Below are 57,671 nucleotides of genomic sequence, written 5' to 3'. Positions count from 1 at the left end.
GTGATCGACGGCGCCGAGGCCGCGGACCTGCTGGCCGACGTCCGCGACGAGCTGGAGTCGGTGCGTCCCGCGCCCTGAGCCGTACCGGACGCGGGACGGCGGCGGTGGGGGTGCGGCGGTCTCCACCGCACCCCCGCCGCCGCGCGTCGTCGCCGTCCTCAGTCCTCGGTCGTGATGACCCGCTCGGGGCACGCGAGCGCGCCGCGCCGGGCGCTCTCCTGCCGCTCCGGGTCGCTCTCCTCGAAGTCGGGCAGGTCGTTGAAGCCGTCCTCGTTGAGGACGTACACCTCGGGTGCGCGCATCGCGCACAGCCCGTGGCCCATGCAGTTCCCTGCGTCGATGCGCACCTTCATCAGCGGCCTCCCCGCTCGTTCACCAGGTCGAGCGCGAGCAGGCCGCGCCCGGGAGAGTAGTGCCGGATCGGCGGGTGGTCGGGGTGGACGTGGTAGTCGGGGATGCGCCTGTGCCACTCCTCGAAGGCGATCGAGAGGATCCGCCGGGCCAGGTGCATCCCGAGGCAGCGGTGCGGTCCGACGCCGAAGCCGAGGTGGCGGGTGGAGGGGCGGTCGAAGTCGACCTCGTCGGGACGGTCGAAGACGTCGGGGTCACGCCCCGCCATGCCCCAGGACATCAGCACCCGGTCGCCCTTGCGCAGCAGCACCCCGTGCCGCTCCACGTCCTCGGTGACGAGCCGTCCGGTGGTGGACACCGGTTCGTGCCGCATCAGCTCCTCGACCATCAGCGGCACCTTCGCCGGCTGCTCGACGATGAGGCGGCGCGCCTCGGGATGCTCGGCCAGGTAGAGGAACTGCAGGCCGAGCGAGGCGGTGGTGGTGTCCAGACTCGCCATCATGTTGACGAACGCGGTGTTGATCATCTCGTCCCGGGTCAGCTCACGGCCCTCGAAGCGCGAGCGCAGCAGCTGGCTGAAGACGTCGCGCCGGCCCTCGATGCCGGCGGCGCGGCGCCGGTCGAGCGCCTCGCCGAAGAAGTCCCGGATGGGCTGGTTGGCGATCCGGATGTCCTCGTCGGTCCTGGCGTTCGGGATGCCCTCGCGGCGCAGCCACGTCTTGTGGTTGAGCAGCATGTCGAGGTACTCGCGCCCGATGCCGAAGGTGATCAGGAAGGTCTCGGCGGGCAGCGCGGTGGCGAAGTCCGTGACGAACTCCACCTCGCCGCGGCCGGCGAGCCGGTCCACCGCCTCGGCCGCGGCCCGGCGGATCTCGGGGGTGAAGTGGTTGACCATCTTGGGGTTGAAGAGCTCCGCGAGGGTCTGGCGCCAGCTGCGATGCTCCTCGCCGTCGAGCATGATCGGGATCTGCTTCTCCGGGAAGATGTCCCGGTGCGGGATGCCCAGCTGGGAGCTGGAGAAGATCTGCGGGTTGCGGGCGGCCCACTCGATGTCCTCGTAGCGGGTCAGGATCCAGTATCCGCCGGCGGCCTCGGACCGCAGGACCGGACCCTCCTCGCGGATCTCCCGCCAGTACTGGACCGCGGTCTCCTGCAGCCAGGGCTGGTAGATCGACCACTGCCGGATGCGTTCCTGCACCGTTGCGGGCGCACCGGCGGCGTCCTGCCGTTCACTCGTACTGGTCATGTTGCGAGCCCCTGCCAGTCTGCGAAGGGGAGGCGATGCGCCGCCGGCGGCGCCGGGCGCATCGGCCACGGTTGTGCCGCCAGCCTCGCCGCCGCGACTAGGGCGGGCCTTGGCGGGTCCTAAAGCTCGCCGCGCCACGGCCCTGACGACCTATCACGGTGGTTGCCAGCGGTAAAGCCCGTGCCGTACCCTCGCCAACGAAGCGGATAATTAATCCGTTTGGCCGCGAGGCGGTCCGACCACGCCGTCCGGACCATTCCCCCCTGCATGCCGCCGCACCCCTTCCTGGTGCCACCTCCCAAGGACGCAGATGAGTGAGCAAGGTTCCAAGTCCACCGCCCTGGCGGATGCCGGCGTCCCGGCGCCGGCATCCGGCCGCGGCCCCAACAAGGCGTTAGTCCTCGGCATCATCCTCACCTGCCAGCTGATGGTGGTGCTGGACGTCACGATCGTGAACATCGCGCTGCCCAAGATGCAGGACGCGCTGTCCTTCTCCCCCACCGGCGCGGCCTGGGTGCTCAACGGCTACACCCTGGCCTTCGGCGGCCTGCTGCTGCTCGGCGGGCGGGCCGGCGACACCTTCGGGCGGCGCCGGATGCTGCTGATCGGCCTGTCCGTCTTCACCCTGGCCTCGCTGGCCGGCGGCCTCGCACCCAACGCCGGGGTGCTCATGGCCGCCCGGGCGGTCCAGGGCGCCGGCGGCGCGATGACCGCGCCGAGCGTACTGGCGCTGCTGGCCTCCAACTTCGAGGAGGGCCCGGAGCGCAACAAGGCGCTGGGCCGCTTCTCCATGGTGCTCGGCCTCGGGCTGACCCTGGGCTTCGTGCTGGGCGGCCTGCTGACCTCCGCCTCCTGGCGGCTGGTGTTCTTCATCAACGTGCCGATCGGCGCGGTGGCGATCGTCCTGGCACTGCGCTTCCTGGCCGAGACCGAACTGCACCGGGCGAAGTTCGACGTGGTGGGCGCCGTACTGTCCACCCTCGGCGTGGTGTCGGTCGTCTTCGCGCTGATCCACGCCGCCTCGGACGGCTGGGGCAACGGCCTGACGATCGCCGGCTTCGCCGTCGGCGCGGCCCTGCTGGTCGCCTTCGTCCTGGGCGAGCGCGGCGCCGCGCAGCCGATCATGCCGCTGCGGCTGGTGACCGAACGCAACCGCGGCGGCGCCTACCTGAACAACCTGATGCTGCCCGCGGCCACCACCGGCATGCTCTTCCTGCTCTCGCAGTACGTGCAGGAGGTGCACGGCTTCAAGCCGCTGGAGGCGGGCCTCGCCTTCCTTCCGCAGGCCGCCGCGCAGTTCGCCGCCGCCCGCACCGCGCCCAAGGTGATCGGCAAGGTGGGTGCCAAACGCCTGACCGTCATCGGCACCACCCTGGTGCTGGCCGCCGCCGCCTGGCTCACCCAGGTCGGCGCGGACAGCGGCTACGCCGCGCACGTCGTCGGCCCGATGATCCTGCTCGGGGCCGGACTCGGCCTGAGCTTCATGCCGCTGAGCGCCACCGTGCTGGGCGGGCTGCCGCGCAGCGACACCGGCGCCGCCTCCGGCCTGATGCAGGCGCTGCAGCAGATGGGCGTCTCGCTGGGCGTGGCGATCCTGGCGACGGTGTACGGCACCTCGGTGCACGGCAGCTCCCACCCCGCGCGCAGCGCCCAGGCGCACGGCTTCGCGATGGCCTTCGTGGCCGCGACGGTCGTCACCGTCGCCGCGGTCCTGGTGGCCGCACTGGTGATCAAGAGCCCGAAGAAGGCGGCCGCCGCGAGCTGACCGCCGCCCGCACCCGGCACGAGAAGGCCCGCTCCCGCGTCCGACGCGGGAGCGGGCCTTCTCGCGTCCCCTGCGGCCGCAGGCCGCCGCGGCGCCCCGGCCTAAGCTCCGCTTCAGCCGGCCGGGCCACCATCGGAGGTACACCGCACGCCCGGCGCGCAAGGCCCCGGCCGGAGCACACGCACGGCGGGTGGACGCCCGCCGCGCTCCCCGGCGGCGACGCGGGCGCGGCCGGGCCGCCGGGCCCGGCGGGAGTCCGGGGAGTCCGGGGAGGACGAGGAGCGCCGGCAGGAGGGCAGGGGATGACAACGCACAGGACATCAGCCGATCTGGTCGCGGCACCGGACCAGGAGCACTTCCGGGAGGTGCTGGGGCACTTCGCCAGCGGGGTGATCGCGGTCACCGGGACGGCGCCGGACGGCGGGCCGGCCGGGCTGACGGTCAGCTCGTTCACCTCGGTCTCGCTGGAGCCGCCCCTGCTCTCCTTCTGCGTCGCGCACACCAGCCGCAGCTGGCCGCGGCTGCGCGCCTCGAAGGGCGTCTGCGTCAACATCCTGAGCGACGGCCAGCAGGACGTCGCCACCCGGCTGGCCCGCAGCGACGAGCGGAAGTTCGAGGGCCTGCGCCTGTCGTCCTCGCCGGGGGGCCTGCCGGTGCTCGACGGCGCACTCGCATGGCTGGAGGGCGCCGTGGTCGCCGAACACCCCGCCGGGGACCACGACATCGTGGTCGTCCAGGTGCACCGGCTCGCCGCCGCCGGCCGCCTGGGCCCGCTGCTGCGCTTCCGCGGGGCCTTCGAGCGGCTCGCCGAGCGCCGGGAGGGCGCGTGAGCCCCGCACGCCGGGCCCGCCGGGAGGCGGGGCCCTGAACCGCCGTCGCGCGGCGGCACGCCGGTGGCCCCCTCGCCGTACCGCCGAGGGGGCCACCGGCGTGCTGCCGCCGTCCGGCGGGCCGTCAGAGCGTCAGGGCGTGGATCCGCTCCAGCGTCGGGGCCTCCAGGACGTCCGGGAGCGAGAGGGCCCGCCCGGTGCGCTGCTCCAGCACGGTGAGCAGTGCCAGCAGGTGCACCGAGTCCCAGGCGGCGACCTCGTCCAGCGGGCGGGTCGCCTCCTCCGGGGTGACGGCGAGTCCGAGCTCGTCGTGGATCAGCGTGAGGAAGTCGTCCAGGGTGTTCATCGTCGTGCTCCCACCGTCTGGGCGAAGCCCGCGTCCAGGGTCAGATGCCCGGGCACCGCCGCGATCGAGACCAGGTCGTGCCGGTAGAGGGTGGCGCCGGCCTGCTCGCCGGTCACCGTGAAGCCGTTCGCGGGCAGGAAGTCCCGCAGCTTGGCGTTCTTCCTGGTCGGCGCGTACCGGCCGACCACCGCCGTGGCGCCGTGCCCGGCGGCGTGGCGCAGCAGTGTGCTCAGGGTGGCCTGCTCGATGCCGCGCCCGAAGACCCGGCAGCTGAGCAGCATGTTGTCCAGGTGCAGCACGGTGCCCTCCCAGTGGGCGAAGACCGCGCCGACGGTGCCGTTGGAACCGAACCGGTCGGCCGCGCCGATCGCCAGCACCAGCGCGTCGCGGTCCTCGGCCAGCGCCGCGACCTCGGCGGGCTGCAGGCGCTGCGTGGTGAGGTTGAACTGGTTGGTGCGCAGGGTGATCTGCGCGACGCGCGGCACGTCCGCCGCGGCCGCCTCGGTCAGCCGGACCACGACGCCGAGCGCGCGCAGGTACTCCTCGACGGAGTCGAAGCCCTGCTGGAAGTCGGTGCGCGCCAGCTCGGTGCGGTACATCCCGCCGCGGGCCCGGTCCTCGGCGGTCAGCTCGCGGGTGTCGAACCAGCCGCCGCGCAGCAGCGCACCGGTGTGCCCGGCGGGGTCGGCGCCCACCGGCACCGTCGCCACCTGCGGCAGGGTCGCGCGCACCATGCCGATCTCGGCGGCGCTGTCGTCGACGAAGACGAGGCTGTCCACGCCGATGTTCAGCTCGGCTGCCAGCGCCCGCAGGTTGTGCGGCTTGGGCTGCCAGTTCGCCACGATCCGCACGAAGTCGTCCTCGCGCAGCACCATGCCGGGGTGGCCGGCCAGCGCGGCCCGTACCGCGTCGAGGTCGTTCTTGCTGGCCACGGCGAGCAGCACGCCCTGGGACCCGAGCTGCTTGACCACCCGCTGAAAGGACGCGAACGCCTCGCCCCGGTAGCCCTCGCCGATCTCGATGCCCTCCACGCCGTCCTCGGCGAGGATGCCGCCCCACAGCGTGCCGTCCAGGTCGAGCACCAGGCACTTGCGCCCGCGCCCGGCGGCCTGCACGGCCAGCTGCCCGACCTCGGCGGCGAAGGCGGCCAGCAGCGCGTCGGGCAGGTGCGCCTTCGCGTAGCTGCTCAGCCGGGCGTCGTGGGCCGCGACGCCCTCGGCGACCAGCGGGTCCAGGTCGATCACCACCACCCTGGGACTGCCCTCGGCGATCCGCAGCAGCCGGGCGTTGGCCTCCCGCCACAGCGCGCCGAGCCGGGCCCGGGAGCGGTGGTCGATCAGCTGGGCGGTGTAACGGCGCGGCAGCGGAAGGGTGGCGAGCACCAGGGTGCCGCGCGCGTGCTCGGCGAACCGTGTGCTCAGCGCCTCCAGGAGGGCGATCTTCTCCTCCAGCACCCGCTGCACGTCCGCGGGCTGCCAGGGCACCGGCACCTCGTCGAAGACGAGCGTGGCGTCCAGCAGGCACAGCGCCAGATCGGGGTCGGCGGCGTGGAGTTCGCCGCCCGGATCCGACAGCGCGAACACCCAGCTGTCGTGGTCGGTGACGGTGGCCCGCAACAGCAGCCCGTGGCGGGCGAGTTGCGCGGTGAGCGCGGGCACCAGCGCGGCCAGGGTGCCGTGCCCGGTGATCGCGACCGACACGACGGGGGTGCCGGGTGCCGCGGCCGTGACGGCCTCGACCGGCACCTGGGCCAGCAGGCGTCCGGCGCGGATCAGGTCCTCGTCCGGCAGGTCCGCCAGCAGCCCGGCGATCTGCGGGTAATCGGCGGGGATTCGGCCGGACCGGTGCAACTCGCGCAGCCGGTCCAGGGACGCCCCGTCCGGATGCGGTAGCGCTGAGCCGTTCATTTCCCATCCTCTCCCGACGACGCGGTTCGATCGGATCGTGGCCAGCGCGCCTAAAGCTCCCCTAATCCGGCCGCGGGCGCGTACCGCACGGGCGGGGCGGCCCGCACGGGTGCCGGCGGCGGGGAGGGTCACGCGGTTTTCGGGTAATCCACCTCCTGGTAGCCGGCGTAGCCGGAGAATTCGGTGTAGTCGGCGCGCAGGATCGTCTGGTGGAGTTCGCGCAGCATCCGGCACGGTTCCAGGCCGAGTTCGCGGTTGAGGGTCTCCCGGGCGAGCTGGTACGTGCGCAGGGCGTCGGCCCGCCGGTTGCTGCGGTAGAGCGCCAGCATCAGCTGCTGGTAGAACTCCTCGTGCAGCGGGTGGTCGGCGATGAGCCGGGAGAGCACGCTGACCATCGCCCGGTGGTGGCCGAGCCGCAGATTGGCCTCCACGCACATCTGCGCGCACTCCAGCCGCAGTTCGTCGACCCAGGTGACGAACTCGGCGACGATCGGCCCGTCCCGCAGTTCGCTCAGCGCCGGACCGCGCCACAGGTCGAGCGCCGACTCGAACGAGGCGGCGGCCTCCTCGTAGCGTCCGGCCCGCAGCTGCGAGCGCCCCTGGAAGGCGGCGGCGCGGAAGACGTGCAGGTCGAGCTCGTCGTCGGCGACCTGGAGCAGGTAGCCGGGAGAGCAGGTGACCAGCGGTCCGGCCGCGGAACCGCCCTCGGGTGCGAGCAGCTTGCGCAGCTGGGAGATGTAGACGTACAGGCCGGCGGTCGCCTGCCGGGGCGGGTGGTTGCCCCACAGCTCCTCGATGATCCGGTCCTGGGAGACCACCTGGTTCGCCTTGACCAGCAGGGTGGCAAGGAGCTGTTCGATCTTTCGGGCGCTGAGCGACGCGTAGGTGTCCCCGTCGGCGATCTGGAGTGTGCCGAGCACACGGTACTTCATTTCCCGCTCCTCCTCCGGGCAGCCGTCGCCGGCCGGGCCCGCCAGTGTTCGGCGGGACGTCGCCGGCGACACGGTGATCGGGAGGCACGCTACCCAGATCACCTCACCCGCCACATCAGCGAAACTACGTACCCCTGCTACCGCGGAGGTGCCGCCCGGAGCGGGCAAACGGCGCCGTCCCCCCGCCACGGGCAAAGGGATGGCATCGCGCGGTTCACAGGCGGGTCACGAAACGGGGCAGGAAAGCGGGCAAAGATGGCGGATTGCCCGGTGGGCCGTGCGGCGGGCGCCATTTGCACGTAACGCCGCGGCAAGAAACACCACCGCAACGGAATGCGCCCGGTCCGGGCGCGTACGGCGCCGTTCCGCAAAGGGAACCCGCCCCGCTTTAGCCCGCAGCTAGAACTCGCTTAGCCATTCCGCCCATCGTCGGTGCCGGCACTCTTCCCGCTCACGATGAGGGGCATGCGCGTGCGCGATCGTAGTAATCCCCCGGACCGGATCGCCGTCATCGGCCTCGCCTGCAGACTCCCCGGTGCGCCCGACCCCGCCGCCTACTGGCGGCTGCTGGCCGGCGGCGTGGACGCCGTGGGGCCCACGCCGCCGGACCGCTGGACCGGCGACGGGCGCCCGGTGGACGGCGACGGCACCCGGTTCGGCGGCTTCCTGGGGCAGGTGGACGGCTTCGACCCGGAGTTCTTCGGCATCTCGCCGCGCGAGGCGGCCGCGATGGACCCGCAGCAGCGCCTCATGCTGGAGCTGGGCTGGGAGGTCATCGAGGACGCCGGCATCGCGGCCGGCGAGCTGGCGGGCACCGGCACCGGGGTCTTCGTCGGCGCGATCTGGGACGACTACGCCACGCTCAGCTGGCGCGACGGCCCGGACGCCGTCACCCCGCACACCGTGACCGGCTCGCACCGCAGCATCATCGCCAACCGCGTCTCCTACGCCCTGGGGCTGCACGGCCCCAGCCTGGCGGTCGACGCCGCGCAGTCCTCGTCGCTGGTCGCGGTGCACCTGGCGGTGCAGAGCCTGCGCCGGGGCGAGTCCCGGCTCGCGGTGGCGGCCGGGGTGAACCTCAACCTGATCCCGGAGAGCACCGTCGGCGCCGCCCGCTTCGGCGGACTCTCCCCGGACGGGCGCTGCTTCACCTTCGACGAGCGGGCCAACGGCTACGTGCGCGGCGAGGGCGGCGCGGCCGTGCTGCTCAAGCCGCTGGCGGACGCCCTCGCCGACGGGGACCGGGTCTACTGCGTGATCCGCGGCAGCGCGGTGAACAACGACGGAGCCACCGACGGCCTGACCGTGCCGAGCGTCCGGGCCCAGCACGAGGTCATCCGGCTGGCCCACGCGGACGCCGGGATCGACGCCGGGCAGGTGCAGTACGTCGAGCTGCACGGCACCGGCACCGCGGTCGGCGACCCGGTCGAGGCGGCGGCGCTCGGCGCCGCGATCGGCGCGGCACGGGCAGCGGACGAGCCGCTGCTCGTCGGCTCGGCGAAGACCAACATCGGCCACCTGGAGGGCGCGGCCGGTATCGCCGGCTTCGTCAAGGCGGCGCTGAGCATCGCCCACCGCGAGCTGCCGCCCAGCCTCAACTTCCGCCGCGCCAACCCGGCGATCCCGCTGGACGAGCTGGGCCTGCGGGTCCAGCAGGAGCACTCGCCCTGGCCGCGCCCCGAGCGGCCGCTGATCGCCGGGGTGAGCTCCTTCGGCATGGGCGGCACCAACTGCCACGTGGTGCTGGAGCAGGGCGCCCCGGCAGCGGCCGCCCCCGCCGCGCCGCCCGCCGGGGACCGGGCGCTGCCCTGGCTGCTGTCCGCGCGCGACGGCGCGGCCCTGCGCGAGCAGGCCCGGCGGCTGCGCGCGCACCTGACCGCCGAGCCGTCCGCGCCCGGCGGCCGGCTCGATCCGCCCGCCACCGACCTGGACATCGCCTTCTCGCTGGCCACCACCCGCTCCGCACTCCCCCACCGGGCCGCCGTGATCGGCGCCGGCCGGGACGAACTGCTCGCCGGGCTGCGGGCGCTGGAGCACGGCGAGCCGCTCGCGACGGTGCTGCGCGGACGCCCGCACGCCGCACCCGGCAAGCTGGCCTTCCTGTTCGCCGGCCAGGGCAGCCAGCGCGCCGCGACGGGCCGCGAACTGCACCGCGCCCACCCGGTGTTCGCCGCCGCCTTCGACGAGGTGTGCGCCGGGCTCGACGTCCACCTGGACCGGCCGCTGCGCGACGTGGTCTTCGCCGCCCCCGGCAGCCCGCAGGCGGCGCTGCTGGACGAGACCGGCTGGACCCAGCCCGCGCTGTTCGCCGTCGAGGTGGCCCTCCACCGGCTCGTCACGCACTGGGGTGTACGGCCGGACCTGCTGCTCGGGCACTCGATCGGCGAGCTGGCGGCCGCGCACGTGGCCGGGGTGCTGTCGCTGCCGGACGCCTGCGCGCTGGTGGCCGCCCGGGCACGCCTGATGCAGGAGCTTCCGCCGGGCGGTGCGATGGCCGCGCTGCAGGCGGGCGAGCAGGAGGCGCTGGAGCTGATCGCCGCTCACGGGCCGGAGCTGGACGTCGCCGCCGTCAACGGCCCGCGCGCCACCGTGGTCTCCGGGCCCGCGGAGGCGGTGGAGCGTGTCGTGCGCGCGGTGCGCGCGGGAGGCGGCAAGGCCACCCGGCTGCGGGTCAGCCACGCCTTCCACTCCGCGCTGATGGAACCGATGCTGGCCCGCTTCCGGGCGGTCGCCGAGCAGCTGCACTACTCCGAGCCGACACTGCCCGTCATCGCCAACCTGACCGGCGAGCCCGCCGCGCCCGGGCAGTTGAGCACCCCCGGCTACTGGGTCGAGCACGTCCGGCGGGCGGTGCGCTACGCCGACGGCGTCGGCGCGCTGCGCGCGCTGGGCGCCACCGCCTACCTGGAGCTGGGCCCCGGCCGGACGCTCACCGCCCTGGCCGAGCAGACGGCGCCGGACGGGACGGCGCTGGCCGCGCTGGGCCGCGACCTGCCCGAACCGCAGGCGCTGCTCGCCGCCGTCGCCGCCCTGCACACGCACGGCGTCCCCGTCGACTGGCGTACCGTGCTGGACGGCGGACGCCGTACCGCGCTGCCGTCCTACCCCTTCCAGCGCCGCCGCTACTGGCTCGGCGAGGAGCCCGTGCAGCCCGTGACCGGGGGGACGGACCCGGCGGACCCGGCGGACCCGGCGGACCTGGTCGCCGTCACCGTCGCCGCCGTGCTCGGCCACGACCCGTCGCAGGTGACCGGCGACCGCACCTTCCGGGACCTGGGCTTCGACTCACTGACCGCGGTGGAGTTCCGCGACCTGCTGTCGGCCGCCACCGGCCTGCGGCTGGGCACCGGACTGCTCTACGACCACCCGACGCCGGACGCGCTCGCCGCGCACCTGCGGACCCTCGGCGCCGACCCCTCGGCGGCCGGGCCCCCGCTCCCGGCCCGGAGGCCGGGCCGTCCGTCCGCCCCGGCGGATTCCGCGGCCGACCCGGTGGTGGTCGTCGGCATGGCCTGCCGCTACCCGGGCGGGGTGGACACCCCGGAGGACCTGTGGCGGCTCGTCATGGACGGCCGCGACGCGATCGGCCCCTTCCCCGAGGACCGCGGCTGGGACCTGGAGCGCCTGGTGCACCCGGACCGGCCGGGCAGCACCTACGTGGCGCTCGGCGGCTTCCTGGACGGCGCGGACCGCTTCGACCCGGAGTTCTTCGGCATCTCGCCGCGCGAGGCGGCCGCGATGGACCCGCAGCAGCGGCTGCTGCTGGAAACCTCCTGGGAGGCCCTGGAGCGGGCCGGGATCGACCCGCTCAGCACCCGCGGCAGCGGCGTCGGCGTCTTCGTCGGCACCACCGCGCAGGACTACGGTCCGCGGCTGGACGAACCCGCAGGCGGCTACGACGGCTACCTGCTCACCGGCAGCACCACCAGCGTGGCCTCCGGCCGGATCGCGTACGTGCTGGGCACCGAGGGCCCGGCGGTCACCGTGGACACCGCCTGCTCGTCCTCACTGGTCGCCCTGCACCTGGCGGTGGCCTCGCTGCGGCGCGGCGAGTGCGAGCTGGCGCTCGCCGGCGGGGCGACGGTCATGGCCACGCCCGGCATGTTCGTGGAGTTCAGCCGGCAGCGCGGGCTTGCCCCGGACGGCCGCTGCAAGGCGTTCGCCTCCACCGCGGACGGCACGGCGTGGGCGGAGGGCGTCGGCGTGGTCGCGGTCGAGCGGCTCTCCCGGGCCCGCGCGCTCGGGCACCCGGTGCTCGCCGTGCTGCGCGGCTCGGCGGTCAACTCCGACGGCGCCTCCAACGGCCTCACCGCGCCCAACGGCCCCTCCCAGCAGCGGGTGATCCGCGCCGCGCTGGCGGACGCCGGACTGGAGCCCGCCGAGGTGGACGCGGTCGAGGCGCACGGCACCGGCACCGCGCTCGGCGACCCGATCGAGGCGGAGGCGATCCTCGCCACCTACGGCCGCCGCGACCCGGCCGGCCCGCTGCTGCTCGGCTCGCTCAAGTCGAACATCGGGCACAGCCAGGCGGCGGCCGGCATCGGCGGCGTGATCAAGATGGTGCAGGCCATGCAGCACGGGGTGCTGCCGCGCACGCTGCACGTGGACCGCCCGACCCCGCACGTCGACTGGTCCGCCGGAACGGTCGCCCTGGTCACCGAGCAGCGCCCCTGGCCGGAGACCGGCCGCCCGCGCCGCTCGGCGGTCTCCTCCTTCGGGATCAGCGGCACCAACGCCCACGTCGTGCTCGAAGCGGCCCCCGCCGGGACCGGACCCGTACCGCCCGCCGGGCCGGACGGGGAACCGCGCATCGTCGCCTGGCCGCTGGCCGCCCGCACCGGGTCGGCGCTGCACGAGCACGCCGCCCGCCTGCTGGCCGCCACCACCGGCGCCGCGGAACCCGACCCCGCCGCGGTGGGCCGCGCGCTCGCGACCGCGCGGCCCGCTTTCGCCCACCGCGCCGTGGTGCTGGGCCGCGACCGCGCCGAACTCGCCGCCGGGCTCGGCGCCCTGAGCGGTGACACGCAGGCCGCGGGGCTGGTGCGCGGGACCGCGGGGCCGGGCCGGACCGCCTTCCTGTTCAGCGGCCAGGGCAGCCAGCGGGCCGGGATGGGCGGTGAACTGGAGCGCGCCTTCCCCGTCTTCCGCGCCGCGCTGGACGAGATCGCGGCGCACCTGGACGGCCCGCTGGGCAGGCCGCTGCGCGAGGTGCTGGCCGGCGGGCAGGAGCTGCTCGACCGCACCCGCTACACCCAGGCCGCGCTGTTCGCGTTCGAGGTGGCCGCCTTCCGGCTGGTCGAGCACTTCGGGCTGCGGCCGGACTTCCTCATCGGCCACTCCGTCGGAGAGCTCGCCGCCGCCCATGTGGCCGGGGTGCTGTCGCTGCCCGACGCGTGCACCCTGGTGGCCGCGCGCGGCCGGCTGATGCAGGCGGCGCAGGCCGGCGGCGCGATGTTCGCGATCGAGGCGACCGAGGAGGAGGTGCTCGGCGACCTCGGCGGAAAGCTGAGCCTGGCGGCCGTCAACGGGCCGCGCTCGGTGGTGGTCTCCGGGGACGCGGCGGCGGCCGGGGCCGCGGCCGAGCGGTGGCGGCAGGCCGGCCGGCGGGTGCGCCGGCTGCGGGTCAGCCACGCCTTCCACTCCCCGCACATGGACCCGGTGCTCGCGGAGTTCCGCGAGAGCGCCGCCGCCCTCACCTTCCACGCCCCGCGCATCCCGCTGGTCGGCAACGTCACCGGTGCCCCGGTGGGTGCCGAGGAGCTGGCCTCGCCCGACTACTGGGTGCACCAGCTGCGCGGCACCGTGCGGTTCGCCGACGGCATCGCCCACCTGGGCGCCCAGGGCGTGCGCACCTTCGTCGAACTCGGGCCGGACGGGACGCTGTCCGGCCTGGTCGGCCAGTGCCTGCCCGACCACGACGCGGCCGCCGTACCGGTGGTCCGCCGGGACCGCCCCGAGGCCGACGCGCTGCACACCGCGCTGGCCGTGGCGTACACCCGCGGCGCGCGCCTGGACTGGGCGGCGCTGCTGCCCGGTTCCGGCACCGCACCGGTGCCCACGTCGGTCTTCGAGCGCCGCCGCTTCTGGCTGGACGCGCCCCGCGGAACGCGCGGCGACGGGCACCCGCTGGTGGCCGCCCCGATCAGCCTGGCCTCCGGTGAGGGCACGGTGTTCAGCGGGCGGCTGTCCCGCCGCACCCACCCCTGGCTGGCCGACCACACCGTCGCGGACACCGTGCTGGTGCCCGCCACCGCGCTGCTGGAGCTGGCCGTGTACGCGGCCGGCCGGCTCGGCGCGGCCCGGGTCGCCGAACTGACGCTCCAGGCACCGCTGGTGCTGCCCGAGCAGGGCGAGGTGGAGATCCAGGTCCGGGCCGGCAACCCGGACGGCACCGGCCTGCGGCAGCTCACCGTGGACGCCCGCGGCGAGGACGCCGCGTGGACCCGGCACGCGGCCGCCCTGCTGGCGGACGACGCCCCCGAACCGCCCGCCGGCTTCACCGTCCCGGCCGACGCCGAACCGCTGGACCCGGACGAGCTCTACGACCGGCTCGCCGGTCTCGGCTACGCCTACGGCCCGGCCTTCCGCGGCGTGCGGGCCGCCTGGCGCCGCGCCGGCGAGCTGTACGCCGAGGTGGAGCTGGACGGCGCGCTGCGCTCCGGCGCCGACGCCTTCGTGCTGCACCCGGCGCTGCTGGACGCGGCGCTGCACCCGCTGGTCGGCGAGGGCGGCGAGCTGCGGGTCCCCTTCCAGCTCGCCGACGTCTCCTGGCGGGCCGGTGCGGAGGGCACGACCGGCGCCACCGCGCTCACGGTGCGCTGGAGCGGCGATTCCATGACCGCGGTCGACGCCGGGGGCACCCCGGTCGTCGCGATCGGCTCGCTCGGGCTGCGCCCGCTGCCCGGCGGCCGGTTCACGGCCGCGGCGGCGGGCGGCGAGGGCCGGGTGCTCGACTGGGTGGCCGCGCCCCCCGCCGGTCCGCCGGTCGAACCGGTCATGCTGGGCGACGCGGCCTCCCCGGACCCCGCGGCGCCCGCCGCCGCCGACTTCCGGGCGCCCGGCGCCGACGACCCGGTCGCCGCCGCCCACGCCGCCGCGGCCCGCGCCCTGGCTCTGATCCAGGAGTGGCTGGCGGCGGAGGGCGACGCCGTGCTGACCCTGGTCACCGGCACCGACCTGGCGAGCGCGCCGGTCCGCGGCCTGGTGCGTACCGCCCAGTCCGAACACCCGGGCCGTTTCCGGCTGGTCACCCTCGACCCGCGGGAGGAGGGTCCCGCCGATCCGGGCCAGGGTTCGGCGCTGGCCCGCGCGCTGGCGACCGGGGCACCGGAGACCGCGGTGTCCGGCGGCCGGATCCTGGTGCCCCGGCTGGTACGGGACGAGCGCGGCGGCCCCGGCGGCGACCGCCCCGCCGCACGGCCCCTGGACCCGTCCGGCACCGTGCTGGTCACCGGCGGCACCGGCGGGCTCGGCTCCCTGGTCGCCCGGCGCCTGGTGGCCGAGCACGGCGTGCGGCACCTGCTGCTGGCCGGACGGCGCGGCCCGGACGCCCCGGGTGCCGCCGAACTGGCCGCCGAGCTGGCCGGGTCGGGCGCCGAGGTGCGGCTCGCGGCGGCCGACACCGCCGATCCGGCGGCCGTCGCCGCGCTGCTGGCGTCGGTCGACCCCGCGCACCCGCTGACGGCCGTGGTGCACGCCGCCGGCGTCCTGGACGACGCCACCGTCACCCGCCTGACGCCGGGGCAGCTCGCCGCCGTCCTGCGCGCGAAGCTCGACGGCGCCTGGCACCTGCACCGGGCCACCCGCGACCTGGACCTGGCCGCCTTCGTCCTGTTCTCCTCGATCAGCGGCCTGGTCGGCACCCCGGGCCAGGCCAACTACGCCGCCGCCAACACCTTCCTGGACGCGCTCGCCGCCCACCGGCAGGACCTCGGCCTGCCCGCGACCTCGCTGGCCTGGGGGCTGTGGGAGACCGAGCACGGCATGGGCGGGCGGCTGGACGGCGCCGCGCGGGCACGCTGGCAGCGCTCCGGCATCCGCGCCCTGACCACCGGGCAGGGCCTCGCGCTGTTCGACGCCGCCCTCGGCGACGCCCGTCCGCTGCTGGTTCCGGCCGCGCTCGACCTGCCCGCGCTGCGCGCCGCCGCCCGCGAGGGCACCCTGCCGCCGCTTCTCGACCGGCTGGTCACCGTGCCCCCCGCGCCGGCGCGCAGGGCCGCCGCACCCGGTTCCTGGGCCGCCCGGGTCCGGGCGCTGCCCGAGCAGGAGCGCCCCGCCGCCGTGCTCGCCCAGGTGACGGCCGCGGCCGGCGCCGTGCTCGGGCACGACGGCGGCACCGCGATCGACGCGACACGGGCCTTCCGCGACCTCGGCTTCGACTCGCTGACCGCCGTCGAGCTGCGCAACAGGATCGCCACGAGCACCGGCCTGCGGCTGCCGGGCTCCGTCGTCTTCGACCACCCGACGCCCGAGGCACTGGCCGCCCACCTGCTGGCCACCGCCGTCGGCGCCGGGCGCGCCCCCGAGGAGCGGCCGGCCGCCGATCCGGACGAGCCGATCGCCGTCATCGGCCTGGCCTGCCGCTACCCGGGCGGCGTGGACACCCCGGAGGCCCTGTGGCGGCTGGTCGCCGACGGCGTGGACGCCGTCAGCGGCTTCCCGGTCAACCGCGGCTGGGACCTCGACGGCCTCTACGACCCCGACCCCGAGCGGACCGGCCGCTCCTACGCGCGGGAGGGCGGCTTCCTGCACGACGCCGACCTCTTCGACGCCGACTTCTTCGGGGTGAGCCCGCGCGAGGCCCATGCCATGGACCCGCAGCAGCGGCTGCTGCTGGAGACGGCCTGGGAGACCTTCGAGCGGGCCGGGATCGACCCGACGGCCCTGCGCGGCTCGCGCACCGGCGTCTTCGCCGGGGTGATGTACAACGACTACGGGGCCCGTCTGCAGACGGCTCCCGAGGGCTACGAGGGCTACCTGCTCACGGGCAACACCGCGAGCGTTCTGTCCGGCCGGATCGCGTACACCTACGGCCTGGAAGGGCCCGCGGTCACCGTCGACACGGCCTGCTCCTCCTCGCTGGTGGCGCTGCACCTGGCCGGCCAGTCGCTGCGCTCCGGAGAGTGCTCGCTGGCGCTCGCCGGCGGCGTGACCGTCATGGCCACGCCGAACACCTTCATCGAGTTCAGCCGGCAGCGCGGGCTCGCTCCGGACGGCCGCTGCAAGTCGTTCTCCGCCGACGCGGACGGCACCGGCTGGAGCGAGGGGGCCGGGCTGCTGCTGCTGGAACGGCTCTCCGACGCGCGCCGCAACGGCCACCCGGTGCTCGCCGTGGTCCGCGGCACCGCCGTCAACTCCGACGGCGCCTCCAACGGGCTCACCGCGCCCAACGGCCCCTCCCAGGAGCGGGTGATACGGTCCGCGCTCGCCGCCGCGGGCCTGGCCCCGGCCGACGTCGACGCGGTCGAGGCGCACGGCACCGGCACCCGGCTCGGCGACCCGATCGAGGCGCAGGCGCTGCTCAACACCTACGGCGCCGACCGCCCGGAGGGGCGGCAGCCGCTGTACCTCGGTTCCCTCAAGTCCAACATCGGGCACGCGCAGGCCGCGGCGGGCGTCGGCGGTGTGATCAAGATGGTGCAGGCGATGCGGCACGGCGTGCTGCCCCGCACGCTGCACCTGAACGAGCCGACCGGCGAGGTCGACTGGAGCTCCGGCGCGGTCAGCCTGCTCGCCGAGCAGCGCCCCTGGCCGGAGACCGGCCGGCCGCGGCGGGCCGCCGTCTCCTCCTTCGGCATCAGCGGCACCAACGCCCACGTCGTGCTGGAGCAGGGCGACGTGCGGCCGCCGGCCGCCGAGGAGCCGTCCGCCGTACTGCCCTGGACGCTCAGTGCCCGCACCGGCACCGCGCTGCGCGCCGCCGCCCGGCGGCTGCTCGGCGCCGACGCCGGCGCGGCCGACATCGGCCGCACCCTCGCCACCGGCCGCGCGCTGGACCAGGAGCGGGCCGTGATCGTCGGCGCCGACACCGTGGGCCTGCGGGCCGGTCTGGCCGCGCTCGCCGAGAGCGGCCGGGTGAGCGACCCGACGGTCGAGGTGGTACGCGGCAGCGCCGCCGCCCCGGGCCCGCTGGCCCTGCTGTTCACCGGCCAGGGCAGCCAGCGGGTGGGCGCGGGCAGCGAGCTGTACCGCGAGAACGCGGTGTTCCGGGAGGCCCTCGACGAGGTGTGCGCCGCGTTCGCACCGCACCTGGAGCGGCCGCTGCGCGAGGTGATGTTCACCGACCCGGCGGCGCTGGACCGTACCGACCTCACCCAGCCCGCGCTGTTCGCGCTGCAGGTGTCGCTCCACCGGCTGGCCGAACACCTCGGCCAGCGGCCGGACTTCGTGATCGGCCACTCCATCGGCGAACTGGCCGCCGCCCACGTGGCCGGGGTGTTCGACCTGCCGGACGCGGCCCGCCTGGTGGCCGCGCGCGGCCGGCTGATGCAGGCGGCACGCTCCGACGGCGCGATGCTCGCCGTCGCCGCGGACGCCGAGGCCGTCGCCGAGACCCTCGCGCCCTACCGGGACGCGGCCACCGTCGCCGCGGTGAACGGGCCGCTGGCGACCGTGGTGGCCGGTGACGAGGACGCGGTCGCCGCCGTCGAGGCCCACTGGCGCGAGCGCGGGCACAAGACCCGGCGGCTGCGCGTCAGCCACGCCTTCCACTCCCCGCACATGGACGGGGTGCTGGAGGAGTTCCGGGCGGTCGCGGCCGGGATCGGCTACGCGGCGCCGCGGATCCCCGTGGTCTCCAACGTGACGGGCGCGCCGGTCGGAGCCGACGAGCTCTGCTCACCCGGCTACTGGGCCGAGCACATCCGCCGCCCGGTGCGCTTCCTCGACGGCGTGCGCGCGCTCGCCGGCCTGGGCGTGCGCTCCTTCCTGGAACTCGGCCCGGACGGGGTGCTCAGCGCGCTGACCGCCGACTGCCTGCCCGAGCACGACATCCTCGCGGTGCCGCTGCTGCGCGGCGACCGCCCCGAGACGCACTCCGTGCTGACGGCCCTCGCGCACGCGCACGTACGCGGGCACACCGTGGCCTGGGAGCGCGCGGTGCCCGGCGGCCGCACCGTCGAACTGCCCGGCTACCCCTTCGAGCGGCGGCGCTTCTGGCTGCACCCGAACCGCTCGGCGGCCGGCACCGGCGGCCTCGGACTCGGCGAGGCCGGGCACCCGCTGCTGGGCGCCCGCGTCGACCTGGCCGACCGGGACGGCCTGCTGCTCACCGCCCGGCTGTCCGCCACCGCCCAGCCCTGGCTGGCCGACCACGCCGTGGGCGCCTCCGTGCTGCTGCCCGGTACCGCGCTGCTGGAGCTGGCGGCCCACGCCGGGGCACGCGCGGGCACCCCGGCGGTCGCCGAGCTGACCTTCCACGCGCCGCTCGTCCTTCCCGCCGGCGCCCCCCGCCAGGTGCAGGTCAGCGTGGGCGAGGAGAGCGGCGGCAGCCGCCCGGTGGCGATCCACTCCCGGGCGCTGGACGGCACCGGATGGACCCGGCACGCGGCCGGCACCCTGGCCGCCGAGACCGTCGGGCCGGAGCCGCTCGCGCTGCCCCCGCAGGCCGTCCCGCTCGACCTGACCGGTGTCTACGAGGAGCTGGCCGGACGCGGCTACCGCTACGGCCCGGCCTTCCGCGGGCTGCGCGAGGCGTGGCAGCACGGCGAGGACCGCTGGGTGCGCGTCGGGCTGGCGCCCGAACTGCACGAGGACGCGGCCCGCTTCGCGCTGCACCCCGCGCTGCTGGACGCCGCGCTCCACGTGGCGGCCTGGCAGTCCCCGCAGGACGGCACCGTACGGCTGCCGTTCTCCGTCTCCGGCGCGCACGTCCACGCGCCCGGCGCCACCGAGCTGCTGGTACGGCTGCGGCCGGCCGGTAGCGGCACCTGGACGCTGCACGCCGCCGACGGCGCCGGGCGGCCGGTCGCGACCGTGGAGTCGCTCGTCCTGCGCCCGGTACCGGCCGGCGGCCTCGCGGTCGCCACCGACCCGCTCTACGAGCTGAGCTGGGTGGACGTCGGCGGCACGGAGGCGGCGGACGCCGGCGGCTTCACCGTGCACCAGGTGCCCCCGGCGGCCGGTCCGGCCCCGGCGGCGGCCCGCGCCGCGGTGCTCGGCACACTGGCCGCGCTGCGCGCGCACCTGGCGGACGAGACCGGCGGCACCCGCCTCGTGGTCCGCACCGCCCAGGCCTTCGCGGACACGGAGGCCGGGCTCGCCGACGCCGCCGTCTGGGGCCTGGTGCGCACCGCGCAGCAGGAGCACCCCGGCCGCTTCGTGCTGCTCGACGGCGCGGGCGAAGGCCAGGTGGCCGCCGCGGCCGCCACCGGCGAGCCGGAGATCGCGGTGACCGGCGGGGTGCTGCGCGCGCCGCGGCTCACCCGGAGGGACGCCCCGGACGGACCCGCCTGGGCACCGGACCCGGACGCCGCCGTGCTGATCACCGGCGGCACCGGACTGCTCGGCCGCCTGGTCGCCCGGCACCTGGTGACCGCGCACGGCGTACGCCGCCTGGTGCTGACCGGCCGCCGGGGCCCGCAGGCGCCTGGGGCAGAGGAGCTGGCCGGTGAACTGACCGCGCTGGGAGCCGAGGTGACGGTGGCCGCGTGCGACGTGGCCGACCGCCGGTCGCTCGCCGCGCTGCTGGGGACGGTGCCGCGGCTCGGCCTGGTCGTCCACGCCGCGGGCGTGCTCGCCGACGCCTCGCTGGCCTCGCTGACGCCGGAGCAGCTGGACACCGTGCTGCGGCCCAAGGCCGAGGCCGCCTGGCTGCTGCACGAGCTGGCCGGGCCGGTCCCGCTGGTGCTGTTCTCCTCGGTCACCGGAACGGTGGGCACCCCGGGACAGGCCAACTACGCCGCCGCGAACGCCTTCCTGGACGCGCTGGCCGGCTTCCGCCAGGCACGGGGGCTGCCCGCCGTGTCGCTGGCCTGGGGCCTGTGGGCGGACGAGGCGGGGATGGCCGGCAGCCTCGGCGCGGCGGACCTGGCGCGGCTGGGCCGGGCCGGAATCGCCCCGATGACCGCCGGGAGCGGCCTGGCACTGCTGGACGCCGCGCTGGCGGCCGGACTCGGGCACAAGCCCGGGGAGGGGCGGCCCGTGCTCGTCCCCGCCCGGCTCGACCTGGCCGCGCTGCGCGCCCTGGGGCAGGAGCTGCCCCCGCGCTTCACCGCCCTGCTGCCCGCCGCCCCCCGGGCGGCGCGCGGCGCCCCGGGGACGGCCGGGCCCGCGGCGCTCGCCGAGGAACTGGCCGGGCTCGGCGACCGGGCACGGGAGCAGCGGGTGCTCGACCTGGTGCGCACCCACGTGGCCGAGGTGCTCGGACACGCCAGGCCGCAGACCGTCGACCCCGAACGCGGCCTGCTGGACATGGGGTTCGACTCCCTCACCGCGGTCGACCTCCGCAACCGGCTGACCGCGGCGACCGGGCTGCGGCTGCCCACCACGCTGGTCTTCGACCACCCCACCGTCGCCGCACTGGCCGGGCACCTGCTGGCCGCCCTCGTACCCGACGACACCGAACGGGCGCTGGCACAGGTGGAGTCGCTGCGCGAGCTGCTGGCGGGCCTGGACGCCGAGGCCTACCGGACGGTGGCCGGGCGGCTGCGCGAGGCACTGCCCGGCTGGTCCGGGCCCGGGCGGGGCGACGGCGGGCCCGACCCCGCCGACGACCTCGGCCAGGCCACCGACGAGGAGCTCTTCGAGGCCCTCGACAGCGAACTCGGTGACACCCAAGCGGCGCCTTAGACCGGCCTCAGCCGGGCCCAGCACGATCGGAGCAGACCTCCCGGTGCACCCCGGGCGCACCCCGGACAACCCATCCACGAACCCCCTTTCGGACATGGCGGAGGCGTCGACCAGGTGAACGATGTCGAGGAACTCAGGGAGTTCGCGCTCGTCCACGCGCGTACCCAGCAGATACCCCCCGTGCGGTACACCGAGGTGCTGCACCGCATCACCCACGACGGCGACGGCGACGGCTCCTGGGTCGGCGAGTGGAGCGCGGCGGCCGCGGCCACCGCGGCCGGGGGCGACCTGCTCACCGCCTCCCGGCTCTACACCATGGCCCGCTTCCCCTACGTGGACGGCGAGCCGCGGCAGCGGGCGCAGGACGAGGCCCGGGCCGTCTTCGAGCGCTGGCGCACCGAGAACGCCCCCGAGCTGCGGCCGCTGACCGTGCAGTCGCCGGACGGGCCGGTGCACGCGTTCAGCACCGGCGGCCCCGCCGACCGCGGCCGTCCTTTCGTGATCCTCATGGGCGGCATCATCAGCACCAAGGAGCAGTGGGCACCCACCCTGCTGCGGCTGGGCCGGCTCGGCATCCGGGGCGTGGTGACCGAGCTGCCGGGCATCTCCACCGGCCGCTACCGGCCGGACAGCTGGCAGCTGCTGCCGCAGCTGCTGGACGCCGTCGCCGACCGGGCCGACACCCGCCGCACGTACGCGATGACCATGAGTTTCAGCGGCCAGCTGGGGCTGCGCGCGGCCCTGGCGGACCGCCGGATCAAGGGCGTCGCGACCGTCGGGGCGCCCCTGCACCACGCCTTCACCGACACCGCCTGGCAGCAGCGCAGCTGGCCGCGCATCACGGTGGACACCCTCGCCCACCTGACCGGGACCGACGCCGCGAAGGTCGGCGCCCACCTCGCCGACTGGGCGCTCACGCCGGAGCAGCTGGCCGCCGTGGACGTGCCGGTGGCGTACGTGGCCAGCCGGCGCGACGAGGTGATCCCGGCCGAGGACATCAACCTCCTGCGCCGCCAGGTACGGGCGCTGGAGCTGCTGGAGTTCGACGACGTGCACGCCTCGCCCCGGCACGTCGGGGTGACGGCGCCCTGGCTGGCCGGCGCCGTGCTGCGCATGCACGGCGCGCCACCGCCCCAGCGGCTCGTGCTGCGCGCGGTGGTCGCGGCGCAGCGGGCGAAGGCCGCACTGGAACGGAGGACGCGATGACCGCCACCGAGGACAAGCTGCGCGACTACCTCAGGCGCGCCACCACCGACCTGCGCACCGCCAACCGGCGGGTGGCCGAACTGGACGCCCGCGGGCGGGAGCCCATCGCGATCGTCGCGATGGCCTGCCGCTACCCCGGCGGGGTGCGCGGCCCGGAAGACCTGTGGCAGCTGGTGGCCGAGGGACGCGACGCGATCGGCGGCTTCCCGCAGGACCGCGGCTGGGACTTCGAGCGGCTGCACGGCGCGGACCCGGAGCAGCCGGGCACCAGCCACACCCGGTACGGCGGCTTCCTGGACGGCGCCGACCGCTTCGACGCCGAGTTCTTCGGGATCTCACCGCGCGAGGCGCTGGCCGTCGACCCGCAGCACCGGCTGCTGCTGACGCTCGCGTGGGAGGCCGTCGAGCGGGCCCGGATCGACCCGCTGTCGCTGCGCGGGTCGAGCACCGGGGTGTTCACCGGCGTCATGTACGACGACTACGCCTCCCGGCTGCTGCCGCAGGCGCCCGACGGTTTCGAGGGCTACCTGGTGACCGGCAGCGCGCCGAGCGTGGCCTCGGGGCGGGTCGCCTACACCCTGGGGCTGGAGGGGCCCGCGGTCACCGTCGACACGGCGTGCTCGTCCTCGCTGGTCGCCGTCCACCTGGCGGCGCAGGCGCTGCGGGCGGGCGAGTGCTCGCTGGCGCTGGCCGGCGGGGTGACGGTGATGGCCACCCCCAACACCTTCGTGGAGTTCAGCCGCCAGCGCGGCCTGGCGGCGGACGGCCGGTGCAAGTCCTTCGCCGCCGCCGCCGACGGCACCGGCTGGGGCGAGGGCGCGGGACTGCTGGTGCTGGAGCGCGTGTCCGACGCGCGCCGCAACGGCCACCCGGTGCTCGCCGTGCTGACCGGCTCCGCGGTCAACTCCGACGGGGCCAGCAGCCAGCTGACGGCGCCCAACGGCCCCTCCCAGGAGCGGGTGATCCGCGCGGCGCTCGCCGCGGCGCGGCTGGGCCCTGCGGACGTCGACGCGGTCGAGGCGCACGGCACCGGCACGTCGCTCGGCGACCCCATCGAGGCGCAGGCCCTGCTCAACACCTACGGCGCCGACCGCCCGCACGGGCGGCCGCTGCACCTGGGCTCCCTCAAGTCGAACATCGGCCACACCCAGGCGGCGGCCGGGGTCGCGGGCATCATCAAGATGGTCCAGGCGATCCGGCACGGCGCGCTGCCGCGCACCCTGCACGTGGACCGGCCGACCCCCAAGGTGGACTGGTCCGCGGGCGCGGTCGAGCTGCTCGTCGAGCACACCGCCTGGCCGCAGTCGGGCCGGCCGCGCCGGGCGGGCGTCTCCTCCTTCGGCATCAGCGGCACGAACGCGCACGTCATCGTGGAGAGTGCCGAGGCCCCGGCGCCGGACCGGACCGCCGCCGCCCCGCGGCCCGCGCCCGCGGCGGTGCCGCTGACGCTGTCCGGGCGCACCGAGGCCGCGGTGCGTGCCCGCGCCCGGGCGCTGCACGCCCACCTCGTACAGCACCCCGACGCCGACCCGGCCGACGTCGCCTTCTCGCTGGCCACCACCCGCTCGGCCTTCGCGCACCGCGCGGTCGTCTCCGGCGCCGGACCGGCCGAACTGCTCCAGGGCCTGGACGAGCTGGCCCGGGGCACGTCCCCGCTGCCGCCGCCCGCCACCGCGGGCGGCCGTACGGTCTTCGTCTTCCCCGGCCAGGGCTCCCAGTGGGCGGGGATGGCGGCCGAGCTGATGGCGGGCAACGAGGTCTTCCGTGCCCGCATGCTGGAGTGCGCCGAGGCGCTCGCCCCGTACCTGGACGTGCCGCTGACGGACGTGGTGACCGGCGCCGCCGGCGGCGACCTGCTGGAGCGGGTGGACGTCGTGCAGCCCGCCCTCTTCGCCATGATGGTGAGCCTCGCCGCCGTGTGGGAGGCGGCCGGGGTACGGCCGGACGCCGTGGTCGGCCACTCGCAGGGCGAGATCGCCGCGGCCTGCGTGGCCGGTGCGCTGTCGCTGGACGACGCCGCACGGGTGGTGGCCCTGCGCAGCAGGGCGCTGACCGCGCTCGCCGGGCAGGGCGGCATGGTCTCGCTGGCCCTGGGCCGCGCGGACGCAGCCGAGCTGATCGCGCCGTGGGGCGAGCAGCTGTCCGTCGCCGCCGCCAACGGCCCCGGCTCGACCGTGGTCTCCGGCACCCCCGACGCGCTCCAGGCGCTGCTGGACACCGCCGTCCGGGGCGGGGCCCGGGCCCGGCGGATCCCGGTGGACTACGCCTCGCACTCGCCCCAGGTCGCCGCCATCGAGAGCGAGCTGACCGCCGCCCTCGCCCCGATCCGGCCGCGGGCGGCCGCGACGGCCTTCTACTCCACCGTCACCGCCCAGCCGTACGCGACAGCCGGCCTGGACGCCGGCTACTGGTACCGCAACCTGCGCAACCCGGTGGAACTGGAAGCCACCGTGCGCGTCCTTCTCGACGCGGGCCACACCACCTTCGTGGAGGTCAGCCCGCACCCGGTGCTCACGCTCGGAATCGAGCAGACCGTGGACGGCACCGAGCACCCGGCCGCCGTCGTCCCCACCCTGCGCCGCGACCACGGCGGCCCGCGCGAGCTGCACGCCGCCTTCGGCCGGGCCTGGCAGCAGGGCGTGGCCGTGGACTGGGTGGCCGCCCTCGGCCGCCCGGACGCCCGCACCACCGACCTGCCCACCTACCCCTTCGACGAGCGCTCCTACTGGCTGGAGCCGGCCGCGGGCCGCGCCGCGGGCGACCTGACCGCGGCCGGGCTGCGCCGCGCCGGCCACCCGCTGCTGGGCGCCGCCGTGCCGCTCGCCGGCGCCGACACCGCCGTCTTCACCGGCAGCCTCGGCACCGCGGCCCATCCCTGGCTGGCCGACCACCAGGTGCTGGGCTCGGTGCTGCTGCCGGGCGCCGCCTTCGTCGACCTGGCGCTGCACGCGGCGGAGGCCGGCCAGGAGCTGGCCGAACTGACCCTGGAGGCACCGCTCGTCCTGCCCGCCGGAACCACCGTCGACGTGCAGGTGATCCGCTCCGGGAGCGCCGTGTCGGTGCACTCCCGGCAGGGTGACGATCCGTGGACCCGGCACGCCTCCGGCCGGTTCGACACCGCCGGCGGCGCCCCCGACGGCCCGCCGCCCGCGCTCGCGGGCGAGGCGGTGGACGGCGCCGCGCTCTACGCCTCGCTGGCCGAGCGCGGCTACCACTACGGCCCCGCCTTCCGCGGCCTGCGCGCCGCCCGGCACGACGGCCTGGCCGCCCGCGCCGAGGTCGAGGTGGCGGACGCCGACCCCGGCTTCGCGCTGCACCCGGCGCTGCTGGACGCGGCCCTGCACGCCGCCTCACTGGTGCTCGCCCGGCCGGCCGAGGGCACCGTGCTGGTGCCGTTCGCCTGGCGCGGGGTGCGGGTGCACCGGCCGGGTGCGTCCGCGGCGCAGGTGCACGTGCAGGCCACCGAGGCGGACACCGTCGCCCTGCGGCTGACCGACGCCGCGGGCGCGCCGGTGGCCACCGTGGACGCGGTGACGCTGCGGCCGCTGGCCCTGGCGGATCTGGCCGCCGCCGGCTCCGCGGCGCTCTTCGGCCTGGAGTGGCAGCCCGTCGCGGACCCGGCCCCGCTGCGCTTCGCGGTGCTCGGCACCGACCCGTGGGGGACCGGAGCGCCGGTGGTGGCCGGTCCGGCCGCCGCGGCCGCGCTCCCCGAGGCGGTCGAGGCGCTGCTCGTGCCCGTGGTGCCCGCGGCCGCACCCGGCGCGGCCGCCGCCAAGGCGTCGGTGACCGAGGCACTGCGCCTGGTCGGCGCCGTCCTGGACGGCGAACTGCCGGACGGCGTCCGGGTGGTCTTCGTGACGGAGAACGCGGTGGCCACCCACCCCGGCCACGCGCTCGCGGGCCTTGCCGCCGCGCCCGTCTGGGGACTGGTGCGCAGCGCCAGGAGCGAGCACCCCGAGCGCTTCGGCCTGCTCGACCTGGACGGCCGCAGCGCCCCGCTCGCCTCGGCCGAACCCGAACTCGCGCTGCGGGAGGGCGTCGCGTACTCCCCCGTCCTGGCGAAACTCACCGCCGGCGACGCCCTCGTCCCGCCCGACCCGCAGCGGCCCTGGCAGCTCGGCTACACCGGTGCCGGGGCGGTCGACGCCGTCGAACTGACCGCCAACGAGGCGGCGCTCGCCCCGCTGGCGGACGGCCAGGTGCGGGTGGCCGTGCACGCGGCGGGCCTGAACTTCCGCGAGGTGGTGCTCGCCCTGGACATGGTGCGCGGCGACCACCGGCCGCCGGCCTGCGAGGGCGCGGGGGTGATCGTCGAGGTCGGCCCGGGGGTCACCGGACTCGCCGTCGGCGACCGGGTGATGGGACTGCTGAGCCACGGCGCCGGCCCGCTGTCGGTGGCCGAGCACCGGCTGCTCGCCCGGATGCCGGACGGCATCAGCTACGCCGAGGGCGCCACCGTGCCGGTGGTCTTCCTCACCGCCTACTACGGCCTGGCCGAGATCGCCGGGGTGACGCGGGGCCAGTCGCTGCTGCTGCACGCGGCCACCGGCGGCGTCGGCATGGCCGCGCTGCAACTGGCCCGCGCCTGGGGACTGACCGTCTTCGGCACCGCCAGCCGCCCCAAGTGGGACGCGCTGCGGGCGCTCGGGCTGCCCGAGGAGCGGATCGCCTCCTCGCGCGACCTCGACTTCGCGCGGCGCTTCGCCGGGGAGCGCATCGACGTGGTGCTCAACTCGCTCGCGGGCGAGTTCGTCGACGCCTCGCTGCGGCTGCTGGCGCCCGGCGGCCACTTCGTCGAGATGGGCAAGACCGACATCCGCGAGCCCGGGCAGGTGGCGGCGATCCGCCCCGACGTCCACTACCGGGCCTACGACGTCACCGACCAGGGCCCCGACCACGTACGCGGCATGTTCGCCGCGCTGGCGCCGATGTTCGAGCGCGGCGAGCTGGCCCCGCTGCCGGTCACCGCGTGGGACGTGCGGCGGGCCAGGGAGGCGTTCCGCCACCTGGGCCAGGCCCGGCACACCGGCAAGATCGTGCTGACAGTGCCGCGCCCGCTCGACCCGCAGGGCACGGTGCTGATCACCGGCGGCACCGGCATGCTCGGCCGCCACCTGGCCCGGCACCTGGCGGCCGAGCACGGTGTGCGGCACCTGCTGCTGCTCAGCCGCTCGGGCGCGCGCCCCGCCGAAGCCGACGAGCTGGGCGAGCGGTTCGGCGCCACCGTCACGGTGGCCGCGTGCGACGCGGCCGACCGGCAGGCGCTCGCGGCGGTGCTGGCGGCCGTCCCGGCCGAGCACCCGCTGACCGCGGTGGTGCACGCGGCCGGGGTGATCGACGACGGGCCGGTGGCCGCCCTCACCCCCGAACGGCTGGACGCCGTGCTGCGGCCGAAGATCGACGCGGCCTGGAACCTGCACGAGCTGACCGCGGGCAGCGACCTGGCCGCCTTCGTCCTCTTCTCCTCGCTGGCCGGGGTGCTCGGCAACGCCGGGCAGGCCGGCTACGCGGCCGCCAACACGTACCTGGACGCGCTCGCCCAGCACCGGCGTTCGCGCGGCCTGCCCGGCGTCTCCGTCGCCTGGAGCCTGTGGGCCGAGGCGAGCGCGATGACCGGCCACCTCGGGGAGCGCGACCTCGGCCGGCTGGCCCGGCAGGGGATCGTCCCGCTGGCCACGCAGGAGGGCCTGCGGCTCTTCGACGCGGCGATCGGCTCCTCCCGTGCCCAGGTCGCGGCCGCCGTGCTCGCCCCCGGCGGAGACCCGGAGCACCTGCCGCCGGTGCTGCGCGCGCTGGCCGCCGGCGCCCCGCGCCCGGCACGGGCGGACGAGCCCGGGCAGGGGTGGGCGCAGCAGCTGGCCGCCGCCACCGGGGCGGCCCGGCTGCCGCTGCTGCTGGGCCTGGTCCAGCAGCAGGTGGCGGCGGTGCTCGGGCACGGCGACCCGGGCGCGGTGCGGCCGGACGACGCCTTCAAGGAGATCGGCTTCGACTCGCTGACCGCCGTCGAGCTGCGCAACCGGCTGGCGCGGGCCACCGGCCTGCGGCTGCCCGCCACCCTCGTCTTCGACCACCCCACCGCCCGCCGGCTGGCAGAGCAGCTGAACTCCGCGCTGGGCGAGCAGCAGTCCCCCGAGCCGCAGGAGCCCGGGGTGCTGGCCGAGCTGGACCGGCTGGAATCCGCGCTCGGCGCGCTCGACGCGCAGCTCACCGACCAGGTGACCGAGCGGCTGACGGCCCTGCTGGCGGGCCTGCGCGGCACGGGCGGCGGCCCCGTCAGCCTGGACGGCGCCAGCGACGACGAGATCTTCGAGTTCATCGACAACGAGCTGTAAGGACCGCTTGATGGCGAACGAGCAGAAGCTGCGGGACTACCTCAAGCGGGTCACCGGCGACCTGCAGCAGACCAGGGAGCGGCTGCGCGCGGTGGAGGACCGCGCGCAGGCCAGGGACGGCGAGCCGATCGCCGTGATCGGGATGGCCTGCCGCTACCCGGGCGCACCGGACGGCCCCGAGGAACTGTGGCGGCTGGTCGAGGGGGGCGGCGACGCGATCGGCGACTTCCCCGAGGACCGCGGCTGGGACCTGGCGCGGCTGCACGCCGCCGACCCGGACCGCCCGGGCACGAGCTACGTGCGGCAGGGCGGCTTCCTCGACGACGTCGCCGGTTTCGACGCCGGGCTGTTCGGCATGAACCCGCGGGAGGCCGCGGCCACCGACCCGCAGCAGCGGCTGTTGCTGGAGCTCACCTGGCGCCTCTTCGAGGACGCCGGGATCCCGGTCGCCGGGCTGCGCGGCAGCACCACCGGGGTCTACGCCGGGGTGATCGCCCAGGAGTACGGGCCGCGGCTGCAGGACGGCTCCGCCGGGCACGGCGGCTACCTGCTCACCGGCACCACGACCAGCGTGGCGTCCGGGCGGATCGCGTACCAGTTCGGCTTCGAGGGGCCCGCGGTCACCGTCGACACGGCGTGCTCCTCCTCGCTGGTCGCCGTCCACCTGGCGGCCCAGGCGCTGCGCGGCGGCGAGTGCACGCTCGCCGTCGCGGGCGGGGCCACCGTCCTCACCTCGCCCGGTGTGTTCGTCGAGTTCAGCCGCCAGCGCGGGCTCGCGCCCGACGGCCGCTGCAAGTCCTTCGGCGAGGGCGCGGACGGTACCAACTTCGCCGAGGGCGGCGGCCTGCTGCTGCTCGAGCGGCTGTCGGACGCGCGGCGCGCCGGGCACCGGGTGCTCGCGGTCCTGGCCGGGTCGGCGGTCAACTCCGACGGCGCCTCCAACGGGCTCACCGCGCCCAACGGCCCCTCCCAGGAACGGGTGATACGGGCCGCGCTCGCCGCCGCCCGGCTGTCTCCCGCGGACGTCGACGCGGTCGAGGCGCACGGCACCGGGACCTCGCTCGGCGACCCGATCGAGGCCCAGGCGCTGCTGGCCACCTACGGCCGGGGCCGGGCCGGGCGCCCGCTGCTGCTCGGCTCGGTCAAGTCCAACATCGGGCACACCCAGGCGGCAGCCGGGGTGGCCGGTGTGATCAAGACGATCCTGGCGCTCCGGCACGGCGCGCTGCCGCCCACCCTGCACGCGGGCACCCCCTCCGCGCAGGTCGACTGGGAACAGGGCGCCGTCGAGCTGGTGCAGGAGCGCACCCCGTGGCCGCGCGGCGAGCGGCCGCGCCGGGCGGGCGTCTCCTCCTTCGGCATCAGCGGCACCAACGCGCACGTCATCGTGGCGGAGGCGCCCGCCGAGGAGCCGTCCGAGGGCGAACCGGCCGCCGACGGGCCTCCCGTGCTGTCGTGGGTGCTCTCCGGCGCCACCCCCGGCGCGCTGCGGGCCCACGCCGGGCAGCTGCACGCCGACCTGCTCGCGCGCCCCGCACTCGCCGCCGCCGACGTCGCGCACACCCTGGCCGCGCGCCGCACCGCCCTGGAGCACCGGGCCGCCGTGACCGGCGCCGACCGCGGCGAACTGCTCGCGGGGCTCGCCGCCCTGGCGGAGGGAGCCGAGCACCCCGGCGTCGACCGCGGCACCGCGCTGCCCGGCGGCACCGCCTTCCTGTTCACCGGGCAGGGCAGCCAGCACCCCGGCATGGGCGCCGCGCTCCGCGCCCACCCGGTGTTCGCCCGCGCCTTCGACGAGGTCGCCGCCCACCTCGACCCGCTGCTCGACCGGCCGCTGCGCGACCTGCTGGAGGACGCGGACGGCGCCGCGCTCGACCGCACCGGCAACGCCCAGCCCGCGCTGTTCGCCCATCAGGTCGCGCTGGCCCGGCTGCTGGAGTCCTGGGGGGTGCGGCCGGACTTCCTGGTCGGCCACTCGGTGGGCGAGATCGCCGCCGCGCATCTGGCGGGCGTGCTCCCGCTGGCCGACGCCTGCACGCTGGTCGCCGCGCGCGGCCGGCTGATGCAGGCGCTGCCCGAGGGCGGGGCGATGAGCGCGATCGAGGCCACCGAGGACGAGGTGCGCGCCTCGCTGGCGGGCGTCGAGGACCGGGTGGCGCTCGCCGCCGTCAACGGCCCGGCCGCCGTGGTGGTCTCCGGCGAGGCCGGGGCGGTGGCCCGCGTCACCGAGCAGTGGCGGGCCGGCGGCCGCCGGGTCCGGCGGCTGCGGGTCAGCCACGCCTTCCACTCCCCGCTGATGGATCCGGTGCTGGCACCGTTCCGTGCCGCGGTCCGCGGCCTCGCCTTCGCCGAGCCGGAGCTGCCCATCGTCTCCACCGTCACCGGCGCGCTGGCCGCGCCCGGCGAGCTGAGCGACCCCGAGTACTGGGTGCGCCAGGTCCGGGCCACCGTGCGGTTCGCCGACGCGGCGGCCACCGCCACCGGGCTCGGCGCCGGCGTCTTCCTGGAACTCGGCCCGGACAGCGTGCTGACCCAGCTGGTCGACACCGCCTCCGGCCGCGCCGCGGCCGTCGCCACCGCCCGCGCGGGCCAGGACGAGGCGCGGACGCTGGCCCGCGCGCTGGCGCGGCTGCACGTGCACGGCGCGGGACCCGACTGGTCCGCCGTCCTGCCCGGCCGTGCGGTCGAGCTGCCCGGCTACCCCTTCCAGCACGCCCGGTTCTGGCTGGACGGCGGCGAGCGCGCGGCGCTCGGCGGCCACCCGCTGCTCACCGGGGAACTCGACCTGGCCGCCGGCGGGTCCTCGGCCGCGGTGTTCACCGGCCGGCTCTCCACCACCGCCCAGGCCTGGGCGGCCGACCACACCATCGCGGGCACGGTCCTGCTGCCCGGCACCGCCTTCGTCGAGCTCGCCGTGCACGCGGGCCGCCGGCTGGGCTGCCCGGTGGTCGAGGAGCTGGTCCTCGCCGCCCCGCTGCCGCTGCGCGCGGCACCGCTCCAGCTCCAGGTCACCGTCGGAACGGCCGACGAGGAGGGTGTACGGGAGCTGCTGATCCACTCGCGTCCCGAGGACGGCGCTCCCTGGACCCGGCACGCGAGCGGCACCGTGCGGCCGGCCCGGGCCAGCGCCGCCGGCCCGGCCCCGGACGCCGCCTGGCCGCCCGCCGGGGCGGTGCCGCTGGACAGCGCCGGGCTCTACCCGCAGCTGGCGGAGCGCGGCTACGCCTACGGCCCGCAGTTCCGCCTGGTGCGCGCGCTCTGGCGGGCCGGCGACGTGCTCGCCGCCGAACTGCGCGCCCCGCAGGACACCGAGGGCTTCGGCGTGCACCCGGCGCTGCTGGACGCCGCGCTGCACGCGCTGGTGACCGCCGTCCCGGGCGAGCCGGGCAGCGTGCTGATCCCGTTCGCCTGGTCGGGGGTGCGGGTGCACGCCACCGGCGCGGGCGACGTGCGGGTGCTGCTGCGGCCCGCCGGGGGCGAGGGGGAGTTCCGCGTCGAGGTCACCGACCCGGCCGGCGGCCCGGTGGTCACCGTCGAGCGGCTCACGCTGCGCCCGCTGGCCGCCGCGGCGCTCGCCGCCGGCCCGGCGCCGGCGGCCGGCCACGAGCTGGGCTGGGTGCCGGTCGACCCGCCGCGGGCCACCGGGCCCGCGCCCGAGGTACTGCTGCGCAGCCCCGGCACGGCCGCCGAACTGCTCGCGCTCCTCCAGGACTTCACGGAGGACCCGGCGCGGTCGTCGGCGACGCTGGTGGTCGCCACCGGCGGCGCCGTGGCCGCCGCCCCCGGCGACCGGGTGGAGGCCCTGGACCAGGCCCCGCTGTGGGGCCTGGCACGCTCCGCGCAGGCCGAGTACCCGGGCCGGATCGTGCTGGTCGACACCGATGCGCCGATCACCGACCCGGCGGCACTGGTGCGCACCGGCGAACCGCAACTCGCCCTGCGCGGGGGCGTCCTGACCGCCCCGCGGATCCTCCGCAGCGACCCGGCACGCCGGCTGCGGCCGCCGGCCGGGCCCGGCTGGCGCCTGGACGTCACCCGCCCCGGCACCTTCGCCGGCCTCGCCCTCGTGCCCGTCGAGCCCGCGCCGCTGGCCGCCGGGCAGGTGCGGATCGCGGTCCGCGCGGCCGGGCTGAACTTCCGCGACGTGATGATCGCGCTCGGCATGTACCCGGGCCGGGCCCAGCTGGGCGGTGAGGCCGCCGGGGTGGTGGTGGAGACCGCTTCCGACGTGACCGGGCTGCGCCCGGGGGACCGCGTGATGGGCCTGGTGCCCGGGGCGGTGGGCCCGTACGCGGTGACGGACCGGCGCCACCTGGTGCCGCTCCCCGAGGGCTGGACCTTCGCGCAGGGCGCGGCCACCCCGATCGTCTTCATGACCGCCTACTACGGTCTGGTCGACCTCGCCGGGCTGCGCCCCGGGCAGTCTGTGCTGATCCACGCCGCGGCCGGCGGCGTGGGCATGGCCGCCACCCAGCTGGCCCGCCACCTCGGCGCCGAGGTCTACGGCACGGCGAGCCCGGCCAAGTGGCCGGTGCTGCGCGCGGCCGGGCTGGACGCGGAGCACATCGCCTCCTCCCGCACCCTGGAGTTCGCCGGCGCCTTCCCCGGCGGCTTCGACGTCGTGCTGAACTCGCTGGCCGGCGAGTTCGTCGACGCCTCGCTCGGGCTGCTCGCGCCCGGCGGCCGCTTCCTGGAGATGGGCAAGACCGACATCCGGGAGCTGCCCGCCCCCGGCTACCAGGCCTTCGACCTGCTGGAGGCCGGCCCGGACCGGATCCAGCAGCTGCTCACCGCGCTGACCGGCCTGTTCGCCGCCGGCGCGCTGCACCCGCTGCCGGTCACGGCCTGGGACGTCACCGAGGCCCCGGAAGCCTTCCGCCACATCAGCCAGGCCCGGCACGTCGGCAAGGTCGTGCTGACCCTGCCGCGCGCCCTGGACCCGGACGGCACCGTGCTGGTCACCGGCGGCACCTCGGGCCTGGGCGCGCTGGCCGCCCGGCACCTGGTCGCCGCCCACGGCGCCCGTCACGTGCTGCTCGCCGGCCGCACCGGGCAGGCCCCCGGCCTCGCGGCGGAACTCACCGCCGCGGGCGCCGAGGTGACGGTGGCCCGGTGCGACGTGGCCGACCGCGGGGCGCTCGCCGGCCTGCTCGCCGGCATCCCGGCCGCGCACCCGCTGACCGCCGTGGTGCACGCCGCCGGGGTCCTCGACGACGCCCCGCTCGGCGCGCTCGACCCGGAGCGGCTGGCCGCCGTGCTGCGCCCCAAGGCGGACGCCGCCCGGCACCTGCACGAGCTGACCGCGGACGCCGACCTGGCCGCCTTCGTCCTCTTCTCCTCCGTCGCCGGGGTGCTCGGCAACGCCGGGCAGGCCAACTACGCGGCGGCCAACGCCTACCTGGACGCCCTGGCCGCGCAGCGCCGCACCGCCGGCCTGACCGCCGTCTCGATCGCCTGGGGGCCGTGGGCCGAGGGCGGCGGCATGACCGGGCGGCTGGCCGAACGCGACCTGGACCGGATCCGGGCGAGCGGCCTGGCCGCGCTGTCGGTGCCGCAGGGCCTGGCCCTGCTGGACGCCGCGCTGGCCGGCGGCCCGGCGCTGCTCGTGGCCGCCCGGCCGCACCAGCCGGGTCTGGACGCCCGCGCCGCCCGCGGCGAACTGCCGCCGCTGCTCGGCCTGCTGGCGGACGCCCCGGTGCGTACCGCGGCCACCGCCGCGGCGGGCGCCGCCCCGCTCGCCGAGCGGCTCGCGGGCACGCCCGCCGACCAGCGCGAGCACCTGCTGCTCGACCTGATCCGCACCCAGGTGGCGACGGTCCTGGGGCACGCGGCACCGCAGGCCCTGGAGCGCGACCGCCCGTTCAGCGCCCTCGGCTTCGACTCGCTGACCGCCGTGGAGCTGCGCAACCGGCTCGCCGCCGCCACGGGGCTGCGGCTGTCCGCCACCCTGCTGTTCGACCACCCGAGCCCCGGTGCGCTCGCCGCCCACCTGTACGCGGAACTCCTCGGCGGCCCCGCCGCCGGGGCCGGGGCACCCCTCCCGGAGACCGCCGCCGGCGCGGACGAGGAGATCGCGATCATCGCGATGAGCTGCCGCTACCCGGGCGGCGTCCGCACCCCCGAGGACCTCTGGCGGCTGGTGGCGGAGGGACGCGACGCGATCGGGGAGTTCCCGGTCAACCGCGGCTGGCAGCTGGACGGGCTCTTCGACCCCGACCCCGACCACCCGGGCACCAGCTACACCGACCGGGGCGCCTTCCTGCACGACGCCGACCAGTTCGACGCCGAACTGTTCGGACTCAGCCCGCGCGAGACGGTCGCGGCCGACCCGCAGCAGCGGCTGCTGCTGGAGGCGGCCTGGGAGCTCTTCGAGCGCGCCGGGATCGACCCCACCGGGCTGGCGGGCACCCAGACCGGGGTGTTCACCGGTGTCATCGCCCAGGACTACGGGGTGGCCCCCAGCGACCCGGCGACCGGTGTCGAGGGCTACCTGTCCACCGGCACCACCACGAGCGTGGCCTCCGGGCGGATCGCGTACACCTTCGGGCTGGAGGGGCCCGCGGTCACCGTGGACACCGCCTGCTCCTCCTCGCTGGTGGCGATCCACCTCGCCGGGCAGGCGCTGCGCTCGGGCGAGTGCTCGCTCGCGCTGGCCGGCGGCGCGACCGTGATGGCGACCCCGCGCACCTTCGTGGAGTTCAGCCGGCAGCGCGGGCTCGCCCCGGACGGCCGTACGAAGGCCTTCGCGGACGCCGCCGACGGCACCGGCTGGGGCGAGGGAGCGGGGCTGCTGCTGCTGGAGCGGCTCGGCGACGCCCGCCGCAACGGGCACCGGGTGCTCGCGGTGGTCAAGGGCTCCGCGGTCAACTCCGACGGCGCCTCCAACGGCCTGACCGCGCCGAGCGGTCCCTCCCAGCAGCGCGTCATCCGCCGCGCGCTCGCCGCGGCGAACCTGCGGCCCGCCGACGTCGACGCGGTGGAGGCGCACGGCACCGGCACGGTGCTCGGCGACCCGATCGAGGCGCAGGCGCTGCTGGCGACCTACGGGCAGGACCGGCAGGTGCCGCTGCGCCTCGGCTCGGTGAAGTCCAACATCGGGCACACCCTGGCGGCGGCCGGGGTCGCCGGGGTGATCAAGATGGTGCAGGCGATGCACCACCAGGAGCTGCCGCGCACCCTGCACGTGGACCGCCCCAGTTCGCACGTGGACTGGACGGCCGGGGCCGTGGAGCTGCTGACGGAGCCGGTGCCGTGGCCGCGCGGCGAACGGCCGCGCCGGGCCGGGGTCTCCTCCTTCGGGATCAGCGGCACCAACGCGCACGTGATCGTCGAGGAGCCGCCCGCCGCCCCGGAGGAACCCGGGGCCGCCCCCGCGGACGGTCCGGCGCAGCCGGTGGCGTGGGTGCTGTCCGGGCAGGACGAGCGGGCGCTGCGGGCCCAGGCCGCGAACCTCGCGGACCACCTGCGCGCCACGCCGGCGCCGCCCGCCGCCGTCGCCGCGGCGCTGGCGACCGGCCGCGCCGCGCTCGCGCGGCGGGCGGTGGTGGTCGGCACCGGCGGGGAACTGCACGCGGGGCTGCGCGCCCTGGCGGCCGGCGAGGAGGCGCCGAACGCGGTCGCCGGCAGCGTCACCGACGCCTCCCGGGTGGTCTTCGTCTTCCCCGGCCAGGGCTCGCAGTGGCACGGCATGGCGCGGGAACTGCTGGACTCCAGCGAGGTCTTCCGGACCGCGCTGGAGGAGTGCGACCGGGCGCTCGGCCGCCACGTGGACTGGTCGCTGCTCGCGGTGCTGCGCGGCGAGGACGGCGCGCCGCCGGCCGACCGGGTCGACGTGGTGCAGCCCGCGCTGTTCGCCGTCATGGTCGCCCTCGCCCGGCTCTGGCAGGCGCACGGGGTCCGGCCCAGCGCGGTGGTCGGCCACTCGCAGGGCGAGATCGCGGCGGCCTGCGTGGCCGGGGCGCTGTCGCTGGAGGACGCGGCCGCCGTGGTCGCGCTGCGCAGCCGGGCCATCGCCGGGATCGCCGGTGACGGCGGGATGGCCTCGGTGGCCGGGCCGGTGGAGCAGGTGGAGGCGCTGCTCGCCCGGTTCGGGGGCCGGCTCGGCGTGGCCGCCGTCAACGGCCCGGCGGCCACCGTGGTCTCCGGCCCCGCCGCCGACCTCGACGAGCTGCTCGCCGGGGACACGGCGGGCCTGCGGGTGCGCCGGGTGCCGGTGGACTACGCCTCGCACTCGCCGTTGATGGCCGGGCTGCGCGAGCGGATCCTGCACGACCTGGCCGCCGTACGCCCCCGGCCCGCCGGCGTCGCCGTCTACTCCGCGCTCACCGGCGACGCCGTCGACCCGCTGACGCTCACCGCCGACTACTGGTACACCAACCTGCGCGAGACGGTCCGCTTCGACCGGGCGAGCGAGGCGCTGCTGCGCGACGGGTACCGCGTCTTCGTCGAGTGCAGCCCCCATCCCGTCCTCACCCACGGCCTGCACGACACCATCGAGGCCGGCGGCCACACCGAGGGCCGGACCCGCGCCGTGGCGCTCGGCACCCTGCGCCGCGACCAGGGCGGCCCGCACCGGTTCCTGCTGGCGCTCGGCGAGGCGCACACGGCCGGCGTGCGGGTGGAGTGGCCCGGTCCGTCCGGCGCGTCCGGCACACCGCCGCAGCTGCCCACCTACCCGTTCCAGCGCAGCAGTTACTGGCTGGCCCCGGCCGCCCGCGCCGGCGACCCGGCCGGGCTGGGGCTGGAGGGCCTGGGGCATGGCCTGCTCGGGGCGCTGCTGGACGACGTGGAGTCCGGCGGGCCGGTGCTCACCGGGCTGCTCTCCACCACCGCGCAGCCGTGGCTGCGCGACCACGCGGTGGACGGCACCGTGCTGCTGCCCGGCACCGCCTTCGTCGAGCTGGCGGTGACCGCCGCCCAGCGGTCCGGCTGCGAGCGGGTCGAGGAACTCACCGTCCAGGCCCCGCTGCCGCTGCCCACCGACGGCGGCGGCGTGCGGCTGCGCGTCACCGTCGGAGCGTGGCAGGACGGGCGCCGCACGCTGGCCGTGCACGCCCGCCCGGAGCACGGCGGCAGCTGGCAGCGGCACGCGACCGGCGTGCTCGGCGCCGCAGCCGGGCAGCCCCCCGCCCCGGTGCCGCTGCCCGCCGCGGCCGCGCCCGTCGACCTGGCCGGCGCGTACGACCGGCTCGCCGACGCGGCCCTGGAGTACGGACCCGCCTTCCAGGGCCTGACCGCGGCCTGGCGCTCCGCCGCCGGCCTGCACGCCCGGGTGGAGCTCGCCCAGGGCCTCGCCCCCGACGCCTTCACGCTGCACCCGGCGCTGCTGGACGCCGCCCTGCACGTCCTCGCGCTCGACCAGGACGCCGGGCCCGGCACCGTGCCGCTGCCGTTCAGCTGGTCCGGGGTGACCTGGTGGCGCCGGGGCGGCCGCGAGCTGCTCGCGCATCTGCGCCCGACCGGCCAGGACACCTTCGCGCTGCTGGTCACCGACCCGCTCGGCGAGCCGGTGGCCGAGGTCACCGGACTCGCCGTGCGCCGGGTGCCGCTGGAGCGGGTGCACGGCGGGCGCGGGCGGACGCTGTTCACGGTCGACCGGGTGGACGCCCCGCCCGGGCAGGAGCCGGTCGGGGCGCGCTGGGCACTGCTCGGCCCGGACCACCACGGCGTCGTGGTCCCGCACGCCGGGCCGGCCGTGGACGCCGCCACCGCGGCGGCCGACGTGCTGGTCGTCCAGGTCGCGCCCGGCGGCACCGCCGAGGCGGCCCGGGCCGCGGCCCGCGGGCTGCTCCCGGTGCTGCGGTCCTGGCTGGCCCGCGAGGACCGCGGCCCGGACGCCCGGCTGGTCGTGGTCACCCGGGAGCACGACCTCGCGGGAGCCACCGCGGCCGGCCTGGTGCGCGCCGCCCAGGCCGAGCACCCCGGCGCGCTGGTGCTGCTCGCCGTGGACGGCCCGCCGGCAGGCGACCTGCTGCGGGCCGCCCTCGCCACCGGTGAGCCGCAGCTGTCGGCCCGTCAGGGACGTCTCCTGGTGCCCCGGCTGGCGACGGCCGCGGCGGGCGCGGAGCTGCCGGTGTGGCGGGCCGACGGCACCGTGCTGATCACCGGCGGCACCGGCACCCTCGGCCGGCTCCTCGCCCGCCACCTGCTCGCCCGGCACGGAGCCGGCCAGGTGCTGCTGGTCTCCCGCGGCGGCGAGGCGGGCGACGTCGCCTCGTGGGCCGGGGAGTTCGCCGACCGGGTACGGGTCGCCGCCTGCGACGTCACCGACCGCGGCCGGCTGGCCGCGCTGCTGGCCTCCGTTCCGGCGGACCGCCCCCTGCGCGCGGTGGTGCACGCCGCCGGGGTGCTCGACGACGGGGTGCTCCAGTCGCTGACCGAAGAGCGGCTGGAGGCGGTGCTGCGGGTCAAGGCGGACGCGGCCTGGCACCTGCACGAGCTGACCCGCGGCCTGCCGCTGGACGCCTTCGTGCTCTACTCCTCCTTCGCCGGGGTGGCCGGCAGCGCGGGCCAGGCAGCTTACGCGGCGGGCAACGCCTTCCTCGACGAGCTGGCCGCCCGCCGCCGCGCCGAGGGGCTCCCGGCCGTCTCGTTGGCCTGGGGGCTGTGGGAGCCGCGCAGCGAGCTGACGGACGGCGCCGACGTCGCCAGGACCGGGGTGCGGGCGCTGGACGCGGAGACCGGCCTCGCGCTGTTCGACGAGGCCCTGGCGACCGGCCTGCCGCTGGTCGCACCTGTCGCGCTCGACCTGCCCACGCTGCGCGCCCGGGCCCGCGACGGCGAACTCCCGCCGCTGCTGCGCTCCCTGGTGCCGGTCGCCGCGAAGGAGCGGACGGCCGACCTGGCGGGCCTGCCGGAGGCCGAACGGGCCAAGGCCGTGGCCGAGCTGGTCACCACCACGGTCGCCGCCGTGCTGGGGCACCGGTCGGCGGCCGCGGTGGACGCCCACCTCAGCTTCGCCGAGCTGGGCTTCGACTCGCTGACCGGCCTGGAACTGCGCAACCGCCTCGGCGCCCGCACCGGGCTGCGGCTGCCCGCCGCGACGGTCTTCGACCACCCGACCCCGGCGCAGCTCACCGCACACCTGACCGCGCTGCTGGAGCCCGCGCCGCCGGCGCCCCCGGGCAGCGCCGAACTCGACGGCCTGGAGCTGCTGCTCGGCGCCGCCGACCCGCGAGCACGCGACGAGCTGACCGCCCGGCTGCGCGCCCTGCTCGGCCGCTGGGAGACCGGCGCCGCGGATGCGGAGGCCGGGGACGCCGCGGCGGCGGAGGACGTCGCGGAGCGGATCAGGACGGCCGACACGGCCTCCGTACTGGCCTTCATCGACAGCGAACTGGGCCGGGCCCGGTGAGCGCCGGACAGGGAGGAGAACGCCCGATGACCGACGAGGCCCAGCTCGTGGACTACCTCAAGTGGGTCACCGCTGATCTGCACCGGACCCGGCGGCAACTGGCCGAGGCCGAGGCGCGCGACCACGAGCCGGTCGCGATCGTCGCGATGGCCTGCCGCTACCCCGGCGGCGTCCGGAGCCCCGAGGAGCTGTGGGAGCTGCTGCTCTCCGAACGCGACACCCGCACGGAGTTCCCGGCCGAGCGCGGCTGGTCGGCCGACGAGCTGTACGACCCGGACCCGACCGCGAGCGGGCGCACCAGCACCCGCTGGGGCGGCTTCCTCACCGACGCGGACGGCTTCGACGCGGCGCTGTTCGGCATGGGCCCGCGGGAGGCGCTGGCCACCGACCCTCAGCAGCGGCTGCTGCTGGAGACCGCCTGGGAGGCGTTCGAGCGCGCCGGCCTCGACCCGCTCTCGCTGCGCGGCAGCGACACCGGGGTCTTCGCCGGGGTGATGTACGACGACTACGCCTCACGGCTGGGCCAGGTCCCGGCCGAGTACGAGGGCTTCATCGGCAACGGCAGCGCGGGCAGCGTCGCCTCGGGTCGGATCGCCTACACCTTCGGGCTGGAGGGCCCGGCGATCAGCGTGGACACCGCCTGCTCGTCCTCGCTGGTCGCGGTCCACCTGGCCGCGCAGGCGCTGCGGCGCGGCGAGTGCTCGCTCGCGCTGGCCGGCGGGGTCACCGTGATGGCCACCCCCGGGGTCTTCCTGGAGTTCAGCCGCCAGCAGGGGCTGTCGCCCGACGGCCGCTGCCGCAGCTACGCCGACTCCGCGGACGGCACCGGCTTCAGCGAGGGCGCCGGGCTGCTGCTCATGACGCGGCTGTCGGACGCGGTACGCCAGGGGTACCCGGTGCTGGCCGTACTGCGCGGCAGCGCGGTCAACTCCGACGGCGCCAGCAACGGGCTGACGGCGCCCAACGGCCCCGCGCAGCAGCGGGTGATCCGCAAGGCGCTCGCCGACGCCCGGGTGGAACCGGCCGACGTCGACGCCGTGGAGGGCCACGGCACCGGCACGACGCTGGGCGACCCGATCGAGGCCCAGGCGCTGCTGGCGACGTACGGCCAGGGCCGCACCCGGCCCCTGCGGCTGCGCTCGGTGAAGTCGGTGATCGGGCACACCCAGGCGGCGGCCGGGGTCGCCGGGGTGATCGCCATGGTGCAGGCGATCCGGCACGCCACCCTGCCCCGCAGCCGCTACGCGGACCGCCCCTCCGGGCACGTGGACTGGGCCGCGGGCGCGGTCTCGCTGCTCGCCGAGACCGAGCCGTGGCCGCGGACCGGCCGGCCGCGCCGGGCGGGGGTCTCCGCGTTCGGGATCAGCGGCACCAACGCCCACGTGATCCTGGAACAGGCGCCGGACACAACCGCCGCCGCACCCGCTGCGGCCGGCGAACCCGGCACGGCCGCCGCACCCGTCCCGGACACCGGCACCGGAACCGAAACCGAAACCGCCGCCGGGCCCGCTCCCGCCGGCGAACCCGGCGGAGTCAGCGAGCCCGGCGGAGTCGGCGAACCCGGCGGAGTCGGCGAGTCCGGCGGAGTCGGCGAGTCCGGCGGAGTCGGCGAACCCGGCGGAGTCGGCGAACCCGGCGGAGTCGCCCGCACCGGACCCGGCACGGCCGCCGGGGGCGGCGCGCCCTTCCTGGTCTTCCCGCTCTCCGGGCACGGAACGGCCGCCGTCCGCGACCAGGCGCGCCTGCTCGGCGAGTTCCTCGCCACCGAACCGGCGGTGGACCTCGCCGACGTGGCGCACGCCCTGGCCACCGGGCGTGCCGCGCTGGCCGACCGGGCCGCGGTGGTGGCCGGCGACCACGCCGGACTGCGGCGCGCGCTGGAGGCGCTGCGGCACGGCGAGGCCGATCCCGCGGTGGTCGGCCCGGCCGGCGCGCGGGCGCAGGGCGGCACCGCGTTCCTCTTCTCCGGCCAGGGCAGCCAGCGCCCGGGCATGGGCGGCGGCCTGGCGGCCGCCCACCCGGTCTTCGCCCAGGCCCTGGCCGAGGTGTGCCAGGAGCTGGACCGGCACCTGGACCGGCCGCTGGCCGAGGTGATGGCGGGTCAGGACACCGCGCTGCTGGACCGTACCCGCTACGCGCAGCCCGCGCTGTTCGCCGTCGAGGTCGCCCTGTTCCGGCTGCTGGCCGACCTGGGTCTGCGCCCCGACGCGCTGCTCGGGCACTCGGTGGGCGAGCTGGCCGCGGTGCACGTGGCCGGGGTGCTCGACCTGCCCGACGCCGCCGCGCTGGTCACCGCCCGGGCCCGGCTGATGGACCAGGTCACCGCGGACGGCGTGATGGTCTCCGTACGGGCGCCCGAGGACGAGGTGCAGGCGCTGCTCGACGGGTACGCCGGCCGGCTCGCCGTCGCCGCCGTCAACGGACCGGCCAGCGTGGTGCTGTCCGGTGACCGGGCGGCCGCCGAGGAGGTGGTGCGGGCGCTGCGCGAGCGGGGCCGCCGGACCAAGCGGCTGCGCGTCAGCCACGCCTTCCACTCCCCGCACATGGAGGGGGCGCTCGCCGGGCTGCGCGAGGTGGCCGCCGGACTGCGGTTCGCCGCGCCCCGGATCCCGGTCGTCTCCAACGTGACCGGCAAGCAGATCGGCCGGGAGGAGCTGGCCGCACCGGACTACTGGGCCGCCCAGGTGCGCGGCACGGTGCGGTTCGCGGACGGCGTCGCCTCGCTGCGGGCCGCCGGGATCGGCGCGTTCGTCGAGCTCGGGCCGAGCCCCGCGCTCGCCCCGCTGGTGCCCGACTGCGCGCCCGGCGAACCGGCGCCCGTGGTCGTCCCGACCCTGCGCACCGGCGAGCGGCCCGACGCCGCGGCGCTGGCCACCGCGCTGGCCGCCGCCTTTGTGCACGGCCTGCCGGTCGACCTGGCGGCCACCACGGGCCCGCGCCCCCGGGTCCCCGGCCTGCCCACCTACCCGTTCCAGCACCGCCGCTACTGGCTGGCCGCCCGGCCGGGCGCCGGGCGCGCCGCGGACGGGGCGCAGGACGCCTTCTGGTCGGCGGTGCGCGAGGGCGACAGCGGGCTGCTGGCGGCCACGCTCGGCGTGGACGCGCAGGCGCTGGCCCCGCTGCTGCCCGCGCTGGACGCGGCGCACCGCCAGCAGGACTGGCGCTACCGGGTCGTGGAGACGGCCGAGGCGGGCGGCGGGCAGCCGCAGCGCCGCCTGCTGCGGGCCCCGGCGGCGCCGCCGCCCGGGAACCCGGGCGAGGTGCTGGTGGTCGGCGGCACCGCGGGCCTGGGCGCGAGCGCCGCGCGCTGGCTGGCCGCCGCCGGGGCCGAGGTGACCGTCTGCGGCGGCGAACCCGGCGCGCCGGACCGGGCGACAGCCGACGGGCGTCACCGCCATCTCGTGGTGGCCGCGGCGGACGACGTCGTCGAGCGGCTGGACGCGCTGCACCGCGCCCCGGACCGGGCGTTCGTGGTGCTCGGCGAGCTGCCGGTGGAGTTCGCCGACTCCGGTGCGCTGGCCTCGCCCGCGCTGGCCGCGGTGCTGGAGCGGCGGCGCGAACAGGGCCTGCCCGCCTCGCTGGTGGCCTGGGGACCGCTCGCCGGGCAGCCGGGCCGGTGGCCGCGGACACCGGGGGTGCGGGAGCTGACCCCGTACCCGGCCATGCCGGTGCTCGCCGCCGCGCTGGCCGACCCCGCCGCCCGGCTGGTGGTGGCCGACATCGACTGGCCGCGCTTCCCCGCGGCCGCCTCGGTGCCCTTCTTCGCGCACCTCGCCGCCGAGGCGGCGCCCGGGACCGGCCTGCCGGACGAGGTCGACGAGGGCCTGCGCGAGCGGCTGCGGACCGCGGACGCGGGCGAGGTCCGGGCGATCCTGCGCGAGGCGCTCGGCGGGCACGCGGCCGTGGTGCTCGGGCACGGCGCCGGTGAGGCCCTCGACGAGGACCGCTCCTTCTGGGACCTCGGACTCACCTCGTTCACCGCCCTGGAGCTGGTCAACCGGGTGCGCGCCGCCACCGGGCTCGACCTGCCCACCAGCGCGGTCTTCGACCACCCCACCCTGGGCGGCCTGGTCGAGCACGTCCACGGGCTGCTGGACGGGCCGGGCTGACGCCCGGCCACGAAGCCCTCCCCCGTTCCTCCCGTCCCCCTCCCGTTCTCCGAAAGGATCACCATGGACGGCTCTGCCGTTTCCGAGGTACCCGTCGTCATCGCCGGGGCCGGCCCGACCGGTCTGATGCTCGCGAGTGAACTGCGCCTGGCCGGCGTCGAGGTGGTGGTCGTCGAGCGGCTGCTCGCCGCACCCGTCTGGTCGCGGGCGCAGACCCTCCAGCTGCGCTCGATCGAGACCTTCCACCAGCGCGGCCTCGACTGGTTCGGCGAGTACGGCCAGGTGCGCACCCACAACTTCGGCCTGCTGGAGCTGATCGGCGCCGTCGACCCCGAGCTGATCGCCAAGCGGGTGCCGCAGCGCGACATCGAGGTCAAGCTGGAGCAGCGCGCCCGGGAGCTGGGCGCCGAGGTCCGCCGAGGGCACGAGCTGACGGCCCTGGAGCAGGACGGGGACGGGGTCACCGTCACCGTCCGGCACGACGGCGGCGACTACCGGCTGCGTGCCGCCTACCTGGTGGGTGCCGACGGCGGCCGCAGCTCGGTGCGCAAGCTGGCCGGCATCCCGTTCGTCGGCGGGCCCTCGCCGTACACCTTCAGCGGCGTCACCGGCGACATCGAGCTGGTCGACCCCGAGCCGCTGCGGATCGGCCCCGACCTGCACCCGCGCGGGCTGTTCGCGGTCATCCCGATGGAGCCGGGCGTGCACCGCGTCACCGTGCTGGAGTTCGGCGCCACCCCCCCGCCCGACGACCGGCCGGTCACGGTCGCGGAGGTGCAGGAGGGCGCCCGGCGGCTGGCGGGCGTGGACCTGGACATCGGCGAGAACAACCTGCTGTCCCGGTTCGGCGGCGCGACGTTCCTGGCCGGGCAGTACCGCGCCGGGCGGGTCTTCCTGGCCGGCGACGCGGCCCACGTGCACATGCCGTTCGGCGGACAGGGCCTCAACACCGGGATCCAGGACGCGATGAACCTCGGCTGGAAGCTCGCCGCCGCCCTCAACGGCTGGGCCCCCGAAGGGCTGCTGGACACCTACCACGTCGAGCGGCACCCGGCGGGCGAGTGGGTCTGCTGGAACACCCGCGCCCAGATCGGGCTGCTGCACCCGCTGGACCGGGTCGGCGCGCTGCGCGAGCTGCTGGGCGAGCTGATGACCTACGACGAGGTGAGCACCCACGTCGCCGAACGGCTGGCGGCCGTCGACCTGCGGTACCCGACCCACTACCCCGACCTGCAGGCCGAGGACGAGGAGCACCCGCTGCAGGGCAGGCGGCTGCCGCCCGTCCCGCTGGAGACCGCGAGCGGCCCGGGGCACGTCTCGCAGACCCTGCACGCCGGGCGCGGGGTGCTGCTCGACCTGTCCGCGGGGGCGCCGCTGCCGGACGTGTCCGGCTGGGCCGGGCGGGTGGACGTGGTCCGCGCCGAGCCCACCGCCCGGATCGACGCCGCCTTCGTCGTGCTGCGCCCGGACGGCTACGTGGCCTGGGCGCACCGCGAGCCGCGGACCGACGGCGTCCTGGCCGCGCTGACCGCCTGGTTCGGCGCCCCCGGCACGTCTCCCGCCGGCCGGCCGGGGAGGGGGGAACCGCTGGTGTCCTCCGCCTCCTGACCGAGAGAGCCTCGCTTCCCTCCCCCGGCCAGAGCCGGGGTACCCCTAAGGAGATCTGATGAGCGACCCCGTAGTCATCGTGGGCGGCGGCCCGGCCGGCCTGCTGCTCGCCGCCGAACTGCGGCTGGGCGGCGTGGAGACCGTGCTGCTGGAGCGCAACGCCGAGCCCCCGGACGGGGTCTCGGAGGGCATGACCGTGCACGGCCGCACGCTGGAGCTGCTGCGGCACCGCGGGATCGAGGACCGGATCGAGCCGGAGCTGCTGCTGCGCTGGCCCCGCACCCCGTTCTCGCTGATGTGGCTGGACATGACCGGCGTGCCGGACCAGGACTTCACCTTCATGTACCCGCAGTGGCGGGTGGAGCGCCTGCTGGAGGCGCGGGCCAGGGAGCTGGGCGCCGACGTGCGGCGCGGCCACCGCGTCACCGCCGTCGCACCGGACGCCGGCGGGGTCACCGTGAGCGTCACCGGCGGCGGGGAGGAGTACACGCTGCGTGCCGCGTACCTGGTCGGCGCGGACGGACCGGACAGCCTGGTGCGCCAGGCGGCCGGGATCGGGTACGAGACGATCGGGCGCGGCTACTACGGGGTCTTCGGCGACATGGAGCCGGCCGAGGACGCCGACCGGACCTTCGACTCCGGGGTCTTCCCGAACGGCATGTTCGGGGCGGTGCCGATCTCCGCCACGCTGCTGCGGCTGATGACCATCGAGTTCGACGTGCCGCGGCCGCCGGACGAGGAGCCGGTCACCGAGCAGGAGCTGGTCGAGCGGATCACCCACATCACCGGCCGCCGTCCGCGGCTCGGCACGATCCGCTGGGTCTCCCGCTACGGGCGCCCGACGCAGCTGGCCGAGCGCTACCGGGCCGGGCGGGTGCTGCTGGTCGGTGACGCGGCGCACCACCTGTTCATCTCCGGCACCCACGGCCTGAACACGGGCCTGCACGACGCGGCCAACCTCGGCTGGAAGCTCGCCGCGACCGTCAACGGCTGGGCCCCGGAGGGGCTGCTGGACACCTACGAGGCGGAGCGGCGCCCGGTGGGGCTGCGGATGTGCAAGCACGCGACCGCCGTGATGGCGCTCGCCCACCCGGTCGACCAGATCGGCCCGCTGCGCGAGTTCGTCTCCCAGCTCATCGCCTTCGACAGCGTCAGCAAGCACCTGCTGCGGATGACGACCGAGGTGCGCTACCCGATCGGCGCCGGGGACGACCCGCTGGCCGGCCGGCAGGTACCGGAGTTCACCCCGGTCGGCGCGTCCCCGGGGGCGCCGCTCGCCGCGGCCCGCGGGCTGCTGCTGGACCTCTCCGACGGCGCCGCCGACCTGAGCGGCGCGGCGGGCTGGGCGGACCGGGTGGAGGTGGTCGCGGCCAAGGCGGCCGCCGACACCGGGGCCCCGGTGGTGCTGGTGCGGCCCGACGGGCACGTCGCGTACAGCGGTACGGCGGGCGCCGGGCTCCAGGACGCGCTGCGCACCTGGTTCGGGGAGCCGGGCACCGTCTGACGCACCCGTCGCGGCGGGGGGGGGGGGGGGGGGGGGGGGGGGGGGGGGGGGGGTGGGGTGGGGGGGGGGGGGGGGGGGGGGGGGGGGGGGGGGGGGGGGGGGGGGGGGGCCGGTGGCGTGCGGGGCGGGGCCCCCCCCCCGGGGGGGGGCCCCCCCGGGGGGGGGGGGGGGGGCCGCGCCCCCCCCCCCCGGGGGGGGGGGCCCCCCCGGGGCCGGGGGGCCCCCCCGCCCGCAATGCCGTGCCGAAGCTTTTCCGGCCGAGGAGGAATGACGGCGTAATCTGGGGACAGGAGAGTCCTGCCGAGGGCTTTCCGGGAACGGGGAGCGCCCTCCTTTCGCCGGGCCATTCCGGTGACCGGGACCACCAGTTGTTTCCCGCGGAATCCGGCCGCTTTTCTTCACGGCCGGCCGCCGGGGAATGACCAGAAAACCGAGGAGCCATCCATGGACGCCAGCGACAAGTTCGAAGCCAGGACCGACCAGGCCAAGGGTGAGGTCAAGGAGACGGTCGGCAGGGCGGTCGGCAACGAGAGCCTGGAGGCCGAGGGCCGTGGCGACCAGGCCAAGGGCGACGCACGTGAGGGCGTGGAGAAGATCAAGGATGCCGTGAAGGACGTCTTCCACCGCAAGCACTGACCGCGGGAACGGGTGCCCGGGACCGCACGGGCCGGGCACCACCGCCGCTCGGGCCGGCCCCCCAGGGGGCCGGCCCCGGCCGTGCCGTGACGCCTGCCGGGCGCGGCGGGGTGCGGTCCGTTCGGCGGGGTAGGCGCCCTGGGCGGTGCAGGGCGTACCGGCGCGCTGTGAGGGAGAGGCAGCTGATGCAGTTCGACGACGACGCCGCCCTGGACACCTCCGAGGTGCAGGACAACCGGGGCGGGGCGCTGGGAGGGATTCCCGGTGGGGGAAGGACCGTGGGCGGCGGGCTGGTCGGCCTGCTGGTCGTGATCGCCTCGGTGGTGTTCGGGCTGGACCCGGGTCTGCTCAGCTCGGGCGGCACCTCCGGGAGCGCCGCCCGGTCCGGTGGTACCCAGGGCGCCGCGGCGGGCGACCTGGCGGCGGAGTGCCGGACCGGCGCTGACGCGAACAAGAAGGAGGACTGCCGGATCGTGGCCGTGGTCGACAGCGTGCAGGCGTTCTGGAAGCAGACGGAAACAGCCGCGGGCACGTCCTACACCCCCGCCCCGACCTGGCTGTTCACCGACAGGGTCAGCACCGGCTGCGGGGAGGCGACGTCGGAGGTCGGCCCCTTCTACTGCTCCGCCGACGACAAAGTCTACCTCGACCTCGGTTTCTTCGACGAGCTCACCGCCGAATACGGCGCCAAGGGCGGCCCCTTCGCCGAGGCCTACGTCATCGCGCACGAGTACGGGCACCACGTCCAGGACCTCAGCGGCACCATCTCGCGCGGCAGCGGCCGGGGCGAGAACAGCGGCTCGGTCCGGCTCGAGCTCCAGGCGGACTGCTACGCCGGGGTGTGGGCGCACCACGCCACCACCACCGCGGACCCGGGGAGCGGAAAACCGCTGATCACCGAACTGACCCCGGCCGACATCGATCTGGGCCTGGACGCGGCCGCCGCCGTCGGGGACGACCGTATCCAGCAGAAGTACCAGGGCAAGGTCTCCCCGGACACCTGGACCCACGGCTCCGCGGCACAGCGCCGGCAGTGGTTCACCACGGGCTACAGGTCCGGCAGCGTCGCGGCCTGCGACACCTTCGCATGACGGTGCGCCGCACCCGTCCGCTGCCACGCCGTCCCCGAGCCGGGCCGGCCCGGTGAACAGCCCGCCCCCGCCCGACGCGTCCTCCGCGTTCCGCCGACCCCTGCGAGCGGTCGGCAGGTCTCCGGGCGGTCCGCGGGCCGCCGGGAGCGGAGAACGGCGACCGTGTCCGGCCTTCGGCCCGCCGGGGAATCCGCCGTTCGCCGGGCCGGGAGGGCCGACGGCAACCCACCGCTGACGTCAGGCGGCTGCGTCCCGGGCCAGAAGAGCCTGGAAGCGCCGCTTACCGGGCTGGGCACCGGCCTCCCCGAAGCGGGCCTCCCCCGCGCGGCAGGTGGCGGCGACAAGCGCGTGCACGGCCACGGGGTCGGCCCGTCGCCACGACTCGAACTGCCGGGCCCAGTCGAGCGCGTCGGCCGACGGCCACCCGGCTTCCATCAGCAGGACCGCCATGTACGCCACATCCACCCAGGCCGGCCCCGCGGCGACCTTCGCCCAGTCCGCCATGTATGCGCGGTCACCGGCGATCAGCATGTTCTGCGGGTCGGTGTCCGTGTGCAGCAGGGCGTCACCGGCGAGCAGCAGACGCCCCGCATCGTCCAGGTGGTTCCCGAACCGGTCGGCGAGCCGCGGCGCCAGGCCGCCCGCCGCCACATCCTGGGTCGCCTGCAGGGCTTTTGTCACCAGAGCCACATCCGGGCTCTCCGGGGACAGGTCGGCGTGCCGCCCGTCGACGCATTCGAAGATCAGCACGTCCCAGCCGCCCGCCGTCACCCGAGCCAGCATCAGCGGCGCCACTCCGGCCACCAGCGGGTTCACCGCCGTCTCCCAGCTCTGTCCCGCCATGCCCTCCGCGTCGCCCGCCGACACACCCTTCACGAAGACGCGCCCGTCGGCGGTGGTGAGAACCGCGGCCATGTGGCAGGTCAACCCATGGGCCACCGGTGTCGCGTCCAGCACCGCACCCACTTGGGCTGACACTGCGACACGCACTACCGACGGCAGCTCGGACCAATCAACGCGGGCCACAGGTCCTCCCCGGTGCGGTTGTCGGGAGTGTGCCCGCCCAACGCGTGCTCACGCCCCCGAGGTCACGTCCCGCGGCATCGTCGAAGGCCTGCCGGCGGGCCTGCACCGGGCCCGGCGCTCATGACCAGAGCTTGACGCGGCGGGCGGCGTGGAGGTGCGTTCTCCGGTAATGCGCCTGAGGTGACGAGATTCGGAGCGGTGGCCCTGACCCTTCTTCTGGCTGCCGCGGCGCTCATCGCAGCCCTGGGCACCTCGGCCTGGTGGTGGGTGGCCGCGGCGCCTCTAGCCCTCCTCGGCCTGCTGGGCGCGTACGACCTGCTGCAACGGCGCCACTCGGTGCTGCGCAACTACCCGGTGATCGGCCACGCCCGCTACCTGCTGGAGAAGATCCGCCCCGAGCTGCAGCAGTACTTCGTCGAGCGCAACTTCGACGGCCGGCCGTTCGACCGCGACACCCGGAGCATCGTCTACGAGCGCGCCAAGGGCACCGACGCCGAGGAGCCCTACGGCACCGAACGCGACGTCTACCGCCCGGGCCACGAGTTCCTCGTGCCGTCGATGGCCCCGCGTCCGGTCCCCGACACGGCGCCGCGGGTGCGGATCGGCGGCCCGGACTGCACCAGGCCGTACGACATGGCGCTGCTCAACGTGTCCGCCATGAGCTTCGGCTCGCTGTCCGCGCAGGCGGTCCTGGCGCTCAACAAGGGCGCCGCCGCCGGTGGTTTCGCGCACGACACCGGGGAGGGCGGTCTGTCGGAGTACCACCTGCGGCACGGCGGCGACCTCGTCTGGGAGATCGGCACCGGCTATTTCGGCTGCCGCACCGGCGACGGGGACTTCGACCCGGGGGAGTTCGCGGACAAGGCCGCGCACGACAGCGTCAAATGCGTCTCGCTGAAGCTGTCGCAAGGCGCCAAGCCCGGTATCGGCGGGGTACTGCCCGGCCCGAAGGTGAACGCGGAGATCGCCCGCGTGCGGGGTGTCCCGCAGGGGAGGACCGTCGTCTCACCCCCGTACCACCGGGTGTTCGGCACGCCCCGCGAACTGGTGCGGTTCGTCGCCCGGATGCGGGAGCTGTCGGGCGGGAAGCCGGCCGGCTTCAAGCTGTGCGTCGGCTCGCGCCGCCAGTTCCTCGCCGTCTGCAAGGCGATGATCGAGGAGGGCACCACGCCGGACTTCATCATCGTCGACGGCGCCGAGGGAGGCACCGGGGCGGCGCCGCTGGAGTTCGCCGACCACGTCGGCAGCCCCCTCACCGAGGGCCTGATCACCGTGCACAACGCCCTGGTCGGCGCGGGGTTGCGGGATCGGATCCGGATCGGCGCCAGCGGCAAGATCGCCACGGGCAGCGACCTCGTCAAGCGCATGGTCCAGGGTGCGGACTACGGGAACGCCGCGCGCGCCATGATGTTCGCCGTCGGATGCATCCAGGCGCAGCGCTGCCACACCAACACCTGCCCGACAGGCGTCACCACGCAGGATCCGCGGCGCGCCCGTGCCCTCGACGTCGGCGACAAGTCCGCCCGCGTGCAGCGGCTCCAGGAGGCGACGGTCGCCAGCGCGCTCCAGATCATGGCGTCCATGGGCGTCACCGACCCGGCGCAGCTGCGCCCGCACATGGTGCGCCGGCGGATCGACCCCCACACGGTCCGCTCCTACGACGAACTGTACGAGTGGCTGTCGCCGGGGCAGTTGCGGGCCGAGCCGCCCGCCTCGTGGGCGGCCGACTGGTCCGCCGCCGATCCCGACCGCTTCACCGTCTGAGATCCGTCCGCCTTGTCCCCGAACTGGAGGAACCGTGGCCCGTACCGTTGCCCGCGTCATCGTGGACGCCCTGGCCGAACTCGGCGTGGGCCAGGTCTTCGGGGTGGTCGGCGACGCCCTGAACCCGTTGACCGACGCCATCCGCACCTCCGACGGCGTGGAGTGGGTGGGCTGCCGGCACGAGGAGGCGGCGGCCTTCGCCGCGAGCGCGCAGTCACAGCTCACCGGGGGGCTCGGGGTCTGCATGGGGACGGTCGGTCCGGGCTCGGTGCACCTGCTCAACGGCCTCTACGACGCGGCCAAGAGCCGCACCCCGGTGCTGGCCATAGCCGGCCAGGTGCCGCTGCCCGAACTCGGCAGCGACTACTTCCAGGAGGTCGACAACGACGCCCTGTTCAGCGACGTCGCGGTCTTCCGCGCCACGGTGACCTCCCCGGAGCAGATGCCGCTGCTGCTGGAGACCGCGGTCCGCACCGCGCTCGGGCGCAGGGGGGTTGCCGTGCTCTCCGTCCCCGGCGACATCGGGGACAAGGAACTCGACGCGGACCGGCGGACCCGGTTCTCGCTCACCACGCCCACGACCCGGCCCGACGGCGACGCGGTCCGCGCCGCGGCCGCCCTGCTCGACCGGTCCGAGCGCGTCACCCTGCTCGTCGGCCGCGGCGCCCGGGACGCCCGTGACCAGGTCCTGGCCCTCGCCGAGCGACTGGCGGCGCCCATGGTCCTCACACTGAAGGCCAAGGAGGGCTTCGAGGGCGACAACCCCTTCCAGGTCGGCCAGACCGGCCTGATCGGCAACCCCGCCGCCGCCTCCAGCCTCCAGGAGGCCGACACCCTGCTGCTGCTCGGCACCGACTTCCCCTACCGCGACTGGTACCCCGAGGGTGCGACCGTGGTCCAGGTCGACACGGAACCGACCCACATCGGCCGCCGGGTTCCCGTCGAGATCGGACTGGTCGGAGACGTCGGCGTGACCGTCCGGGACCTGCTGGCCGAGCTGTCCGCGATGCCACCCGGTGACGGGGAGGCCCGCGACCGCGGGCACCTGGAGAAGGCGGTCGGGCGCTTCGCGTCCTGGCGCGAGGGGCAGGCCAGGCTGGCCGCCCCCGACCACGACAGGGGCCTGATCGGCCGGGTCCGTTCGGCGCTGGACAACCGCGAGCACGGCATTCGCCCCGAGGCACTGGCGGCCGCGGTCGACCGGCACGCCGCCGACGACGCGGTCTTCACCTCCGACACGGGCATGGCGACCGTCTGGCTGTCCCGCTTCGTCGAGATGCGGGGCACCCGCCGGCTGCTCGGCTCGTACAACCTCGGCTCCATGGCCAACGCCATGCCGCACGCGCTGGGCGCGCAGATGCTGGACCGTGAACGCCAGGTCGTGGCGTTCTGCGGAGACGGCGGCCTGAGCATGCTGCTCGGTGACCTGATGACGCTCAGGACGTACGACCTGCCGGTCACGCTGGTCGTCTTCGACAACCGCCGGCTCGGCATGGTCAAGCTGGAGCAGGAGCAGTCGGGCCTTCCGGAATTCGGCACCGTCCTGGACAACCCCGACTTCGCCGCCGTCGCGACAGCCCTCGGCCTCACCGGCATCCGTGTCACCGACCCCGCCGCACTCGACGACGCCGTCCGCACCGCCCTGGCCACCCCGGGGCCCGTCCTCCTCGACGTCCTCACCAACCCCGACGAGATCGCCGTCCCCGCCAAGCCCACCGTCCAGCAGGGCTGGGGGTTCGCCGTCGCCAAGATGAAGGAGATCGTCCGCAGCCACGGTGACGACTCCGCACCAGCCTGAACGGTGCGAACCGCCACCTGCGCCGCCGGTGCCGGAGGTTGCGTACGGACCGCCGGCCGGACCGGGCGGCCGGCTTCCGGCCGATGCGCTTGCCGTGGCGCCGGTGACGCATGGCGCGGGTGTGGTGCGGCCGCCACGCCCTACCAGTCGTGGAGGACGGCGGCCCGGCGCCACGGAGACCGGGCTCCAGCGCTGCCGCAGAGGCTGTGGAACAAGCCCGGCCGGCGCAGGCGGAGAACGTGCGGTCGGGTGGGCGCCGGGGCGGTTCTGCGACGCGGGCAGACCGTTAACCCGGGTGCGGAGACCGCGTCGGACCTGCACACTTGTCCGGGGTCGACGAGGAGTGGAGGTGGGACGGTTGAAACTCGCCGAGGCATTGGCGCAGCGGTCGGATGCGTCGCGGCGCGTGGAGCAGCTGCGTTCGCGGGTGGTGAGCAGTGCGCGGTACCAGGAGGGTGAGACGCCCGCAGAGGACGCGGGGCTGCTACTCGCGGAGGCCGGCGAGGTACTCGATTCCCTGGAGTCGCTGATCCGCCGGATCAATCGGACCAACGCCGCGGTGGTGATGGGTGACGACGGCACGGTAACCGACGCACTTGCGCGCCGTGACGTGCTGCGGCTGCGCCATGCCGTGATCACCGCGGCAGCCGAGGCCGCTTCTGGCCGCGACCAACGTGCCGTCCGCCAATTGCGATCCGAGCTGACGATGCTGTCCGCGCTTCCGGTCGTCGAACTGCGTGCGCAGGCGGATGTACTCGCCCGGGAGATCCGCGAACTGGACATGCGGATCCAGCGCACCAACTGGGAGGCCGACCTCCTGGACTGACCACGGTGGCCACTTGACGACGATGTGGAGCAGGTAGCCGCAGCGGAGGCGTGCACAGACCGTGGGCCGGCGGTATATCCGGCCCTCTCTTGGTGCGCGAGGAGCAGCGCAGGGGTTCGACTCCCCACGGACAACGCAGCTCAGCATCGTGCACAAGTGACCGTGCACACCGCACAGCACATCACCACGTGCAGATCCGCGACGGCGAGGGCGGGAACGGGGCATCCACATCACCGTGAGAACAGGGGCCGACGCCAATGCGCACGGTCCGGAAATCGGGCCGCCACGGCTCCCTGCTCCCTGCCGCTCGGAAGCAGGTTCCAGGACTGCGACTGCCCGGTGGCGCGCGGACTCCCGCGGGGTTCGCCTGTGGCGGACCCACCTCGGCGCGCGCCCACTCCGGTGTCCATGGCAGAGGAGCGATGGCCTGCCAGGCAGAACCTGCTCGCTCCCCCCAGCGATGGCCGCTCCGTCCCCGGCTGTGCGGCAGGCGACGGCTGTGGATCTGACCGGCGATTCGGTCCGCTTACGCCATGGTGTTGGGAACGTGGCGGGTGGCTTCGCGGGCGGCATGCCCGCTTTTCGCTTTCCTGGAAGCTGGTCCCAAGCGGGTCGACTCCATGGGAAACGCGCAGGTCAGTCAGAATGCTCCCCGCGCCTGCGGGGATGGACCCGACGCCGGCGGTAGAGCGTGGGCGTGCGTTCGCCGACGCGGCGACCAGTGAGCCCTGTCGCTCGGCGGCACTGACGGGGAACGGCCGTCGGTACCACGGCAGCCTGCCGGTGGTACCGACGTCGGCCGGTTCCCTGTCTCCTCAGCTTCCGGTGCGGGCGCAGGGCGCCTTGTTGAGAAGGAAGCGGCCCGGTGCGGACCGGTCGTCCGTGTGGGAGGCCAGATAGCCCAGGGTGACGGAGCCGCCCGGCGGGATTGCCGAGTTGTATCCGGAGTCGGACGCGGTGTAAAGGTCGCCGATGTTGGTCAGGGTGGTGTTCCAGTCCGAGATGACAGCCTGCCCATAGGGCAGCGGGAAGTCCAGCGCCCAGCCGTTGATCGGGGTTGTGCCCCTGTTCGTGACGGTGAGATAGACGGCCATGCCGGTGCCCCAGACGTTCGTCGTGACGGCGACCTGGCAGGTCGGCGTCGTGTGGGCGAACGAAACCCGGTGCAGGCCGCCGGGGAGGTCGTTGACCACGTAGAGCTCGCCGTCAGGGGTGGACCCGAAAGCCGTCACCTGGGTGGGCATCTGGCCGATCGCGGCCTGGCGGAGGACGCCGTTGCTGTCGGGGCGCAGCGCCCAGATGGTGGACGTGCAGTAGTCGGTGGCGATGTACGTGCCGCCGGCCAGGTCGGCGAACTGCCGGCCGCGGTAGACCTGGCCGCCGATGACCGCGCAGCTGCCGTTGTAGTGCGAGTAGTAGAAGTCCTGGGCGCGGTAGCGGGCACCGGACGAGCACTGGGACGCGTCGAAGACCTGCGGCCCCTCATAGCACGACCAGCCCAGGTTGGTTCCGGGCTGCTCGTCGCGCGCCAGGTGGTCGACCTCCTCCCACAGGCCCTGGCCGACGTCAGCCACCCACATCGACCCGTCCGTGGGGTCGAAGGAGAACCGCCAGGGGTTGCGGGCGCCCCACACCCAGATCTCGCCGCGGGCGCCGGCGACCCCGGCGAACGGGTTGTCCGCGGGGATGCAGTACGGGAGTGCACCGCAACTGCGGCTCACGTCGAGGCGGAGGATCTTGCCGAGCAAGATGTCGGTCCGCTGCCCGCTGTCGAAGGGGTCACCGGCACCACCGCCGTCGCCGATGCCCCAGTACAGCTTGCCGTCGGGGCCGAAGGCGAGCTGGCCACCGTTGTGGTTGGTGTAGTCGGCGTGCGGCTGCTGCAGCAGGACCTCGAGGCGCGCGTCGGCGAGGCTGTAGCGGGCCAGGGTGACCGCGCCGTCGGGCAGCGCGGTGAAGGCGAGGTAGAGCTGCCGGCTCTGGACGAAGTCCGGGGGGAGGGCGATGCCGAGCAGTCCGCGCTCGTTGTCCGACGAGTCCACCTGGGACGTGATGTCCAGCAGCGGGGTGGAGGCGAGCCCGGTGGCCGGGTCGTAGACGCGAACCCTTCCGAACTTCTCGGTGATGAACAGCCGCCCTGTGCCGTCGTCGGGCGCGGCCAGGGCCGTCGGGCGTTGCAGGCCGGAGGCGACCTGGGTGGTGGTCGCGGTGATCTCCTCCAGCGGTACCGCCGAGGCGACGGCCCGCGACTCCGTGGAGAGCGGGGCCTCGGCGGACGAGGCGGGGAGGGAGAGGGGGCCGGTCACGAGCACCGGGAGTGCGAGCAGCAGGCCGATCCATCGGCGACGTAACTGTCTCAACATTGCGGCTCCAGCGAGGGGGGACCCGTTCGGGAAGCGAACGAGCAGTGCGGGACCGTACTTTCGTCGGGACTACATGTGCCTCGCGGGACGCTACTGCCTCTCCCCCCTAGGTGCCAGGCCATCTCGCCGCGGATGTCGGTGAGAGTCTTCGAAGTCACCGGCGAAACCGGGGCGGTCACCGGATTCGCGGCCGGGTCCATGGCCGGGTCCGTGCGCGGAGACGGTGGATCGGGGATGGACGAGGCGAGGGCCGCTCGCAGGCAGTCGGCACCGGGACGGCCGTCGACGGCAGGGACCTCCGCCGGACTGTCCGGTGGGCGACCGGGTGCGGCCCTCATCGCCACAGGGTCTCCAGCGGGATGACGTGGAGCTTGTCCTCATAGGTGTAGGACCTGTTGCCCAGATTGACCAGTACTCCGCCGGTGAAGTCGTCACCGAGTCTGTCCCGCAGCGCTCTGAGGCCGCGAAAGTCGTTGTCGGTTGTGGTCGAGGAGGCCTTGACCTCGGCTCCGGCCACCACGCCCGCGTCGGTTTCGACGACGAGGTCGACCTCCTGTTGGTCCTTCGTCTGGTAGTGGGAACAAGTCACCGCCGTCTGGGCCCACCCGGCCTGTTTGATGAGTTCGTTGACGGTGAAGGTCTCGACCAGGTGGCCGAACTGGGTGAGCACGGAGGGTGCCCGGGCCGCGAGTTTCTGCTCCGTGACGCCAGGAGGTAGGCGGCCAGACCGGTGTCGACCGCGTGGATCTCGGGTGTGCGTGTGGACCGGCTGGTGACCGAGCGCCCGAACGCCTCGAGCCGGTGGACCAGGAACACGGCCTGGAGCAGGCCGATGTAGTCCCGCACGACGCTGCGGGAAGCCGCCGGTCAGCACGATCCGCTCGTAGTCC

21 protein-coding genes and 2 pseudogenes (1 of these 23 running past the window's edge) are annotated in these 57,671 nt (G+C 76.0%); 15 read left to right on the top strand and 8 right to left on the bottom strand.

What is annotated here, in order from left to right:
- Positions 1-78 carry the 3' portion of a 2-oxo acid dehydrogenase subunit E2 gene (locus ACH4SE_RS12475; protein ID WP_398543312.1) on the top strand. Its footprint begins 687 nt before the window's first position, so the window shows 78 of its 765 coding nt (coding positions 688-765); its start codon lies off the left edge, out of view; the stop codon is at positions 76-78.
- An 80-nt stretch (positions 79-158) separates the two neighbouring features.
- Here the strand turns inward: ACH4SE_RS12475 and ACH4SE_RS12470 are convergent, their stop codons facing one another.
- Positions 159-353: a ferredoxin gene (locus ACH4SE_RS12470; RefSeq protein ID WP_398543311.1), complete on the bottom strand. Its 195-nt coding sequence runs from the start codon at positions 351-353 to the stop codon at positions 159-161.
- Entirely contained in the window at positions 353-1,597 is a 1,245-nt protein-coding gene (locus tag ACH4SE_RS12465; protein ID WP_398543310.1) for a cytochrome P450, read from the bottom strand. The genes ACH4SE_RS12470 and ACH4SE_RS12465 overlap by 1 nt, the downstream gene beginning before the upstream one ends.
- A 310-nt stretch (positions 1,598-1,907) precedes the next feature.
- Between ACH4SE_RS12465 and ACH4SE_RS12460 the strand changes: the two genes are divergently transcribed.
- Positions 1,908-3,362, top strand: coding sequence for an MFS transporter (locus ACH4SE_RS12460; protein ID WP_398543309.1), 1,455 nt, complete (start codon positions 1,908-1,910; stop codon positions 3,360-3,362).
- 302 nt (positions 3,363-3,664) lie between these two features.
- Positions 3,665-4,192: a flavin reductase family protein gene (locus ACH4SE_RS12455; RefSeq protein WP_398543308.1), complete on the top strand. Its 528-nt coding sequence runs from the start codon at positions 3,665-3,667 to the stop codon at positions 4,190-4,192.
- Between the two features lie 124 nt (positions 4,193-4,316).
- Here the strand turns inward: ACH4SE_RS12455 and ACH4SE_RS12450 are convergent, their stop codons facing one another.
- From ACH4SE_RS12450 to ACH4SE_RS12440, 3 genes are all read right to left on the bottom strand, one after another.
- Complete coding sequence (locus tag ACH4SE_RS12450; protein WP_398543307.1) at positions 4,317-4,538, bottom strand: phosphopantetheine-binding protein; 222 nt, start codon at positions 4,536-4,538, stop codon at positions 4,317-4,319.
- Positions 4,535-6,445, bottom strand: coding sequence for an HAD-IIIC family phosphatase (locus ACH4SE_RS12445; protein ID WP_398543306.1), 1,911 nt, complete (start codon positions 6,443-6,445; stop codon positions 4,535-4,537). The genes ACH4SE_RS12450 and ACH4SE_RS12445 overlap by 4 nt, the downstream gene beginning before the upstream one ends.
- A 128-nt stretch (positions 6,446-6,573) precedes the next feature.
- On the bottom strand, positions 6,574-7,377 hold the full coding sequence (locus tag ACH4SE_RS12440; protein WP_398543305.1) for a BTAD domain-containing putative transcriptional regulator: 804 nt from the start codon (positions 7,375-7,377) through the stop codon (positions 6,574-6,576).
- A 465-nt stretch (positions 7,378-7,842) separates the two neighbouring features.
- On the opposite strand from ACH4SE_RS12440, the gene ACH4SE_RS12435 reads away from it, so the two are divergent.
- The 9 genes and pseudogenes from ACH4SE_RS12435 to ACH4SE_RS12395 all read left to right on the top strand — a co-directional run bounded on the left by ACH4SE_RS12435 (position 7,843) and on the right by ACH4SE_RS12395 (position 49,004).
- On the top strand, positions 7,843-21,165 hold the full coding sequence (locus ACH4SE_RS12435) for an SDR family NAD(P)-dependent oxidoreductase (protein WP_398543304.1): 13,323 nt from the start codon (positions 7,843-7,845) through the stop codon (positions 21,163-21,165).
- A gap of 114 nt (positions 21,166-21,279) precedes the next feature.
- On the top strand, positions 21,280-22,371 hold the full coding sequence (locus ACH4SE_RS12430) for an alpha/beta hydrolase (RefSeq protein WP_398543303.1): 1,092 nt from the start codon (positions 21,280-21,282) through the stop codon (positions 22,369-22,371).
- Positions 22,368-28,703, top strand: coding sequence for an SDR family NAD(P)-dependent oxidoreductase (locus tag ACH4SE_RS12425; protein WP_398543302.1), 6,336 nt, complete (start codon positions 22,368-22,370; stop codon positions 28,701-28,703). Before ACH4SE_RS12430 ends, ACH4SE_RS12425 begins: the two co-directional genes overlap by 4 nt.
- Positions 28,704-28,710: 7 nt before the next feature.
- Positions 28,711-40,056, top strand: coding sequence for an SDR family NAD(P)-dependent oxidoreductase (locus ACH4SE_RS12420; protein ID WP_398543301.1), 11,346 nt, complete (start codon positions 28,711-28,713; stop codon positions 40,054-40,056).
- Between the two features lie 26 nt (positions 40,057-40,082).
- Positions 40,083-44,126, top strand: a pseudogene (locus ACH4SE_RS12415) (type I polyketide synthase); the annotation flags it as partial.
- 102 nt (positions 44,127-44,228) lie between these two features.
- Positions 44,229-45,773 carry an FAD-dependent monooxygenase gene (locus tag ACH4SE_RS12410; RefSeq protein ID WP_398543300.1) on the top strand — a complete coding sequence of 515 codons (1,545 nt, stop codon included), beginning with the start codon at positions 44,229-44,231 and terminating at the stop codon, positions 45,771-45,773.
- 58 nt (positions 45,774-45,831) lie between these two features.
- Entirely contained in the window at positions 45,832-47,277 is a 1,446-nt protein-coding gene (locus ACH4SE_RS12405; RefSeq protein WP_398543299.1) for an FAD-dependent monooxygenase, read from the top strand.
- Positions 47,278-47,721: 444 nt separating this feature from the next.
- On the top strand, positions 47,722-47,913 hold the full coding sequence (locus tag ACH4SE_RS12400) for a CsbD family protein (RefSeq protein WP_398543298.1): 192 nt from the start codon (positions 47,722-47,724) through the stop codon (positions 47,911-47,913).
- A gap of 185 nt (positions 47,914-48,098) precedes the next feature.
- Entirely contained in the window at positions 48,099-49,004 is a 906-nt protein-coding gene (locus ACH4SE_RS12395) for a neutral zinc metallopeptidase (RefSeq protein ID WP_398543665.1), read from the top strand.
- Positions 49,005-49,241: 237 nt separating this feature from the next.
- Here ACH4SE_RS12395 and ACH4SE_RS12390 read toward each other — a convergent pair whose 3' ends face one another.
- The gene (locus ACH4SE_RS12390; protein ID WP_398543297.1) at positions 49,242-49,970 is read right to left on the bottom strand and encodes an aminoglycoside phosphotransferase; all 729 of its coding nucleotides are present in this window, start codon (positions 49,968-49,970) and stop codon (positions 49,242-49,244) included.
- Between the two features lie 240 nt (positions 49,971-50,210).
- Here ACH4SE_RS12390 and ACH4SE_RS12385 point away from each other — a divergent pair, with 240 nt between their 5' ends.
- The 3 genes from ACH4SE_RS12385 to ACH4SE_RS12375 all read left to right on the top strand — a co-directional run bounded on the left by ACH4SE_RS12385 (position 50,211) and on the right by ACH4SE_RS12375 (position 54,418).
- On the top strand, positions 50,211-51,794 hold the full coding sequence (locus ACH4SE_RS12385; protein WP_398543296.1) for an FMN-binding glutamate synthase family protein: 1,584 nt from the start codon (positions 50,211-50,213) through the stop codon (positions 51,792-51,794).
- A gap of 34 nt (positions 51,795-51,828) precedes the next feature.
- Positions 51,829-53,592 carry a thiamine pyrophosphate-dependent enzyme gene (locus ACH4SE_RS12380; protein WP_398543295.1) on the top strand — a complete coding sequence of 588 codons (1,764 nt, stop codon included), beginning with the start codon at positions 51,829-51,831 and terminating at the stop codon, positions 53,590-53,592.
- A gap of 358 nt (positions 53,593-53,950) precedes the next feature.
- Complete coding sequence (locus ACH4SE_RS12375; protein WP_398543294.1) at positions 53,951-54,418, top strand: DIP1984 family protein; 468 nt, start codon at positions 53,951-53,953, stop codon at positions 54,416-54,418.
- An 815-nt stretch (positions 54,419-55,233) separates the two neighbouring features.
- Here the strand turns inward: ACH4SE_RS12375 and ACH4SE_RS12370 are convergent.
- The gene (locus ACH4SE_RS12370) at positions 55,234-56,781 is read right to left on the bottom strand and encodes a PQQ-dependent sugar dehydrogenase (protein ID WP_398543293.1); all 1,548 of its coding nucleotides are present in this window, start codon (positions 56,779-56,781) and stop codon (positions 55,234-55,236) included.
- Between the two features lie 334 nt (positions 56,782-57,115).
- Positions 57,116-57,597: pseudogene (locus ACH4SE_RS12365) on the bottom strand (DUF4143 domain-containing protein).
- Positions 57,598-57,671 lie beyond the last annotated feature (74 nt).

Source organism: Streptomyces sp. NPDC020983, assembly GCF_044333485.1.
Classification (GTDB): Bacteria; Actinomycetota; Actinomycetes; order Streptomycetales; family Streptomycetaceae; genus Actinacidiphila.
The sequence above is the reverse complement of the archived record's forward strand: the minus strand, read 5'-3'. Positions and strand labels throughout refer to the sequence as shown.

Coding starts and splice junctions, on each gene's coding strand:
- ACH4SE_RS12470 (WP_398543311.1), bottom strand. CDS start 353: ATGAAGGTGCGCATCGACGCAGGGAACTGCATGGGCCACGGGCTGTGC.
- ACH4SE_RS12465 (WP_398543310.1), bottom strand. CDS start 1,597: ATGACCAGTACGAGTGAACGGCAGGACGCCGCCGGTGCGCCCGCAACG.
- ACH4SE_RS12460 (WP_398543309.1), top strand. CDS start 1,908: ATGAGTGAGCAAGGTTCCAAGTCCACCGCCCTGGCGGATGCCGGCGTC.
- ACH4SE_RS12455 (WP_398543308.1), top strand. CDS start 3,665: ATGACAACGCACAGGACATCAGCCGATCTGGTCGCGGCACCGGACCAG.
- ACH4SE_RS12450 (WP_398543307.1), bottom strand. CDS start 4,538: ATGAACACCCTGGACGACTTCCTCACGCTGATCCACGACGAGCTCGGA.
- ACH4SE_RS12445 (WP_398543306.1), bottom strand. CDS start 6,445: ATGAACGGCTCAGCGCTACCGCATCCGGACGGGGCGTCCCTGGACCGG.
- ACH4SE_RS12440 (WP_398543305.1), bottom strand. CDS start 7,377: ATGAAGTACCGTGTGCTCGGCACACTCCAGATCGCCGACGGGGACACC.
- ACH4SE_RS12435 (WP_398543304.1), top strand. CDS start 7,843: ATGCGCGTGCGCGATCGTAGTAATCCCCCGGACCGGATCGCCGTCATC.
- ACH4SE_RS12425 (WP_398543302.1), top strand. CDS start 22,368: ATGACCGCCACCGAGGACAAGCTGCGCGACTACCTCAGGCGCGCCACC.
- ACH4SE_RS12410 (WP_398543300.1), top strand. CDS start 44,229: ATGGACGGCTCTGCCGTTTCCGAGGTACCCGTCGTCATCGCCGGGGCC.
- ACH4SE_RS12405 (WP_398543299.1), top strand. CDS start 45,832: ATGAGCGACCCCGTAGTCATCGTGGGCGGCGGCCCGGCCGGCCTGCTG.
- ACH4SE_RS12400 (WP_398543298.1), top strand. CDS start 47,722: ATGGACGCCAGCGACAAGTTCGAAGCCAGGACCGACCAGGCCAAGGGT.
- ACH4SE_RS12395 (WP_398543665.1), top strand. CDS start 48,099: ATGCAGTTCGACGACGACGCCGCCCTGGACACCTCCGAGGTGCAGGAC.
- ACH4SE_RS12370 (WP_398543293.1), bottom strand. CDS start 56,781: ATGTTGAGACAGTTACGTCGCCGATGGATCGGCCTGCTGCTCGCACTC.